General features: G+C 63.3%; 51 protein-coding genes and 1 other RNA gene (1 of these 52 cut by a window edge). 37 read left to right on the top strand and 15 right to left on the bottom strand.

Going from position 1 to position 56,830, the window contains the following annotated elements; all coding sequences use genetic code 11:
- Both M727_RS0117915 and hydA read left to right on the top strand, forming a co-directional pair.
- Nucleotides 1-290, top strand: the 3' portion of a protein-coding gene (locus tag M727_RS0117915) for an endonuclease domain-containing protein (RefSeq protein WP_280944170.1). 91 nt of this gene lie to the left of the window's left edge; the window shows 290 of its 381 coding nt (coding positions 92-381); its start codon lies off the left edge, out of view; it ends in the stop codon at nt 288-290.
- A gap of 83 nt (nt 291-373) precedes the next feature.
- Nucleotides 374-1,825 carry a dihydropyrimidinase gene (gene hydA, locus M727_RS0117910; RefSeq protein ID WP_027153831.1) on the top strand — a complete coding sequence of 484 codons (1,452 nt, stop codon included), beginning with the start codon at nt 374-376 and terminating at the stop codon, nt 1,823-1,825.
- Nucleotides 1,826-1,902: 77 nt separating this feature from the next.
- Here the strand turns inward: hydA and M727_RS0117905 are convergent, their stop codons facing one another.
- Nucleotides 1,903-2,307: a cupin domain-containing protein gene (locus tag M727_RS0117905; RefSeq protein WP_027153830.1), complete on the bottom strand. Its 405-nt coding sequence runs from the start codon at nt 2,305-2,307 to the stop codon at nt 1,903-1,905.
- Nucleotides 2,308-2,417: 110 nt separating this feature from the next.
- Here M727_RS0117905 and M727_RS0117900 point away from each other — a divergent pair, with 110 nt between their 5' ends.
- The 5 genes from M727_RS0117900 (at nt 2,418) to M727_RS0117875 (ending at nt 7,290) form a co-directional block, all read left to right on the top strand.
- Nucleotides 2,418-3,209: an ABC transporter ATP-binding protein gene (locus tag M727_RS0117900; RefSeq protein WP_023798695.1), complete on the top strand. Its 792-nt coding sequence runs from the start codon at nt 2,418-2,420 to the stop codon at nt 3,207-3,209.
- Nucleotides 3,210-3,606: 397 nt separating this feature from the next.
- The gene (locus tag M727_RS0117890) at nt 3,607-4,485 is read left to right on the top strand and encodes an ABC transporter permease (RefSeq protein ID WP_027153829.1); all 879 of its coding nucleotides are present in this window, start codon (nt 3,607-3,609) and stop codon (nt 4,483-4,485) included.
- A complete protein-coding gene (locus tag M727_RS0117885; protein ID WP_036262557.1) occupies nt 4,482-5,618 on the top strand; it encodes an ABC transporter permease in 1,137 nt (378 codons plus the stop codon). Before M727_RS0117890 ends, M727_RS0117885 begins: the two co-directional genes overlap by 4 nt.
- Before the next feature lie 82 nt (nt 5,619-5,700).
- The gene (locus M727_RS0117880) at nt 5,701-6,672 is read left to right on the top strand and encodes an ABC transporter substrate-binding protein (RefSeq protein ID WP_023798699.1); all 972 of its coding nucleotides are present in this window, start codon (nt 5,701-5,703) and stop codon (nt 6,670-6,672) included.
- A 168-nt stretch (nt 6,673-6,840) separates the two neighbouring features.
- Nucleotides 6,841-7,290, top strand: a complete 450-nt coding sequence (locus M727_RS0117875; RefSeq protein WP_027153827.1) for a CHRD domain-containing protein — start codon at nt 6,841-6,843, stop codon at nt 7,288-7,290.
- Nucleotides 7,291-7,553: 263 nt separating this feature from the next.
- Here M727_RS0117875 and M727_RS0117870 read toward each other — a convergent pair whose 3' ends face one another.
- From M727_RS0117870 to M727_RS0117860, 3 genes are all read right to left on the bottom strand, one after another.
- Nucleotides 7,554-9,203 carry a thiamine pyrophosphate-binding protein gene (locus tag M727_RS0117870; protein ID WP_027153826.1) on the bottom strand — a complete coding sequence of 550 codons (1,650 nt, stop codon included), beginning with the start codon at nt 9,201-9,203 and terminating at the stop codon, nt 7,554-7,556.
- Nucleotides 9,200-10,375, bottom strand: a complete 1,176-nt coding sequence (locus M727_RS0117865; RefSeq protein ID WP_027153825.1) for a CaiB/BaiF CoA-transferase family protein — start codon at nt 10,373-10,375, stop codon at nt 9,200-9,202. Before M727_RS0117865 ends, M727_RS0117870 begins: the two co-directional genes overlap by 4 nt.
- A 123-nt stretch (nt 10,376-10,498) precedes the next feature.
- Nucleotides 10,499-11,434 carry an alpha/beta hydrolase gene (locus tag M727_RS0117860; RefSeq protein WP_027153824.1) on the bottom strand — a complete coding sequence of 312 codons (936 nt, stop codon included), beginning with the start codon at nt 11,432-11,434 and terminating at the stop codon, nt 10,499-10,501.
- 199 nt (nt 11,435-11,633) lie between these two features.
- Here M727_RS0117860 and M727_RS0117855 point away from each other — a divergent pair, with 199 nt between their 5' ends.
- From M727_RS0117855 to M727_RS0117830, 6 genes are all read left to right on the top strand, one after another.
- Nucleotides 11,634-12,659: a ribonuclease gene (locus M727_RS0117855; protein WP_027153823.1), complete on the top strand. Its 1,026-nt coding sequence runs from the start codon at nt 11,634-11,636 to the stop codon at nt 12,657-12,659.
- A gap of 134 nt (nt 12,660-12,793) precedes the next feature.
- The gene (gene ettA, locus M727_RS0117850) at nt 12,794-14,443 is read left to right on the top strand and encodes an energy-dependent translational throttle protein EttA (RefSeq protein ID WP_027153822.1); all 1,650 of its coding nucleotides are present in this window, start codon (nt 12,794-12,796) and stop codon (nt 14,441-14,443) included.
- Nucleotides 14,444-14,501: 58 nt separating this feature from the next.
- Complete coding sequence (locus M727_RS0117845; RefSeq protein ID WP_027153821.1) at nt 14,502-14,738, top strand: hypothetical protein; 237 nt, start codon at nt 14,502-14,504, stop codon at nt 14,736-14,738.
- Nucleotides 14,739-15,000: 262 nt separating this feature from the next.
- A complete protein-coding gene (tam, locus tag M727_RS0117840; RefSeq protein WP_027153820.1) occupies nt 15,001-15,792 on the top strand; it encodes a trans-aconitate 2-methyltransferase in 792 nt (263 codons plus the stop codon).
- 202 nt (nt 15,793-15,994) lie between these two features.
- Entirely contained in the window at nt 15,995-17,116 is a 1,122-nt protein-coding gene (locus tag M727_RS0117835; protein WP_027153819.1) for a beta-ketoacyl-ACP synthase III, read from the top strand.
- A 137-nt stretch (nt 17,117-17,253) separates the two neighbouring features.
- Nucleotides 17,254-17,871: an MOSC domain-containing protein gene (locus M727_RS0117830; RefSeq protein ID WP_027153818.1), complete on the top strand. Its 618-nt coding sequence runs from the start codon at nt 17,254-17,256 to the stop codon at nt 17,869-17,871.
- 12 nt (nt 17,872-17,883) lie between these two features.
- Here M727_RS0117830 and M727_RS0117825 read toward each other — a convergent pair whose 3' ends face one another.
- The 3 genes from M727_RS0117825 to tsaA form a co-directional block, all read right to left on the bottom strand.
- Nucleotides 17,884-18,843, bottom strand: a complete 960-nt coding sequence (locus tag M727_RS0117825; protein ID WP_027153817.1) for an aminotransferase class IV — start codon at nt 18,841-18,843, stop codon at nt 17,884-17,886.
- Nucleotides 18,844-18,944: 101 nt separating this feature from the next.
- The gene (locus M727_RS0117820; RefSeq protein ID WP_027153816.1) at nt 18,945-19,256 is read right to left on the bottom strand and encodes a DUF2293 domain-containing protein; all 312 of its coding nucleotides are present in this window, start codon (nt 19,254-19,256) and stop codon (nt 18,945-18,947) included.
- A complete protein-coding gene (gene tsaA, locus M727_RS36660; RefSeq protein WP_036262552.1) occupies nt 19,253-19,795 on the bottom strand; it encodes a tRNA (N6-threonylcarbamoyladenosine(37)-N6)-methyltransferase TrmO in 543 nt (180 codons plus the stop codon). The genes M727_RS0117820 and tsaA overlap by 4 nt, the downstream gene beginning before the upstream one ends.
- 142 nt (nt 19,796-19,937) lie before the next feature.
- Here tsaA and M727_RS0117810 point away from each other — a divergent pair, with 142 nt between their 5' ends.
- Together M727_RS0117810 and metF are read left to right on the top strand one after the other, a co-directional pair.
- Entirely contained in the window at nt 19,938-20,960 is a 1,023-nt protein-coding gene (locus M727_RS0117810; protein WP_027153815.1) for a metalloregulator ArsR/SmtB family transcription factor, read from the top strand.
- Nucleotides 20,960-21,877 (top strand): methylenetetrahydrofolate reductase [NAD(P)H], encoded by a 918-nt coding sequence (gene metF / locus M727_RS0117805; RefSeq protein WP_027153814.1) that lies wholly within the window; start codon nt 20,960-20,962, stop codon nt 21,875-21,877. Before M727_RS0117810 ends, metF begins: the two co-directional genes overlap by 1 nt.
- A 512-nt stretch (nt 21,878-22,389) precedes the next feature.
- On the opposite strand, the gene M727_RS0117800 is transcribed toward metF, so the two are convergent.
- Entirely contained in the window at nt 22,390-23,307 is a 918-nt protein-coding gene (locus M727_RS0117800) for a DMT family transporter (RefSeq protein WP_027153813.1), read from the bottom strand.
- A 217-nt stretch (nt 23,308-23,524) separates the two neighbouring features.
- Between M727_RS0117800 and M727_RS0117795 the strand changes: the two genes are divergently transcribed.
- Nucleotides 23,525-24,745 carry an alanine racemase gene (locus M727_RS0117795; protein ID WP_027153812.1) on the top strand — a complete coding sequence of 407 codons (1,221 nt, stop codon included), beginning with the start codon at nt 23,525-23,527 and terminating at the stop codon, nt 24,743-24,745.
- A gap of 138 nt (nt 24,746-24,883) precedes the next feature.
- Here M727_RS0117795 and M727_RS0117790 read toward each other — a convergent pair whose 3' ends face one another.
- Nucleotides 24,884-25,615: an SDR family oxidoreductase gene (locus tag M727_RS0117790; protein WP_027153811.1), complete on the bottom strand. Its 732-nt coding sequence runs from the start codon at nt 25,613-25,615 to the stop codon at nt 24,884-24,886.
- 130 nt (nt 25,616-25,745) lie between these two features.
- On the opposite strand from M727_RS0117790, the gene M727_RS0117785 reads away from it, so the two are divergent.
- On the top strand, nt 25,746-26,639 hold the full coding sequence (locus M727_RS0117785; protein ID WP_027153810.1) for a LysR family transcriptional regulator: 894 nt from the start codon (nt 25,746-25,748) through the stop codon (nt 26,637-26,639).
- A gap of 129 nt (nt 26,640-26,768) precedes the next feature.
- On the opposite strand, the gene M727_RS0117780 is transcribed toward M727_RS0117785, so the two are convergent.
- Together M727_RS0117780 and M727_RS0117775 are read right to left on the bottom strand one after the other, a co-directional pair.
- Nucleotides 26,769-27,944 (bottom strand): lytic murein transglycosylase, encoded by a 1,176-nt coding sequence (locus M727_RS0117780; RefSeq protein ID WP_027153809.1) that lies wholly within the window; start codon nt 27,942-27,944, stop codon nt 26,769-26,771.
- Nucleotides 27,945-28,024: 80 nt separating this feature from the next.
- On the bottom strand, nt 28,025-28,816 hold the full coding sequence (locus tag M727_RS0117775) for a GH25 family lysozyme (RefSeq protein ID WP_027153808.1): 792 nt from the start codon (nt 28,814-28,816) through the stop codon (nt 28,025-28,027).
- A gap of 224 nt (nt 28,817-29,040) precedes the next feature.
- Here M727_RS0117775 and M727_RS0117770 point away from each other — a divergent pair, with 224 nt between their 5' ends.
- A complete protein-coding gene (locus M727_RS0117770; RefSeq protein WP_027153807.1) occupies nt 29,041-30,414 on the top strand; it encodes a serine hydrolase in 1,374 nt (457 codons plus the stop codon).
- A 547-nt stretch (nt 30,415-30,961) separates the two neighbouring features.
- On the opposite strand, the gene M727_RS0117765 is transcribed toward M727_RS0117770, so the two are convergent.
- The 3 genes from M727_RS0117765 to M727_RS0117755 all read right to left on the bottom strand — a co-directional run bounded on the left by M727_RS0117765 (nt 30,962) and on the right by M727_RS0117755 (nt 36,993).
- On the bottom strand, nt 30,962-31,669 hold the full coding sequence (locus M727_RS0117765) for a class I SAM-dependent methyltransferase (protein ID WP_027153806.1): 708 nt from the start codon (nt 31,667-31,669) through the stop codon (nt 30,962-30,964).
- A complete protein-coding gene (locus M727_RS0117760; RefSeq protein WP_245268692.1) occupies nt 31,666-32,913 on the bottom strand; it encodes a DUF3419 family protein in 1,248 nt (415 codons plus the stop codon). Before M727_RS0117760 ends, M727_RS0117765 begins: the two co-directional genes overlap by 4 nt.
- Nucleotides 32,914-33,123: 210 nt before the next feature.
- Entirely contained in the window at nt 33,124-36,993 is a 3,870-nt protein-coding gene (locus M727_RS0117755; RefSeq protein WP_027153804.1) for a hydantoinase B/oxoprolinase family protein, read from the bottom strand.
- Between the two features lie 200 nt (nt 36,994-37,193).
- On the opposite strand from M727_RS0117755, the gene M727_RS0117750 reads away from it, so the two are divergent.
- From M727_RS0117750 to M727_RS0117720, 7 genes are all read left to right on the top strand, one after another.
- A complete protein-coding gene (locus M727_RS0117750; protein ID WP_023798723.1) occupies nt 37,194-37,394 on the top strand; it encodes a hypothetical protein in 201 nt (66 codons plus the stop codon).
- A gap of 309 nt (nt 37,395-37,703) precedes the next feature.
- Nucleotides 37,704-38,423: a DnaJ family molecular chaperone gene (locus tag M727_RS0117740; protein WP_027153802.1), complete on the top strand. Its 720-nt coding sequence runs from the start codon at nt 37,704-37,706 to the stop codon at nt 38,421-38,423.
- On the top strand, nt 38,420-39,181 hold the full coding sequence (locus M727_RS0117735; protein ID WP_027153801.1) for an N-acetylmuramoyl-L-alanine amidase: 762 nt from the start codon (nt 38,420-38,422) through the stop codon (nt 39,179-39,181). Before M727_RS0117740 ends, M727_RS0117735 begins: the two co-directional genes overlap by 4 nt.
- Before the next feature lie 183 nt (nt 39,182-39,364).
- The gene (locus M727_RS0117730; RefSeq protein WP_027153800.1) at nt 39,365-40,210 is read left to right on the top strand and encodes a transglycosylase SLT domain-containing protein; all 846 of its coding nucleotides are present in this window, start codon (nt 39,365-39,367) and stop codon (nt 40,208-40,210) included.
- Between the two features lie 59 nt (nt 40,211-40,269).
- Nucleotides 40,270-40,667, top strand: an RNA gene (gene rnpB / locus M727_RS39185) — RNase P RNA component class A.
- A 160-nt stretch (nt 40,668-40,827) separates the two neighbouring features.
- The gene (locus M727_RS0117725; protein WP_027153799.1) at nt 40,828-41,112 is read left to right on the top strand and encodes a type II toxin-antitoxin system ParD family antitoxin; all 285 of its coding nucleotides are present in this window, start codon (nt 40,828-40,830) and stop codon (nt 41,110-41,112) included.
- The gene (locus M727_RS0117720; protein ID WP_027153798.1) at nt 41,109-41,402 is read left to right on the top strand and encodes a type II toxin-antitoxin system RelE/ParE family toxin; all 294 of its coding nucleotides are present in this window, start codon (nt 41,109-41,111) and stop codon (nt 41,400-41,402) included. Before M727_RS0117725 ends, M727_RS0117720 begins: the two co-directional genes overlap by 4 nt.
- 9 nt (nt 41,403-41,411) lie before the next feature.
- On the opposite strand, the gene M727_RS0117715 is transcribed toward M727_RS0117720, so the two are convergent.
- Nucleotides 41,412-42,527 carry a cystathionine gamma-lyase gene (locus M727_RS0117715; protein WP_027153797.1) on the bottom strand — a complete coding sequence of 372 codons (1,116 nt, stop codon included), beginning with the start codon at nt 42,525-42,527 and terminating at the stop codon, nt 41,412-41,414.
- Between the two features lie 406 nt (nt 42,528-42,933).
- Here M727_RS0117715 and mraZ point away from each other — a divergent pair, with 406 nt between their 5' ends.
- From mraZ to murB, 12 genes are read left to right on the top strand one after another with little or no spacing between them, the layout of a single operon-like run.
- Nucleotides 42,934-43,392 carry a division/cell wall cluster transcriptional repressor MraZ gene (gene mraZ / locus M727_RS0117710; protein WP_023798730.1) on the top strand — a complete coding sequence of 153 codons (459 nt, stop codon included), beginning with the start codon at nt 42,934-42,936 and terminating at the stop codon, nt 43,390-43,392.
- Nucleotides 43,389-44,420 carry a 16S rRNA (cytosine(1402)-N(4))-methyltransferase RsmH gene (gene rsmH / locus M727_RS0117705; protein WP_027153796.1) on the top strand — a complete coding sequence of 344 codons (1,032 nt, stop codon included), beginning with the start codon at nt 43,389-43,391 and terminating at the stop codon, nt 44,418-44,420. The genes mraZ and rsmH overlap by 4 nt, the downstream gene beginning before the upstream one ends.
- A 4-nt stretch (nt 44,421-44,424) precedes the next feature.
- Nucleotides 44,425-44,817, top strand: coding sequence for a hypothetical protein (locus tag M727_RS0117700; protein ID WP_027153795.1), 393 nt, complete (start codon nt 44,425-44,427; stop codon nt 44,815-44,817).
- Nucleotides 44,814-46,541, top strand: a complete 1,728-nt coding sequence (locus tag M727_RS0117695) for a penicillin-binding protein 2 (RefSeq protein WP_245268691.1) — start codon at nt 44,814-44,816, stop codon at nt 46,539-46,541. The genes M727_RS0117700 and M727_RS0117695 overlap by 4 nt, the downstream gene beginning before the upstream one ends.
- A 54-nt stretch (nt 46,542-46,595) precedes the next feature.
- Entirely contained in the window at nt 46,596-48,047 is a 1,452-nt protein-coding gene (locus M727_RS0117690) for a UDP-N-acetylmuramoyl-L-alanyl-D-glutamate--2,6-diaminopimelate ligase (RefSeq protein ID WP_027153793.1), read from the top strand.
- Complete coding sequence (locus M727_RS0117685) at nt 48,044-49,477, top strand: UDP-N-acetylmuramoylalanyl-D-glutamyl-2,6-diaminopimelate--D-alanyl-D-alanine ligase (RefSeq protein ID WP_027153792.1); 1,434 nt, start codon at nt 48,044-48,046, stop codon at nt 49,475-49,477. Before M727_RS0117690 ends, M727_RS0117685 begins: the two co-directional genes overlap by 4 nt.
- 24 nt (nt 49,478-49,501) lie before the next feature.
- On the top strand, nt 49,502-50,584 hold the full coding sequence (mraY, locus tag M727_RS0117680) for a phospho-N-acetylmuramoyl-pentapeptide-transferase (RefSeq protein ID WP_023798736.1): 1,083 nt from the start codon (nt 49,502-49,504) through the stop codon (nt 50,582-50,584).
- An 8-nt stretch (nt 50,585-50,592) separates the two neighbouring features.
- A complete protein-coding gene (gene murD / locus M727_RS0117675; protein ID WP_027153791.1) occupies nt 50,593-51,996 on the top strand; it encodes a UDP-N-acetylmuramoyl-L-alanine--D-glutamate ligase in 1,404 nt (467 codons plus the stop codon).
- A complete protein-coding gene (ftsW, locus tag M727_RS0117670) occupies nt 51,996-53,147 on the top strand; it encodes a putative lipid II flippase FtsW (RefSeq protein ID WP_027153790.1) in 1,152 nt (383 codons plus the stop codon). Before murD ends, ftsW begins: the two co-directional genes overlap by 1 nt.
- 1 nt (nt 53,148) lies before the next feature.
- On the top strand, nt 53,149-54,276 hold the full coding sequence (murG, locus tag M727_RS0117665) for an undecaprenyldiphospho-muramoylpentapeptide beta-N-acetylglucosaminyltransferase (protein ID WP_027153789.1): 1,128 nt from the start codon (nt 53,149-53,151) through the stop codon (nt 54,274-54,276).
- Nucleotides 54,273-55,679, top strand: a complete 1,407-nt coding sequence (gene murC / locus M727_RS0117660; RefSeq protein ID WP_027153788.1) for a UDP-N-acetylmuramate--L-alanine ligase — start codon at nt 54,273-54,275, stop codon at nt 55,677-55,679. The genes murG and murC overlap by 4 nt, the downstream gene beginning before the upstream one ends.
- Nucleotides 55,676-56,641, top strand: coding sequence for a UDP-N-acetylmuramate dehydrogenase (gene murB / locus M727_RS0117655; protein WP_027153787.1), 966 nt, complete (start codon nt 55,676-55,678; stop codon nt 56,639-56,641). The genes murC and murB overlap by 4 nt, the downstream gene beginning before the upstream one ends.
- Nucleotides 56,642-56,830 lie beyond the last annotated feature (189 nt).

Below are 56,830 nucleotides of genomic sequence, written 5' to 3'. Positions count from 1 at the left end.
GCAAGCTCTGGTCTGAATTGAAAGAGTTCCGTCGCCTCTACGGCCTGCATGCCAGGAAGCAGGCGCCGATCGGACCTTATATTGCGGACTTCGTGTTGCATGAGAAGAACCTCGTCATCGAGGTCGATGGAGAGCATCACTTCACGCCGGAGCAGATGGACAAGGATCGAATACGCGATGCATGGTTTGGCCGACAGGGCTATCGTGTGCTGCGGTTTTCGACAGGAGACCTGGCAAATTCTTTCGACGGTTGCGTCGAGGAGATATTGCGGGAAGTTGGAGTCATGTAGAGGCCGTTCAGGGCTCGATCCCGAACCGATCTGATCAAGCAGGCCGCTCACCAAGAAGCGCGAAGAGAACAAGGGAACAAAAAATGTCCAAAGTCATCAAGAACGGCACCATCGTCACCGCCGATCGAAGCTGGAAGGCCGACGTGCTGTTCAAGCACGGCAAGATCATCGCCATCGGCCCGGACCTGCATGGCGATCACGAGTTCGACGCCAGCGGCTGCTATGTGATGCCGGGCGGCATCGATCCGCACACCCATCTCGAAATGCCGTTCATGGGCACCTATTCGGCTGACGATTTCGAGAGCGGCACGCGCGCCGCACTTGCCGGCGGCACCACCATGGTTGTCGATTTCTGCCTGCCGGCGCCGCAGCAGTCGCTGCTTGAGGCCTTGCAGATGTGGGACAACAAGACCTCGAAAGCCTCCTGCGACTATTCCTTCCACATGGCGATCACCTGGTGGGGCAAGCAGGTGTTCGACGAGATGGCCACCGTCGTCGACAAGGGCATAACCTCGTTCAAGCACTTCATGGCCTACAAGGGCGCGCTGATGGTCGACGACGACGAGATGTATTCGTCGTTCCAGCGCTGCGCCGACCTTGGCGCGCTGCCGCTGGTCCATGCCGAGAATGGCGACGTGGTGGCGGCGCTGTCGCAGAAGTTGCTGGCCGCCGGCAACAACGGCCCCGAAGGGCACGCCTATTCTCGCCCGCCGGAAGTGGAAGGCGAGGCGACCAACCGCGCCATCATGATCGCCGACATGGCCGGCGTGCCGCTCTATGTCGTGCATGTCTCCTGCGAGCAGGCGCACGAAGCCATTCGCCGGGCGCGGCAGAAGGGCATGCGGGTGTTCGGCGAGCCGCTGATCCAGCATCTGACGCTCGACGAGAGCGAATATTTCAACAAGGACTGGGACCATGCGGCGCGCCGCGTCATGAGCCCGCCGTTCCGCAACAAATTGCACCAGGATTCGCTGTGGGCCGGCCTGCAGGCCGGATCGCTTCAAGTTGTGGCGACCGACCATTGCGCCTTCACCACCAGTCAGAAGCGCAACGGGGTCGGCGATTTCACCAAGATCCCGAACGGCACCGGCGGGCTCGAGGACCGCTTGCCGGTGCTGTGGACCAGCGGGGTCAATACCGGCCGGCTGACGATGAACGAGTTCGTCGCGGTGACCTCGACCAACATCGCCAAGATCCTCAACATGTATCCGAGGAAGGGCGCCATCGTCGAAGGCGCCGATGCCGACATCGTCGTCTGGGACCCGAAGCGCAAGAAGACGATCACTTCCAAGAAGCAGCAGTCGGTGATCGACTACAACGTCTTCGAAGGTTTTGAGGTGACCGGCCTGCCACGCTTCGTCTTTTCGCGCGGCGAATTGTCGATCCAGGAGAACGAGGTCAAGGCGAAGCCCGGCCCTGGCGAATTCGTCGGCCGCGAGCCGAATGCCGCGGTCAATCGGGCGCTGTCGACCTGGAAGGAAATTTCCGCGCCGCGCAAGGTGGAACGATCAGGCATTCCGGCGACCGGGGTGTGAGCTTGCGCGGGTTTGTCGAAGTCGGCGCCGCCCCTCAGGGGCAGCGCAAACCTGAAGCGATTGCACTGAAGCCGGCCTCAGGCGACCAGCCCATCCAGTTGCGGCAGCAGCACGACGCTTTCCTGTTCGTTGGGATCGGTGCGGGCGATGACCGCCGAGGCCGGGCTGTCGCTCAGATTGGCCGGCAGATGCGGCACGCCGGCGGGAATGTAGAAGAGGTCGCCGGCCTTGGCCACGGTCTGCTGCTCGAGCCGGTCGCCATACCAGGTATGGACCTCGCCGGAGAGCACATAGATCGCCGTCTCATGGCTTTCGTGCATATGCGCCTTGGCGCGGGCACCGGGCGGCATGGTGAGCAGGTGCATGCAGATGCCGGTAGAGCCGACCGTCTCGGCGGCGATGCCGGTGAAATAACTCAGTCCCTGCTTGCCTTCATAAGAGCCTTCGGGGCGGATAAGATGGCAGGTGGGTTTGGACGACATCGGGCAAACTCTCGATCGAGTGGGACAAGATAAGTGGAAAGCAGCATTTTGGCAAAAGCAACGGGAGTGCGGCCGGCGCGGCGGCGGCGCGAAAAGCCAGGCTGCGGCCTATGACCGGACAGTCGCCAGCCGTCGTTTCGGCAAGCAAGCTCGGCCTGACCTTCCAGACCAGTGACGGTCCGGTGCAGGCGCTGTCGAATGTCGACCTGACCATCGGCAAGGGCGAATTCGTCTCCTTCATCGGGCCGTCCGGTTGTGGCAAGACGACCTTGCTGCGGGTCATCGCCGATCTGGAAAAACCGACATCGGGAAGCATCGCCGTCAACGGCATGACGCCCGAGCAGGCGCGCCAGAGCCGCGCCTACGGCTATGTCTTCCAGGCGGCAGCACTTTATCCCTGGCGCACGATCGAGCGCAATGTGGCGCTGCCGCTGGAGATCATGGGCCTGTCGAAGGCAGAGCAGGCGGCGCGCATCAAGCGCACGCTCGATCTCGTCAACCTGGCCGGCTTCGAGCAGAAATACCCGTGGCAGCTTTCCGGCGGCATGCAGCAGCGTGCCTCGATCGCGCGGGCGCTGGCCTTCGATGCCGATCTTCTGTTGATGGACGAGCCGTTCGGCGCGCTGGACGAGATCGTGCGCGACCACCTCAACGAACAGCTGCTGGAGCTTTGGGATCGGACCAACAAGACCATCTGCTTCGTCACCCATTCCATTCCCGAGGCGGTCTACCTGTCGACGCGGATCATAGTCATGTCGCCGCGCCCGGGCCGCGTCAGCGATGTCATCGAATCGACGCTGCCGAAAAAGCGGCCGCTCGACATTCGCGAGACGCCGGAGTTTTTGGCGATCGCGGCGCGGGTGCGTGACGGGCTCAGGGCAGGGCACAGCTATGAGGATTGAGCGGGATGGGCTCTCTCCTCTCCCCGACGGTGCCAGCGGGCCCACCCATGGTTTCGTCATCCTAGGGCGGAGCCGCCGCGAAGCGGCGTTCATCGAGAGCACGGCCAACCACGCCTTCGTCATCCTAGGGCGAAGCAAGGAGCGAAGCGACGCGGCGCAGACCCTAGGATCCATGCCGTTACCTCCCCGCTCCGCAACGGTGCGGAACATCGCTCCCTGTCTTGAGGGAACATCGGCTGCGGTGGCTTGGTTGGCGGATATTCTGGACCGCTTGGGCCATTCGGCCGAAGTCACGGAATGGATCCTAGGGTCTACGCCCGCCGCTTCGCGGCGGCTTCGCCCTAGGATGACGAAAGCGCGTCACGCAGAGCGTGTGCCGTCTGGCGAGGGCCGCTAGATGGACTCCTTTCGCGACAAGATCGTTCCGGTGACCTCGATCCTCGCAGGCGTGGTGGTCGTCTGGTATGTTTTCGCCGTCATCCTCAACGCGCCGTTCCAGCGCGATCTCGACCGCCGTGCCGGCGAGACACGGGGGATCGTGGAGTTCATCGGCAAGACGATGTCGCAGCCCAAGCCGACGCTGCCGGCGCCGCATCAGGTGGCCGTGAATTTCTTCGAGAACACGTTTCTGCGCAAGGTCACCAGCAATCGCAGCCTTGTCTACAATGCCTGGGTGACGCTGTCCTCGACGCTGCTCGGCTTCGCTTTCGGGACGGCGCTCGGCATCCTGATTGCCGTCGGCATCGTCCATGTGGCGACGCTCGACCGCAGCCTGATGCCGTGGATCATCGCCTCGCAGACCATTCCGATCCTGGCGGTGGCGCCGATGATCATCGTCGTGCTGGCGGCGATCGGCGTTACCGGCCTGATCCCGAAGGCGCTGATCTCGACCTATCTGTCGTTCTTCCCGGTGGCGGTCGGCATGGTCAAGGGGCTGCGTTCGCCCGAACTCACCCATCTCGACCTGATGCACACCTACAATGCCAGCCCCTCGCAGACCTTCTGGAAATTGCGGGTGCCGGCATCGGTGCCGTTCCTGTTCACCTCGATGAAGGTGGCGGTCGCCGCCAGCCTGGTCGGCGCCATCGTCGGTGAGTTGCCGACCGGTGCCGTCGCCGGCATCGGCGCCAAGCTGCTCGCCGGCGCCTATTATAGTCAGACCATCGACATCTGGTCGGCGCTGGTGGCCGGCTCGGTGGTGGCGGCCTTGCTGGTGATGGTGGTCGGCATTGCCGGGCGCCTCGTCGACCGCGCCATGGGCGGGAGGCCGGCATGAGTTCCCTCCTGAGCCTTTCGTCGATCACCCCCCGCTCGTGGCAAGGGTATGCCGCGCTTGTCCTTCTTGCCGGCGCGCTGCTTCTTTGGCCGCTTGTCGATGCGGCGCTCGGCTATGGTGTCGGTACCGCGGCTTTGATTTTTTTGTTGCTGCTCCTGGCAATCGGGGCCGATAATTTCCCGCCGGCGGTCGGGGTGGTGTTGCTCTTCCTTGGCGCGCATGGCGCGGCGTGGCTATTGCTCGCCGGCATAACCGGCAACGAAGGCACGGCTCGCGCGTCGTTCTATCTGCTGCTCGCCGCGGCATGGCTTCTGGCCTGGCGTTGCGTGACGGTGCTGTCAGCGCTTCGCCCGGCCTCGCGCTGGGCGGCGACCGCTTTGCGGCTGATCATCCCGGCGATCTTCGGCGCCTGGATCCTGATCATCTGGGAGGCGGTGACGCGCGGCGCCGGCATTCCTTTCATCCTGCTGCCGCCGCCAAGCGCCATCGGCGTGCGCATCGCCAATTCGCTGCCGGTGCTGGCCGCCGACGTGCGGCAGACCATCTTCAAGGCGGTGATCTTCGGCTACGTCGTTGGCAGCGGCGCCGGCTTCCTTGCCGCCATCGCGGCCGACCGCGTGCCGTTCCTGCGCCGCGGCTTGCTGCCGATCGGCAATATGGTGTCGGCGCTGCCGATCATCGGCGTGGCGCCGATCATGGTCATGTGGTTCGGCTTCGACTGGCAGTCGAAGGCCGCCGTCGTCATCATCATGACCTTCTTCCCGATGCTGGTGAACACGGTCGCCGGGCTTGCCGCCTCCGGCCATATGGAACGCGACCTGATGCGCACCTATGCGTCGAGCTACTGGCAGACGCTGTTCAAGCTGCGGCTGCCGGCGGCAGCGCCCTTCATCTTCAATGCGCTGAAGATCAATTCGACGCTGGCGCTGATCGGCGCCATCGTCGCGGAGTTCTTCGGCACGCCGGTGGTCGGCATGGGATTCCGGATTTCGACCGAAGTCGGACGGATGAATATCGACATGGTCTGGGCCGAAATCGCAGTTGCAGCACTTGCGGGTTCGGTCTTTTATGGCGTGGTCGCTCTTTTCGAGAGAGCAGTCACGTTTTGGCATCCCTCCGTCCGTGGTGGATAGGGCGGTGGCGGGTTTGGAATCAGGGTTGGATTGAAGGTCCTGGTCCTAAAAGGGTGAACACTTAACTCCAGAGGGTAAAAGCATGAAAAGACTTGTTGTTTCGATGCTGGCCGGCGCGATGTCGCTTGCCGCGTTCCAGGCGATGGCCGCAGACAAGGTGACGCTGCAGCTGAAATGGGTCACACAGGCCCAGTTCGCCGGCTACTACGTCGCCAAAGACAAGGGTTTTTATGAGGCCGAGGGCCTCGACGTAGAGATCAAGCCGGGCGGCCCCGATATTGCGCCCGAGCAGGTGATCGCCGGTGGCGGCGCCGACGTCATCGTCGACTGGATGGGCGGTGCGCTGGCCGCACGCGAAAAGGGCGTGCCGCTGGTCAATATCGCCCAGCCGTTCAAGAAGGCCGGCATGCAGCTGGTCTGCCCGAAGGACGGCCCGGTCAAAACCGAAGCCGACTTCAAGGGCCATACGCTCGGCGTCTGGTTCTTCGGCAACGAGTATCCGTTCTACGCCTGGATGAACAAGCTCGGCCTGAAGACCGACGGTGGCCCGGATGGCGTCACCGTGCTGAAGCAGAGTTTCGACGTGCAGCCGCTGATCCAGAAGCAGGCGGATTGTATTTCGGTCATGACCTACAACGAATACTGGCAGCTCATCGATGCCGGCTACAAGCCGGAAGAGCTGATCGTGTTCAACTACTCGGCCATGGGCAACGACCTGCTTGAGGACGGTCTCTATGCCTTGGAGGACAAGCTCAAGGATCCGGCCTTCGAGGACAAGATGGTGCGTTTCGTGCGCGCCTCGATGAAGGGCTGGAAATATGCCGTCGACAATTCCGACGAGGCGGCCGGCATCGTCATGGACAATGGCGGCCAGGACGAGAACCACCAGAAGCGCATGATGGGCGAAGTCGCCAAGCTGATCGACAATGCCGACGGCAAGCTCGACCCGGCGACCTACGCGCGCACCGCCAAGGCGCTGCTCGACCAGAAGATCATCACCAAGGAGCCGACCGGCGCCTACACGACCGCAATCACCGACAAGGCCATCAAGTAAGGGCCATCAACCGGGGCCTCTGGGGCCCGCAATTCAAAAAGGGGACGGGCGACCGCCCCCTTTTTTGGCATGTAAAATAGCCGTTACCGGTGGAAACATCCGCTCGCCACAACCGTTGTTCCAGTGCATCCTGCTTCAGCGGATGTCATCGCCACAACGGAGAATTCCATGCGCATGCAATCCTTCTCGCCGATGCTTTCGGCGCTGGCCGTTTCGGCTTCCTTCCTGTGCGGTTCACCGGCCTTGGCCGACAAGATGAAGATGAAGGCGACGCTCGATGGCGCTCAGCAGAATCCAGCCGTCACCACGGAGGGCAAAGGCGAGGCCACTCTCGGCTTCAACACCGACACAAAACAGCTCACCTGGAACGTGATGTATTCAGGTCTCAGTGGACCGGCGACGGCCGGACATATTCACGGTCCGGCAGCAAAGGGTGAAAATGCCGACGTCGTCGTCCCGTTCAAGGGCGCTCCGAAAAGCCCGTTCAAGGGGGCGGCGATCCTGACCGACGCGCAGGCTGCCGACCTGATGGCCGGCAAATACTACATCAACATCCATACGGCGGCCCACAAGGACGGCGAGATCCGCGGGCAGATCGAGAAGGCGGCGACGATGTAGCGCAGCGGCGCCCCGGCGGAGTGCTGCATTAGCCTGTCGAAGTTTGCGGGAAAGCGCCCCCCTCTGTCCTGCCCTCTTTGGCAAAAACTTGGCATCTCCCCCTCAAGGGGGATCGGCAGCTTTGGCTTTGGCGCGCCTGTTGTTCAACTTCGAAATTGGCGAAAGCAGTTGTGACATCCGATCTCCCCCCTTGAGGGGGAGATGCCCGGCAGGGCAGAGGGGGGTGGGAGGGAACTCGGCCTGACTAGCTATGCCTCTGGCGCTCACGACCTGTTCCGTATCTGGGTCATCGTCCGGGTCGGCGTGATCGCCTCGGGGTCGAGCCTGATCTCGACGAGCGACGGCTTGCCGCTGGCACGGGCGCGTTCGAAGGCCGGCGCGAAATCGGCCGTCTTGTCGACGGTTTCGCCATGGCCGCCATAGGCGCGGGCTAAAGCGGCAAAGTCGGGATTCTTCAGGTCGGTGGCGACGACGCGGCCCGGATATTCGCGTTCCTGATGCATGCGGATGGTGCCGTAGATGCCATTGTTGACGACGACGACGATGATCGGCAGATCGTACTGCACGGCGGTGGCGAATTCCTGGCCGTTCATCAGGAAGCAGCCGTCGCCGGCAAAGGCGATCACGTCGCGCTCGGGAAACAGTTCCTTGGCAGCGACGGCTGCCGGCGTGCCGTAGCCCATCGAGCCGGAGGTGGGTGCCGCCTGCGTGGCAAAGCGCCGGGAACGGTGGAAGCGGTGCACCCAGGTGGCGTAGTTGCCGGCGCCGTTGGTGAGGATCGCGTCGTCGGGCAGCATTTTTTCGAGATAGTTCATGATCGGCCCCATCTGGACGGCGCCGGGACCGCTTTCGGGCGGTGTCGACCAGTCGAGATAGGCGGCGTGCAGCTTCGGTGTTTCATCAGCCCATGCCGGCGTGGCGGCCGGCTTGCGCCCGGCAAAGGCTTCGACGAAGGCGGACGGCGAGGCGTTGATCGCCAGCGTCGGCCGATAGACACGGCCGAGCTCGCCGGCGTCGGCATGGACATGGACCAGCGTCTGGTCGGGATAGGGGCTTTTGAGCAGCGTGTAGTCGGAGGACGGCATCTCGCCCATGCGGCCGCCGATCAGCAGCACGAGGTCGGCCTGCTTGATGGCGGTCGCCAGCTTCGGGTTGATGCCGATGCCGACATCGCCGGCATAGTTGGGGTGGAGATGATCGAACAGCATCTGGCGGCGGAAGGAGCAGCCGACCGGCAGTGACCAGGCTTCGGCGATCGTCCGCATCCGCGCGACGGCCGCCGCATCCCAGCGCGTGCCGCCGAGGATGACGAAGGGGCGTTTTGCCTTGCCGAGAAGCTTTTCCAGAGCATCGAGCTCGGCCTCGCCCGGCCGCGTTTCGACCGGCGTATGGGGCAGGGCTGCTGGCGCCTCGGCCAAGCTGGTCAGCATGTCTTCCGGCAGCGAGATGACGACCGGGCCGGGACGGCCGGATGTCGCCACCGCGAAGGCGCGGGTGACGAATTCGGGAATGCGCGCGGCGTCGTCGATCTCGACCACCCATTTGGCGATGTCGCCGAAGAACCTGACGTAGTCGACCTCTTGAAAAGCCTCGCGCTGCTTGGCGTGGCTGGCGACCTGGCCGATGAACAGGATGACGGGCACCGAATCCTGCATGGCGATGTGAATGCCGGCCGAGGCGTTGGTGGCGCCGGGGCCGCGGGTGACGAAGCAGATGCCTGGCTTGCCGGTCAGGCGGCCATGGCAGTCGGCCATCATCGCGGCGCCGCCTTCCTGGCGGCAGACGATGGTGCGGATCGGCGAGTCGTGCAGCGCGTCGAGCACCGCAAGGTAGGATTCGCCGGGCACGCAATAGATACGGTCCGTTCCGTTGGCTTCGAGCGCATCGACAATCAGTTGTCCGCCGGTCTTCATTTTCCTGACCTCTCCAGTTCGGCAAGGATTTCTTCGGTGTGTTCGCCGAGACGCGGCGAGGGCCGCTCATAGACCAGCGGCGTGCCCGACATGATCATCGGCGCGCGCACCGAGGGCAACAGATTGCCATGGCCGTCGTCGAGGTCGAGCCGCATGCCGCGCGCGATGGTCTGCGGGTCGGCGAACATCTCGCCGATCGTGTTGATCGGGCTGGCAGGCACGCCTGCCGCCTCCAGCCTGGCCAGCAGCGGATCGCGATCGAAGATTTTCAGCGCCTCGATTATATGCTCGCGCAGCGTCGCCCGGTTGGCGACCCGGGCGGGGTTGGTGGCGAAATCGGGGTTCGATGGCAGCTCGTCCAACCCGACGGCGGCGCAGAATTTGGCGAACTGGCCGTCATTGCCGATGGCCAGGATGATGTGGCCGTCCTTGACCGGCACCACTTCGTAGGGCGCGATGTTCATATGCGCGTTGCCCATCTGCACCGGCGATTTTCCCGAGACCAGATAGTTGAGGTTCTGGTTGCCGAGCGCCGAGATCTGGCTGTCGTAGAGCGCCATGTCGATATGCTGGCCTTCGCCGGTCTTCTCGGCATGGCGAAGTGCGGCCTGGATGGCGATCACCGAATAGAGGCCGGTGAAAATGTCCGAAATGGCGACACCGGCCTTTTGCGGCTCGCGGCCAGCCTCGCCGGTGATCGACATCATGCCGGCCATGCCCTGGATGATGAAGTCATAGCCGGCGCGTGGCGCATAGGGTCCGTCCTGGCCGAAGCCGGTGATCGAGCAATAGATCAGCCGCGGGTTGATATTGCGCAAGCTGTCATGGTCGAGCCCGTATTTCTTCAGCCCGCCGAGCTTGAAGTTCTCGATCAGCACGTCCGATGTCGCGGCCAGTCGGCGCACTGTCTCGGCGCCCTCGGGCGTCGAGAAATCGATGGCGATGGAGCGCTTGCCGCGATTGCAGGAATGGTAGTAGGCGGCCGAAAGGTTTTCGCCGTCATGGCTCATGACGAAGGGCGGACCCCATTTGCGGGTATCGTCGCCGCCATCAGGGCTCTCGACCTTGATCACGTCGGCGCCGAGATCGGCAAGCAATTGCCCCGCCCACGGCCCGGCCAGGATGCGGGCGAGTTCGATTACGCGGATGCCTTTCAGCGGAGGCTCGGTCATGGATCACCGTGATTGATCGGGAACGCAGCCTGTATCAATCCCGCGTGCCGAAGTCACGGCTCTTGCAATGGGCCAAACCCGATCATGCCCCGATCATGCCATTGTCGACCGTGCCAATCTCGATCAGGCTTGTTTCAGCACGCTGTCGGCCCATGCGGCGAAATCGTCCATGATGATATTTCGATTCACCTCGTTCAGGCTTTCGTGGCGGGTCTCGGCGTAAACCTTTGAAACGAGATTCGAAAAGCCCATCCTGTGCAGGCGCCCAGCGAGATGGCTGACCGCCTTGCCACCGCCGGTGGCGGGATCCTTTTCGCCGCCGACCAGGCAGACCGGCAGGGTCTTGCGGATGCCGGAAAAATTAGCGTCGTCGGCGCCGTCGAAGACAAAGCCGAACAGGTCGCGCCACATCGACACCGAGGCATCCCAGCCGCACAGCGGATCGGCGATGTATTTGTCGACTTCCGCCGCGTCGCGCGACAGCCAGTCGAACGGAGTGCGGTGATCAGGGACGGCCTTGCCCCAGGCCTGGAAGGTCAGTCTCGGCAGCATGCGCGACGGCATGTCGGAGCCGAGCCGGAATTTTTCCCAGGCCAGGATGACTTGCGCTGCACGGCCGGCGAGCCCGGCGGAAAAATTGGCGTTCCAGATGGCGGCGGCGTGCAGCCGGTTCGAATGGTGAAGCATGAAATTCAGCGCGACGAGGCCGCCCATGGAATGGCCGAAGACGATGACCGGCAGGCCGGGATGGTCGCCGGCGATCAGGTCGTGCACGGCGGCGACATCGGCGATGACCTTGGCGCCGCCATCCGCTTTGGCGAATCTGCCGAGCGGAGCGTCCGGCGCCTTGGTGGCGCCATGGCCGCGATGGTCATGGGCATAGACGTGGAAGCCGCACTCGCCCAGAAAGGTAGCGAAGCGGACATAGCGCGCGGCATGTTCGGCCAGTCCGTGATTGATCTGGACGACCGCACGCGGGCGGCTCTCGGCGCGTTTCACGTAAAGGTTGAGCTCGGCGCCGGTCGGCGATCGCAGCACGCGCTGCTGGCTGAATGACATTGTCGCTTCGTCTCCAACGCGTCTTTAGCGCCTGCGAACGTTTGTGTGCGCCGACGCCGGTTTTGCGTCAATCCGTTCGCGGTGTTTTGCAGCGCTGTTCTTGCGTCGCAACGCGGGTATCGCAATTCTGACATGGAGAATTTGCTACCCAGAGAGGGCGGCAGTCTGTTGCCCAGCATTATTCAACCGGAGAGTACCCATGCGTACGCTGACAGGTCTTGTTTTCGGATTGGCGCTTGTCGCCGCGTCGCTGACGGGTGCTGCGCGGGCCGAGGTCAAGATGAGCGGCTCTTTCGTCGCCGACGCCACCTGTCCAGCCACCCAGGCCATCAGGAGCGGCAGGAACCCCGGCAATATCGCGACCGATGCGGGACAGAGCTACGAGCTTCTGGCTGGCAACAAGGATGCTCCCACCCACTATCTGATCCGCATGCCCGGGGCCGATCCGGAGCGTCGCTGGGTGAAGGTCGATTGCGGCCATGTTTCGGGTGGCAGCGCGTCTACGGAACCGGCAGCACCTGTGCCGGCCGATCGGAAGAAGCTTGCTGCGCCGGCTTCGCGAAAGCCCGAATATGTCCTCGCGCTGAGCTGGCAGCCGGCGTTTTGCGAGACCAGGCCCGGCAAGACCGAATGCAAGGCACAGACCGCGGCTGGTTTCGAGGCGACGCATTTCACCTTGCATGGGCTGTGGCCGCAGCCGAACGGAAATTTCTATTGCCAGGTGGCAGCGGCCGACAAGGCGAACGACAATCCGGCGCGCTGGCAGGAGCTGCCGCCGGTCGAGCTCGAGCCGAACACGCGGTCGGAGCTCGATCAGGTGATGCCAGGCACCGCATCCGCTCTCGACAGGCATGAATGGATCAAGCATGGCACCTGTTACGGCAAGAGCCAGCAGGCGTATTTTTCCGATGCGCTGAACTTGACGCGCGCGGCGAATGCTTCACCGGTGCGTGATCTTTTCACGCAAAACATTGGCCGGGATCTGACCTCTGGCCAGATCCGCGCCGCCTTCGACAGTGCCTTTGGTCCCGGCGCCGGCGAGCGGGTTCGCGTCTCCTGCGTGAACGATCCTTCGAGCGGCAGGCGGCTGATCGGCGAACTGACGCTCGGCCTGACCGGCCCGATCGGTCCGAACTCTTCGCTCAGTGAGCTGTTGCTGGCCTCAGTGCCGACGAACAATGCCGGCTGTCCGAAAGGCATCGTCGATCCGATCGAGTTCCAGTGACACGCCGAGCCCGTCTTAGCCCGAAGGCCGGTTCGAAATGCCAAAACAGTTTGCCGTTCGGCGCGGCATCGCCTACATAGCGCGCAACTTCCATTCAATCCGACATTCCAGTCGACTTTTCAGGGAAAGCGCGCGTGGCACGCCAGTTCATTTATCACATGGCCGGCCTCAACAAGGCCTATGGCACCAAGAAGGTGCTCGAGAATATCCACCTATCCTTCTACCCGGACGCCAAAATCGGCATCCTCGGGCCGAACGGCGCCGGCAAGTCGACCATCCTCAAGATCATGGCCGGCATCGACAAGGAGTGGAGCGGCGAGGCGTGGCTGGCCGAAGGCGCCACCGTCGGTTACCTGGCGCAGGAGCCGGCGCTCGATGCGAGCAAGACCGTGTTCGAGAACGTCATGGAAGGCGTCGCCGCCAAGACCGCGATCATCGAACGCTACAACGAATTGATGATGAACTATTCCGACGAGACGGCCGACGAGTCGGCCAAGCTCCAGGACGAGATGGACCGGCTCAACCTGTGGGATCTCGAACAGCAGGTCGAGATGGCGATGGAAGCGCTGGGCTGCCCGCCCAAGGAAGCCGACGTCACCAAGTTGTCGGGCGGCGAGCGTCGCCGCGTGGCACTGTGCCAACTGCTGCTGCGTCAGCCCGACCTCCTGCTGCTCGACGAGCCGACCAACCATCTCGACGCCGAGACGACGGCGTGGCTGGAAAAGCATCTGCGCGCCTATCCCGGCGCGGTGATGATCATCACCCACGATCGCTACTTCCTCGACAATGTCACCGGCTGGATCCTCGAGCTCGACCGCGGCCGCGGAATTCCCTATGAGGGCAACTACACCAAATATCTCGAAGCCAAGGCCAAGCGGCTCAAGCAGGAGGGCCGCGAGGACGATGCGCGCCAGCGGGCGATCGGCCGCGAGCGCGAGTGGATCCAGTCCAGCCCGAAGGCACGGCAGACCAAGTCGAAAGCGCGCATCCAGGCTTTCCAGGATCTGCTGGATGCGGCCGACAAGCGGCGTCCGAGCGACACCCAGATCGTCATTCCGCATGGCGAGCGGCTCGGCAATGTGGTGATCGAGGTCGAGGACCTGTCGAAGGGCTTTGGCGACACGCTGCTGATCGACGACCTCGAATTCAAGTTGCCGCCCGGCGGCATCGTCGGCGTCATCGGCCCGAACGGCGCCGGCAAGACGACGCTGTTCCGCATGATCACCGGCCAGGAAAAGCCGGATGCCGGCACGATCCGCGTCGGCGAGACGGTCAAGCTCGGTTACGTCGACCAGAGCCGCGATGCGCTCGACCCGACCAAGACCGTCTGGGAAGAAATCTCGGGCGGCGCCGAAGTGGTCAAGCTCGGCAAGTTCGAGGCCAACACCCGAGCCTATTGCGCCTCGTTCAATTTCCGCGGCGGCGATCAGCAGCAGAAGGTCGGCAATCTGTCCGGTGGCCAGCGCAACCGCGTCCATCTGGCCAAGATGCTGAAGACCGGCGGCAATGTGCTGCTGCTCGACGAACCGACCAACGATCTCGATACCGAAACGCTGGCGGCGCTCGAAGACGCGCTGGAAAACTTCGCCGGCTGCGCCGTCATCATCTCGCACGACCGCATGTTCCTCGACCGGCTGGCGACGCACATCCTTGCGTTCGAAGGCGACAGCCATGTCGAGTGGTTCGAGGGCAATTTCGAGGATTACGAGCAGGACAAGATCCGCCGGCTCGGCCCCGACGCCGTCAACCCGCACCGCATGACGTACAAGCGGCTGACAAGGTAGCAACGGATTGGTTGCAAGCCTCCCAGGCTGCTCGTAGAATCACCGGAGGGAGACAAACATGCTTAATGTGGAGCTTCCTACCGCGCTGGAAAAACGCCTTGAGATCGTGGCAAGGAAAACTGGCCGGACAAAACACGACGTGGTCGTTGCCGCCATTGTCGAGCAAATTCAGGATTTGGAGGACGGACTGATCGCCCTCGAACGCCTTAACGACGATAAAGGTGACTGGCTTTCTCTGGCCGAAGTCAAGGAACGACTGGGATTGGACGATGCAAGCGACCGCAGTGACGGTTGAACGTGTGAATAATTCGTGTCGAGAAGCGTGCGCTGAAGGATATCTCCAGATTGCAAAGGTCCGATCAGCGTCGGATTGTGGACTTCCTGGAAAACAGGCTCGCGCGGCGCGATAATCCACGTGAACTTGGCGAAGCGCTAACAGGACCGCTTGCAGGTCTCTGGAAATGCCGTGTGGGTTCATTCCGAATTCTGACAAGGATCGACGATAGCGCGCTCGCAATTTGGGTGGTTCAAGTCGGCGACCGTCGCGAGGTCTATCGGTGAATACAGTCGCAAATGCAAAACCCGACTGGTCTGCCGCCCAATATCTCAAATTCGAGGACGAGCGCACGCGGCCGGCGCGCGATCTCGTTGCGCAGGTGCCGGTGGCGGCGCCGCGCCGGGTCGTCGACATCGGCTGCGGGCCGGGCAATTCGACGCAATTGCTGGTCGAACGCTGGCCGAGCGCGCAGGTCAGCGGTTTGGACACCTCGCCCGACATGATCGAGAAGGCGAAGGCACGTCTGCCGGAAGTGGCCTTCGAACTGGCGGATGCGGCGGCGTGGCAGCCCGAAGAGCCGGTCGACGTGATCTTCGCCAATGCGGTGTTCCAGTGGCTGCCCGAGCATCCGGCGATCTTCCAGCGGCTGATGGGATTTTTGGCGCCCGGCGGCGCGCTTGCCGTGCAGATGCCCGACAATATGGGCGAGCCCTCGCACCGGCTGATGCGCGAGACGGCGGCCGAAATGCCGTTTGCCGAAAAGCTCGAGGGTGCTGCGCGCGGGCCGCTGCCGCCAGTGTCGTTCTACTACGATCTTTTGTCGCCGTTCTCCGACCGGCTCGACATCTGGCACACCGCCTACAATCATCCGCTGGCCGATGCCGGGGCAATCGTCGAGTGGCTGAAGTCGACGGGGCTGAAGCCGTTCCTCGATCCGCTCGACGAGAACGAGCGACGGTTTTTTCTCACGCGCTACACCGCTGGGATAACCGAAGCCTATCCGAAGACGGCGAACGGCAAGGTGCTGCTGCGTTTCCCGCGCCTTTTCATCGTCGCGCGGCGCGCTGCCTAGAAACGATTGGCCACACCGAGACGCACTGCCTGGCTGCGCTTGATTCGCCACAACGCGTATTTCAGCCACGCAAGGTTGTGGTCTTGTGCCTCAGGCCCTTGATTTAAGCCGGCTTAAACTAGCTTGATGCGAATAATGTTGCGCCGAACTCTCGCGGCGCCCACATCAAGCCGTAGCGCCTGCGCATGGGGACGAACTGAAAATGCATCGCGTCATCATCAGCGGCATCGGCGTTGAAATCCCCGAGCCTTCGATCACCAATGAGGAATTGGTCGACAGCTTCAATGCCTGGGTCGAGATGGAGAATGTCCGCCGCCAGGCTTCGGGCGAGGCGCTGCTGCAGAAATCGGACAGCGCCTTCATCGTCCATGCTTCGGGCGTGCAGACGCGCCATGTGATCGAGCGGGAAGGCATTCTCGACCCGACCCGCATGGCGCCGCGCATTCCGGCGCGGCCGGACGACGCGCTGTCGCTGGAAGCCGAGTTCGGTATCGCATCGGCCAGGAAAGCGCTCGACCATGCCGGCCTGGAGCCACCTGATATCGACCTGGTGATCTGCTCGGCCTCGCATCACCAGCGGCCCTATCCGGCGATCGCCATCGAGATGCAGCAGGCGATGGGCACGAGGGGCGCCGGCTTCGACATGGGCCTTGGCTGCTCGTCGGCGGCGGCGGCGTTGCATATCGCGGTCAATCTGGTGCGGGCGGGCGCACACAGGCGCGTGCTGGTGACGACGCCCGAAATCATCACCGGCCATCTCAACTTCCGCGACCGGCAGACGCATTTCATCTTCGGCGATGCTTCGGTCTCGATGGTCGTCGAGGGGCTTGCCCAGGGCGACAAGCGGCCGGGACGTTTCGAGGTGCTCGACACCCGGACCTGGACGCAGATGTCCAACAACATCCGCACCAATCTCGGCTATTACACGCGCACCGCCCAGGACGATCCGTATATGATCAACCTGGAAGGCAACCTGATCAAGCAGGTCGGCAACAAGGTGTTCAAGGAAGTCACCGTCGCCGGGCACAAATTCATCGTCGAGTTCCTGGCCGAGCATGGGCTGACGCCGCAAGCGATCCGGCGCTTCTGGCTGCATCAGGCCAATGCACGTATGAACGCCATGATCCTGAAGCTGTCGTTCGGCCACGAGGTCGACCATGACCGCGCGCCGATGGTGCTGGAGCGCCTCGGCAACACCGCCGGCGCCGGTGCGGTCGTCGCCTTGTCGGAAAACCACGCCGACATGAACGCCGGCGACTATGGCCTGCTCTGCGCCTTCGGCGCCGGCTATTCGATCGGCGGGGCGCTGTTGCGCATGCTCTGATTGGCGCGAACGGCACCGGCATTGGAAGGCGCCGGTGTAATCGCATCAGCCTGCTTGACTGGAGCATCAGTGCTTTAGGCTGGACCTGATGAACTCACTGCGGCTAATTGCTTGGCATCACGCACGGAGCGAAGCCTATGCTGGACCTCTTCCCCGAGACGGTAAACCCGGTCGAAATCATCCCGGCGCGGAAACTTGTCGCGCGGGTGGCCGCGCTTTACGTCGCGCCATCGGATCATTTCGAGACACGCGCGGTGGATGAATTGCGGCTTGGCTTCGACGGCATCGACGGCGATTTCCACGTCGGCGCGACGCGGCGCTCCGGCGGGCGCGAGCCCTGGTATCCACGCGGCACCGAGATGCGCAACGAGCGGCAGCTGTCGATCGTGGCCGCGGACGAGCTGGCGATCGTGGCAGGGCGGATGGCCATCGCCGAGATCAAGCCGGAGTGGATCGGCGCCAATCTGTTGATCGAAGGTCTGCCGCATCTCTCGATGCTGCCGTCCGGCACGCTGCTGTTCTTTAAAGGAGGCGTCACCGGCAAGGTCGACGCGCAGAACGGACCTTGCCGCATCGCCGGGCGATCGGTCGCCGAAAATGCCGGAATGGCCGACCGTGAAGCCGGCGCGCTGTTGTTCCCGAAGGCGGCAAAGCGGTTGCGCGGCCTTGTCGCCTGGGTGGAAAAACCAGGCCGCATCACGGCCGGCGAGGAGATTTCGGTGCGTGTGCCCGAGCAGTGGATTTACCGGGCCTGAGGCCAGGGATGGTCAGGGATAGTGCACCGGGCTGCACCAGGCCGGATCTCCGTGCTTTTGCCAATAGATCGCCATGAGGCGCCTGGTGATCGCACCGACCTTGCGGTCCGCGACCGGAACACCGTCGATCATCGTTACCGGCATGATGCCGCCGGCGGTCGAGCTGATGAAGACCTCATCGGACTGACGCAGCGCAGCGACGCTGACATCGGCCGCGGCAACGGCAAGCCCTGCCTCCGCGCAGAGATCGAAGACGGTGCGGCGGGTGATACCTGGCAGCACGCCGACAGCCGGCGTCGACAGTTTGCCGTCATCCACGCAAAAGACGTTGAAGCCGGGGCCTTCCGCGACATTGCCGTTGAAATCGAGGAGCAGTGCGGTCTCGGCGCCGCGGTCATAGGCGTCGTAGAGGCCTCGCACCAGGTCGAGCCAGTGGTAGTTCTTGATTGTCGGGTCGATCGAGGCTGGTGGGATGCGCACCTTGTCGCTGATCGCCACATGCAGGCCGCGCTGCAATTGCTCGGCATTGGCGACCGAGCCGAAGGGAACGGCGAACGCCATGAAGCGGTTGATCGCGTCGCGCGGGTCGCGGCTGAAGGTCGGCGAGGCGCCGCGCGTGCACAGCATCTCGACATAAGCGGCGCGATGACCCGACAGCGCCACGCAATTGTGGAGGATTTCGGCCACGCCATCGCGGTCGAACGGGACCGTCATGCGCAGCTTTTCCAGCCCGCCGAAGAAGCGATCGAGATGCAGATCGAGGCGGAAGAAACGACCGTCCCAGACATGCACTGTGTCGTAGGTGGCGTCGGAATGCAGGAAGCCCCAATCCAGCACCGAGATCTTGGCTTGCGACATCGGCAGATACTGCCCGTCCAGGAAGGCAACACCATCGGGGTAGGAGTGCGGGTCTATATGATGGACGGAGAGCGAGGGCAGTGGTTTGGCGTGCGGATCGATCAAGTTGCTCATCACGTCCTCCGTCAGGTCGTCTTCGTCGAACGCGATAGAGCGCTGCGGCGGTTGGCACAAGACACAGGCCGGGGTTGCGGATGAGCCATCGGGGTATCTGGTTATTCCTCGTCCTCATCCTGGAGCAGACGGGTGGCGCGCCAACGGGTCAGCACCCTGTTGGTCTGTTCCATGACGAAGAAACGCGCCGAGTCGCGATCGTAGCCTTCGGCCAGCAGTTTCTCGTAGTCGGTGTGCACATGACGGATATGGGCTATTGTCGCCAGCCATACGGCAATGCTCGGCGGCAAGCTCTTCATATGCACCGCGCCGGCGTCGGCGCGGATCTTCTCCATGTCGGCATAGGGCGCCAGCGGCAAAAGCGCTGTCAGCGCCTTGGCGATGGCGCGGCGGCGACCGGTCGGCGCGCTCATCGCATGACCTGTCCGGGCTCATCCCGCACTGGCCCGACCTCGTCCCGTCCGGCGATGGTCGCGTCGGCAAAGGCATCGGTCGAAGCGAAATAAGGCTTGATGTCGATGACCGGCGTGCCGTCGAGCAGGTCGATGGCATCGAGATCGATACGGCCCGTTTCGATATCGAGGGCGACGAGCTTGGCGATATGCAACCCGACCGGGTTCGGCCGGGCCGGGGAGCGCAGCGAAAAAACGCCCTTCGGTTCAGCCGCATGGCGGGGTTTCTGAACAATCAGGGTCCGCGGCGCGTGGTGCAGCCAGGACAGGATGATGACGTGGCTGGCGCGTTCAAGCCCGAGCAGGCCCTCGCGATAGGGCAGGTCGATCGTGAGAACCGCCGGCTTGCCCGTTTCCCGCGCGGCTTTCATGTTCTTGGGGCAAGTTTCCCGCGTGGTCCAGGGCGAGGCGATGCGACCGATGAAGACGACATGGCCGTCCGGCGGCATATCGGCGGGATCAGTTTCCAGAAGCTTTTCGCCGCTGCGCGTTTCGAACATGGGTTTCGCCCCGATCCTGCTTCCGGTTGTGCGCGATCCGCCACGCATGCGTCATTTTCTTGTCCGGGAGCGACATAGCGCTTGCAAGCCTATCAAAATCGACATAAACATATGTTTATATCTTTTCAAAGAGAATGCTCGCATGCATGTCGCGCTCGACACCATGGTAGATACATTGAAGGCGGCGGCCGAATCCAGCCGGTTGCGCATCCTGGCGTTGCTGTCGCGCGGCGATCTCACCGTTTCCGATCTCACCGAAATCCTCGGCCAGTCGCAGCCGCGCGTCTCGCGCCACCTGAAGCTTTTACTGGAGGCGGGGCTGATCGGCCGCTATCAGGAGGGCTCCTGGGCCTTCTTCCGGCTGTCGGATTCGGATGCGGCGCGCGACTTCGTGCTCAGGCTGGTCTCCGGTATCCGGGGTGCCGATCCGCAGGTCGAGCGTGACCTCGAGCGCTTGGCAGCGGTCAAGCGCAAGCGGCAGGATCGCGCCGCCGAATATTTCTCCGCAAATGCCGCAAGCTGGGATCACATCCGCTCGCTGCATGTGCCGGACCGCGCCGTGGAGGCAGCGCTGCTCAAGCTCGTCGGCAAGCGGCCGTTCCAGTCGATGCTCGACCTTGGCACCGGCACTGGGCGGCTGCTCGAGATCTTTTCGCCGCTCTACCGGCGCGGCATCGGCATCGACATGTCGCGCGAGATGCTGACGGTGGCGCGCGCCAATCTCGACAAAGCCGGCATTTCGAATGCGCAGGTGCGCCAGGGCGACATTTTTGCGCCGCCGGTCGAGCGCGACGCCTTCGATCTCGTCACCATCCACCAGGTGCTGCACTATCTCGACGATCCCGCCCGCGCCATCCGCGAGGCAGCAAGGCTGCTGCGTCCGGCAGGCCGGCTGGTGATCGTGGATTTCGCTCCGCATTCGCTGGAATTCCTGCGCGACGCCCACGCGCATGTGCGGCTCGGCTTTGCCGACCGGCAGATCACCGAGTGGTTTTCCGAGGCCGGGCTCGACCTCGAAGAGAGCCAGGAATTCGAGCCGCGCGCCGGCAATGAACCCAGGCTCACCGTAAAACTGTGGCTCGGCCGTGACCAGCGCATGCTCATCGCCGATCCTTCCAACCATGCACAACCGGCCAATGCCTTTCCGATAGGGGAAACCGCCTGATGAACCAGTTCCGCTTTTCCCGCCGCCCCGACATTGGCGACAAGATCAGGGTTTCGTTCGAGTTCTTCCCGCCGAAGAGCAACGAGATGGAAGCAAGGCTGTGGGACACAGTTACCCGGCTACAGCCGCTCAAGCCGAAATTCGTCTCCGTCACCTATGGCGCCGGCGGCTCGACCCGCGAGCGCACGGCGCGCACGGTCAAGCGCATCCTCAACGAAACGACGCTGACGCCGGCGGCGCACATGACGTGCGTCGATGCGGCTCGTCACGAGGTCGATGAAATCATCCAGGAATTCGCCGACATGGGTGTCACCCGCTTCGTCGCCCTGCGCGGCGATCCGGCCGAGGGCGTCGGCGCCGCCTATCGTCCGCATCCGGACGGCTATGCCAATGGCGCCGAACTGGTGGGGGCGCTGAAAGGTGTCGGCGATTTCGACATCTCGGTCTCGGCCTATCCGGAAAAGCATCCGGAGAGCCCGGATTTCGCCACCGATATCGATATGCTGAAGCGCAAGGTCGACAATGGCGCGACGCGGGCGATCACCCAGTTCTTCTTCGACAATGACCTCTACGAGCGCTATGTCGAACGGGCGCGGCGGGCCGGCATCTACATACCGATCGTGCCGGGCATATTGCCGGTCCACAATTTTACCCAGGTCGCCAATTTCTCGGCGCGCTGCGGCGCGCTGGTGCCGGCGTGGATGGCCGAGCGCTTCGACGGGCTGCAGACGGACCCGCAAACGCATGCGCTGGTGGCGTCCGCGGTGGCGGCCGAGCAGGTGCTGGACCTTGTCGAGCGCGGCGTCGGCGATTTTCATTTCTACACCATGAACCGCGCCGATCTGGTCTTCGCCGTCTGCCACATGATCGGCATCCGCTCGCATGAGGCTGAAGCCGCGGGGTCCGCCGCGGCGTAAGTCTCTGTCAAATCTGGGATGCAAAAAGGCCGGGTAAAAACCCGGCCTTTTCAATGACTTGGACTATTTTGTGCTGATCTTCCGTTGCTTGGCGGGTCTATGGAAGAAAGCCCATAATCAGCGCCCCGATGAAGGCAAATGCAGCACAAATCATCAATGCGTTGATTGGCCTCGTGAGTCCCATGTCATAGCCTCCTCTTAAAGAGCTATGGCCAGAGTCTAGGGGCATTTCTGCCACAGGCAAGCGGAAACTATGCTGCAATGCGACGACATTGTGGAATTTACGACAGGCCATTTGCCGTTAGGCATTGAAACTCTTCGGCAAAATCCCGCTTCGGCCCTGTGTACAAAATGTGACGGAGCTGGGGCAAGGATGGAGATGGCAGCGCTACCGTCGCCGAAAGTCGGGATCGATTTCGGGTCGATGCGAAGATTCGACGAATTGGAGCGTCGTTCGATTGGATACGAAGCTCTCAAGCGTGTCGCGCCTGGGCGCGCTTTGGCGACATGCATCAGCGTCGGCCGAACAGGCGGCCGTCGATCGTGACGAGGCCGATCGCGATCAGTGCCATGCCGCCGAGTTCGAACAATTCGAGCCGTTCGCCCAGGAACAGAAAGCCGAGCAGGATCGCGCTGGCCGGCACGATGAGCGTGACCAGCGAGGCGTTGGTGGCGCCAGCCGAGGCGACGAGGTTGAAATAGAGGATGTAGGCGAAGGCGGTGGACAGCAGGGCCAGCGCCAACACCGCCGCCCAGACCGGCGGCGAGGCCGAAAACAGGTTGGCAGTGCCGTGGCCAAGCAGCACGATCGGGATCATGATGATGGTCGAGGCGGTCAATTGTCCAGTGGCGATGACCGGTGACGGCAAACCCTTGAAGCGGCGGGCGATCATCAGGGCCACCGCATAGGACAGCGAGGCGCCGACCAGCGCGAATTTCGCCCAGACCGGACCGCCCAGCCCGGCAAGCAGGCCCGGTCCGATCATCACCGCCGTGCCGACGATGCCGAGCGCGATCCCGGCAAGCTTGTTCCAGGAGAGCTTTTCGTCTGATGTGAGCGCGTTGGCGAGGATCAACGTCCAGAACGGCGTCGTCGAATTGAGCACCGAGGCGACACCGGCGCCAAGCTCGGTCTGGCCGGCGAAGATCAGCGAGAACGGTATGACGTTGTTGACGAGCGCCAGCAGAAAGAACAGGCCGGCATGCCGCAAGGCGATGCGAAAGGACGGACCGCGCAGGCCGAGATAGAGATGCAGCGCCAGCGCCGCGATGGCGACGCGAAACAGCACCAGCACCAGCGGCGGAATCTCTGCAACCGCAATGCGGGCAAAGAAGAACGAGCCACCCCAGATCGCACCGAGCAGCAGAAGCTGCGCCCAGTCTTTCAAGACCATGGGGCCGCGCATTGCCGTCGTGGTTGTGATCGCCATGGAGAATCCTCCCGGATGGTTCTGAATGCCAAGTCAATCAGGCGTCTGTTCAGGCCATATCCTGTTCGATGGCAAGGGCCACCCGAAACCAGATCAGTGGACTAGCATTGCATCATCTGCCGTAGCGCCGCAGCGTCAGGGGTGCGAGACACAGAATTGTTTTCATTCCCGCATAGGTTGGATTAATTGTGCGCAGTCTAAGCCAAGGGATTCGTCCATGCAGCAATTCGAAAATGCGCGCGAAGCGGCGCTGGCGCTTCGCCCGGACGATCCGATCTATTGCTTCCGCCCGCAGGTGCTGAAGGCGGACGCCAGGCAGTTCATGGGCATGTTTCCCGGCAAGACCGCCTATGCGGTCAAGACCAACGGCGAGCAGATCGTGCTGAAGGCGCTGGTCGAGGCCGGCGTCGGCGCTTTCGACGTGGCCTCGCCCGGCGAATTCGCCGCCGTGCGCGCGGTCTCGCCGGACGCCGAGATGCTCTACATGCATCCTGTCAAGGCACAGTCGGACATCAAGCTGGCGCTGGAGAAATATGGCATCCGGGTCATCTCGCTCGACCACGAGGACGAGATCACCAAGCTGACCCGCGTGGTGCGGGCGCTCGATATCGATCCGGGCGCGATCACCGTGTTCGTGCGCATCCAGACGAAAGGATCGGCCGCCTACGAACTGTCGAAGAAGTTTGGCGCAGGACCGGCCAATGCGGTCGAACTGGCCGAACGGCTGAACCGGACCGGCTACAAGGTCGGGCTATGCTTTCATGTCGGCAGTCAGATCGAGGATCCCGACACCTATGAGCGGGCGCTGGCCTCGGCCGACTGGGTGCGCAACCGCGTCAGCTTCGACATTGCCGGCCTCGACGTCGGCGGCGGTTTTCCCGCCGAATACGGCCATGATCCCAACCGCAAGCAGATCGAGATGCCGTCGCTCGGCCAGATCATGTCGCGGCTGTCGGGCGACCTCAAGGAATACCAGTTCGACCAAATGCCGCTGGTGGCGGAGCCGGGCCGGGTGATCGTGGCGCGCTGCCTGTCGCTGATCGTGCGCGTGCTGCTGCGCAAGGGCAAGCGGCTCTACATCAATGACGGCATCTGGGCGTCGCTGTCGGATTCATGGACCGGCAAGATCACGCTGCCGGCGCGCTTCATTCCAGACCCGGCGATCCGCTCGCGCAATGGCGAGGAGAAGACCATCGTGCCGTTCAAGGTGTGCGGCGCGACCTGCGATTCCGTCGACATCCTGTCGCGGCCGTTCTGGCTGCCGGAAACGGTCGATACCGGCGACTGGATCGAGATCGGTCATATCGGCGCCTATTCGCTGTCGCTGAGGACACGGTTCAACGGCTTCTATCCCGACACGTTTGTCGAGGTGACGACGCCGTTCGATGAGGGCGATGCGCCACAAGGGTTCGCCAGCCTGGAGACGATGGCGGATTAGTGAATGGTGAATAGTGAATAGTGAATAGTGAATAGTGCGTAGTCAGTAGTCAGTAGTCAGTAGTCAGTAATCAGCGGTGACTGCCTAATTCCACTGCCACTACAACCTCACCATTCACCATTCACTATTCACTATTCACTAAGCAACGCCGCCGCCGGCCTGGATGTTCTCGCCGGTCAGCCAACGGGCCTCGTCGGAAGCGAGGAAAACCGCGACATCGGCGACGTCGCGCGGCGCTCCGATCCTGCCGAAGGGCGACATCCCGGCGGCGATCGCGCGATCCCGCTCGGGCAGCAGGTCAGTGTCGGTAAAGCCTGGCGAAAGCGCATTCACGGTGACGGAGCGCGGTCCGAGTTCGCGCGAGAGGACGCGGACGAACTGCTCGACGGCTCCTTTGCTGCCGAGATAAAGGGCGGTCTGGGTGAAGAACATCTTGGTTCCACCGGTGGAAACCGCGATGATACGGCCACCGTCGCGCACGCGCCGCGCCGCTTCCTGAAGCGTGAAGAAGGTGCCTTTGGCATTGGCGCCGAAGACGTGGTCGAAGTCGGCTTCGGTGGCCTCGACCAACGGCTTTATGACGGCGACGCCGACATTGGCGACGACGATGTCAATCGCGCCTATCTGCCTCTCGGTTTCATCGAACAGCCGGCGAATGTCGGAAACAATGGAGATATCGGCCCGAATGGCGACGGCCTTGCCGCCATTCTCGCGGATGGCGGCAACGGCTTCCTGGGCGGCTTTCTCGTTGCCGACATAATTGACGACCACGGCCGCGCCGTTTGCCGCGAGCCCCTCGGCGATGGCGCGGCCGATGCCGCGCGAACTGCCGGTCACGAGCGCGATTTTGCCTTCAAGCGAATGATACATAGCTGTCCCTTTCTCGTCTGGCTACGGCCGTTCCAAATCGAGCGGCGGCGTTCCATGTGGAAGTTAGGGGCATGCTATTGATCAGATAATAGCCTATGATCGAACAGGCTTGTTAAGTCTGGGGTACATAATGCGAGGGACCGAGTTTTCCGAGCTGAGGGCGTTCGCGACGATCGTCGAGGAAGGCAGCTTTGTCCGCGCCGCGGCCAGGCTCAGGATTTCGCCGCCGGCGCTTAGCCAGACGATACGCGGGCTGGAGGAGCGTGTCGGTGTCCGGCTGCTCAACCGCACGACCCGCAGCGTGTCGCCGACCGCTGCAGGCGAAACGCTGTTTGCCCGCCTCGCTCCGGCATTCAGCGAACTCGAAGGGGCTGTCGCCGACGCGCATGCATCACGCGATCGACCGGCAGGCTCGCTGCGTATCAATGTTCCACGCATCGCCGCCATGCGTTTCATCGTGCCCATCCTCGGCGATTTCCGCCGCGCCTATCCCGATATTGCCCTCACCATCATCGTCGACGACATGCTGACCGATATTGTCGAGGGACGATTCGATGCCGGAATCAGGCTTGGTGAGCGGCTGCATAAGGACATGGTGGCGGTGAAACTCAGCGGGGAGCTGGAGATGGCCGCAGTGGCGGCGCCCAGCTATCTCGAGGATCACCCCATGCCCCGTCATCCCGCCGACCTGCACCATCATCAATGCATCAATTTCCAGTGGCCCGGTGGCGGCAACGTCTATCGATGGGAGTTCGCGCGAGGCCGACACGCTTTGGAAATAGCCGTGAACGGCGGTCTGACGGTCAACGACACGGAACTGATGATCAGGGCGGCCCTGGATGGAATCGGCGTGGCTTACATGCTGGATTACCAGGTTCGGCCGTGGATCGAAACCGGCAAGCTCATCCGTTTTCTCGAAGCCTGGTCGCCGAGATTTCCGGGCTTTTACCTATATCATACAAGCTCCCGGCAGGTTCCGCCGGCCTTGCGAGTCTTCATCGACTTCCTGCTTGCCAGGCGATGATGGATTAGTGAATAGTGAATAGTGAATAGTGAATAGTGAATAAGTGAATAAGTCAGTAGTCAGTAGTCAGTAGTGAGCACCTAGTTCCATTCACCATTCACTACTCACTACTCACTACTCACTAACCTGCTACAGTTTCGCCAAAAGCTCCGGTGTCGGCCAGCCGTCGACCGGCAGGCCTAGCCGCATCTGCTCCTTGCGGATCGCTTCGCGGGTGTTGGTGCCCAGGATGCCGTCGACTGTTCCCACGTCATAGCCTCTGGCCTCGAGCTTCGTCTGCAATGCCCTCATCTGGTCGCCGTTGAGGCCGGGTTCGGGATTGCGCGAGTCGAATTGCGGCGCACCCGCCAGCCGCGCGGCGAGATTTGCCGCGGTCAGCGCATAGGTGAAGGACTGGTTCCATTCGAGGTAGACGTCGAAATTGTCGTAGACCAGGAAGGCCGGCCCGTTGCGGCCCATAGGCAGTGCGAGGCCTGCCTTCAGGCCGTTATCGACAAGCGGCGTGCTGTTCGGGTTGGTGACACCCCACTGAGCCCATTGCGCCAGCGGCAGCTTGTTGGTGCGGCCGGTCTGGTCCCATGGCAAGTCGTCCGGCACGCGGACTTCCTCGATCCAGGGCTGGTCTCGTTTCCAGCCACGCGACATGATCTTGTTGGCCGTGGTCATGATCACATCAGGCGCGCTGCCGCGCAGGTCGATCACTTCGTTGCCGTCGCCGTCGACGCCTCGGCCGAGATAGTCGGAAGGCAGCATCTGCGTCTGGCCGATTTCGCCCGCCCAGGCACCGGTGACGTCGGCCGGGACCACGCCGCGATCGATCAGCGTCAACAATGGCACGATCTGGGGCCGGAAGAGCTGCGGGCGACGACAGTCGTGAGAGAGCGTGACCAATGCGTTCAGCGTCTGGAAATCGCCCTGCACGGCGCCGAAATCGGTTTCCAGTGCCCAGAAGGCGGCAATGACCGGGGCCTGAACGCCGAATTCGCGATCGGCGCGGGCAAACACGTCGGCATATTCCTTTAAGATGACCGCGCCCTGCTTCAGCCGATAGGCCGATATCATGCGGTTCGAAAACTCGATGAAGGTCTGGGTAAAGACGCCTTGGGCGCGATCTCGCGCCAGCACCTTTCCATCGAGAGCGGCGGTTTCCAGCGCCTCAAGTCCGGCAGTGCCGACGCCGGCGTTCTTCGCCTCGGCCACAACGCCCTGCTTCCATGCCTGGAAATCGCCGCCGCATTGCTGTGCCACCGCCGGCGCCGTGGCGGCCAGAAACAGCGCGGCGAGAATTTCCAAGCTCAATCGCATCGCCATCCTCCCGAGAAGATTACCGGCGGTTGCAGGCGTCCTTCATTGGCTGTGTCGAAAAGCAGGCTGCAGGCCCGCTGTCAACGGGTGTTCTGCCGCAGCCATTTGTTCCAGGTGGCTTCCGAGCCGTTGAACACGTTGATATCGGCCTTCCCTGAGATGCCCGGCACAATACCGGTTCCGGTGTACTGCCAGAAGGTGAACGGGTGGCTGCCGTATCTTTTGCGCGGATGGCCGGCCACCGAACGCAGCCAGTAGGGATAGCCGCGGAAGGCCGACAGGCCGTTGTCGTCGAAGAAATCGATCGAGGTGTAGATGATCGGCTTCTTGCCATAGTGCTTTTCGACGATTTCGAGGAAAGTGCTCATCTCGCTGCGCACCGTGGCCGCATTGGGGCGCAGCTTGCAGGTCGGCGATTGCGGGTTCCATTCCATGTCGAGAACCGGCGGGATTGCCGACCGGTCTCTGGGGACGTTCTGGATGAACCAGCGCGCCTGCGTCGCGGCCGGCGTGCAAAAATAGTAGAAATGATAGGCGGCGCGCGGGATTCCGGCGGCTTTCGTGCGGCTCCAATGCTCGTTGAAATATGCGTCGAAGCGATCGCCGCCTTCCGTCGCCTTGATGAAAACGAAGGAAATGCCGCTGGCCCTGGCCGCCGGCCAATCAACCGAGGTCTGGTATTTGGAGACGTCGGTGCCGTGCACGGCATAGCTCCAAGGCGCGCCGCTGTCCCACTCATGCGGGTCGGAGTCGTCAAAACGGGGTGCGCGCACCGCAACGCTCGGGGCGCCCGGCAGCGAGGGCGCAAGATCGTCGACGGTCGAGCAGGCGCCCAGCAGCGTCAGCATAATGAAAGCCGCGAAACGGCGCATCGCTACTCCTGAACCGGTTTCAGCCGGCCGCTGATGGGTTGTTGCTGCAGGTGGTCCCTCGACCGTGCCCCCAAGCGATCGCCCCACAGGACCGCTCTCCTATCCCTGGTGATCGCCGATCATGGTTGATATTCCGTTGACAGCGCTCGACCAGAACCGCGATTTTGCCGAAGCAATGGCGGCAAATCAATGGCATGGATGAGCGTCCGGGGAGAGTCGGAAGAATGCAGACTGTTCTGAGGCTGGTGAAATGGCTGCTCGGGCTGGCTGTGCTGGCGGTCGCAGCACTCGCTGCCTGGCTGTATCTGGCGCCGCCGGAACTGATCCGCGTCGGCTCGGGCTATACGGCCAAGATCGTTTGCTCGAATGTTTTTATCGCCGGACGCGATGCCGATCAGGTACTCGCCGTCGACGTGCAGGCGCCGGGCCATCCACTGCTGCGGCTGATGCGGGTGTCCGTCGACAAGGAACAGGGCACGGTTTCGGCCGGGCTGTTCGGCATGTTCGGCAAGAGCGTCGCGGTCGTTCGGGACGGGCTTGGCTGTGCTTCGGTTCCGGATGGCGACATCGCCAGGGCCAAAGCAGTCGCCGGGCCGGCGCTGACACCGCCACTCGATGCGCTCTGGCCGGAGGGCGACAGAGTTGATGCCTCGCAAAACCCCGAAATCGCGAAAATCCTCGACGATCCTGCAATGACCGGCGCCGGTATGCGGGCTGTGGTGGTGGTCAGGAACGGCCGCGTCATCGCCGAGCGTTATGGCGCAGGTTTTACCGAAAAGACGCCGTTGCTTGGCTGGTCGATGACCAAGACGGTCAATGCCGCGATCGTCGGCACGGTGGTGAAGGACGGCAAGATGGTGATGACGAACCAGGGCCTGTTCGGACCCTGGAAAGCGGACGGCCGCGCCGCCATCAGCCTCGCCGACATGATGGCGATGTCGAGCGGGCTCGAGTTCAACGAGGATTATGGCGACGTCACCGACGTGACGCGGATGCTCTATCTGGAGCCTGATATGGCGGGCTTTGCCGGATCCAAGCCGCTGACCGGCGAGGTGGGCAAGGTATTTTCCTATTCAAGCGGCACGGCAGCGATGCTGTCGCGGCTTTGGCAGGATGCGATCGGCGACAAGAACAAGGCGCTGGCGTGGCCAAGGATTGCACTGTTCGACCCACTCGGCATGCAGAGCGCGGTACTGGAGACCGACGAGCACGGCACCTTCGCCGGCTCGTCCTATCTCTACGCCACCGCCCGCGACTGGGCGCGCTTCGGCCAGTTCCTGCTGCAGGATGGTGTCTGGAACGGCCAGGAGATCCTGCCTGCGGGCTTCGTCGCCTGGATGCGGGAAGCCGCGCCCGCCTCGAAAGTCTACGGCAGGGGCCAGCTGTGGATCGAGGGTCCTGGCGACGAAGAGAGCCCGGGCGCCGGCATCGCTGCGGGCCTGCCAAGGGATAGCTATTGGATGGAAGGCCATGACGGGCAGACGGTCGCCATCATCCCCTCGGCGCAGCTGGTAGTGGTGCGGCTCGGCCTGACGCCGGCCAAGCTCGGCTACCGGCCGCAGATCATGGTGGCAGCGCTGGTGAAGGCGCTGCATTAGAGGAATGCGGCGATCGCTCGCCGCAGGGTCTATGCAGCTGTCGCCAAAGGCCTTGCACGATCAATACGCGCCCGCTCGTCGGGCGAATTCAGATCGCTGCGGCGTTGGAAAGGCTAGCTGGCTCCGTTTCGGATACATCGCCGTTCTGAGCCGCTGCATTCTTCGGCTGAGGTAACGGCATGGATCCCAGGGTCTGCGCCGCGTCGCTTCGCTCCTTGCTCCGCCCTAGGATGACGAAGTCGTGGTGGCTTATGCTAATCGCCAGCGTTGGAGATTTGGCAGCCGACCGGCCGGCAGCGAATGTCCACAGCCTCTTTCAACAGCGAATCTCAGTGGCAATCGCAAACCTCTAGGATTAGCCGAAGCATCCCTCCACTTCGTCATCCTAGGGTCTGCGCCGCGTCGCTTCGCTCCTTGCTTCGCCCTAGGATGACGAAGGTGTAGTAGCGTGTGGCTTATCGCTAGCGTTAGATTGGCGGCTCCGGGCCGGTCGGCAGCGACCGTCCACGGGGCTCAGTCAAAGAGCCAAATCCTCTGTGCTGAGGAACTAGATGGCGATCTTGGTGACGGCGAGCCAGGTGTAACCGCGATAAAGCGTTCTAAACCGAAGGGTTGCGCCGCGCCTTGCAGATTCTGATTGCAGGACGTCCCGCAGGGCCTGACGCGGCTCGACGTGGAATTTCTTCAGCCAGCCGCGCAGCAGCGTGCGGAACCAGCGGGGCAGGGCCTCCTGCTGGCCGAAATCGACGACGTGCAGCGAACCGCCGGGTGACAGGGCTGCAAGTGCTGCGAAAATCGTCTTCTCCCAGCCGGGGATCATCGACAGCGAATAGGAGACAAAAATGCGGTCGAAACGTTCGACGGAAAATAGCGCCTTCGCGTCGAAATCGGTGGCGTCGCCGCGCGCCAGCTTGACGCGGCCGGACAGCCCTTCGCGGGCAATGGCAGCAGTGGCCGTTTCCAGCATTTCGGCTGAAACATCGAGACCGAAGAAGCGGGCGTTGGGATAAAGGCGGGCGGCGAGGACGATGTTGCGGCCGGTGCCGCAGCCAAGTTCGAGCACGGTGCCGCCGGCCGGCACTTCCAGCCCTGATATCAGCCGGTCGCGGCCGAGCAGGTAATATTTGCGGGTCAGGTCGTAGACGTGGCGCTGCCAGCGGTAGACGCCGTCCATCAGCTCGGCGTGCCTGGCCGGCGGTTCTGCGTGCCCGGCCGGCGGTTCGCCGTGCCTGGCCGGCAGTTCGGTCGCGCTCATGCGGCTTGCTTCACATAGAGGTGGAAGCCGCCATAGATGGCCGAACGGTCGCGGGCCGAGAATTCGCGCGAGGCCCCGTCTTGATAGCTCCACTGGTCGAGCAGCGAATTCGAGACCCGGCCGGGCAACAGGCTGGGTTCGGCCGCAGTGCGGAAGATGACGCGAGCGTCGGTCGACGCGGTACGGGTGATCTCGGCCCACAGCGCATTGAGCTGGTCGTCGGTCATCCAGTCCTGCGCGTCGAGCAGGACGAAGCGGTCGACCGAACCGGCATCCTTGCCGGCAAGGAATTCGATCAGATTGGCATGGTGGATGGCGACGCGGTCGACATTGTTGCGGATTGCCTCGTAGTTGCGCTTTTCGAGATAGGCAGGCAGCGCCGCCTCGCCGGGATTGGGGTAGCGGCGGGCAAAAGCCTGCCAGGCGAAATAGTTGTTCTCCAGCGGAAAGTCGCAGGCGAGCTTTTCCAGCCGGGCCTTCAGCACGCTGGCCATGGTGCCGTCGCCCGAGGTGATTAGCGAATCGTACTGCGCCGGCGGAATGCCGAGGCCGAACAGCGAGGCTTTTCGCGATGTTGCCCATTTCAGCAACGGTTTTTCGAAGACCGGCGCCAGCTCGTCGTCGAAGAAGCGGCGCTGGTCGGCCAGGCTTTTGGCTTCCATGATGCCGGCCGGATCGACGCCGAAGAATTTGGCGGTGCGGTGGCCCATGGCGATGAACAGGCCGAGCAGGCCGGTCTGGTAGAAATTGCGGTCGAAGACGGCGATGCGGCGACGCCGGCGCCAGTTACGATGTTCCCAGTAATGGCGGCTGACCGGGTCTAGATGCGGCGCGATGAAACGGTCGTAGGCTTGCGAATTGTGACGGGTCTCGGCAGCGCCGAAGAAACGGAACAGGTCGCCCTGCGACGGCAGATGGCGCACTGCTTCGAGCTTCATGCGGTTCAGCGCGATATGGGCGGCGTTGAGATCGACGGCGTCGACCCTTTCGGGTGACCGGGTGAGATAGGCAAGGATGTTGCAGCCGCCCGAGGCGATGGTGACGACGCGGTGGCCCTGGCCAAGCTGCATCGCCTCCATGTCGACGTCGGGGTCTTCCCAGATCTGCGGATAGACGAGGCCGGAAAACAGCAAGGCGAAGAGCCGCTCGGAGAGGCCTGCCTTCGACAGCGGGCGGTTCTGGTAGACGGCCTTGCCAACTTGCTTGCCGCGGCGAAAAACCAGTTCTCCGGAAACATCCGTCATGACAAGGCGATTCCCCGTTTGCTCTGGCGCAAGCGGGTAGCGCAGGTGGATGACAGGCCGGTGACAGTCGGAGGCATCGATTATTCTACTCCGGCGGTCATCTGACGCGGTTTTCTGCGCTTCCGATGCTCACGGACCCAAATGTCCGCTCCGCTTCGGTTCTCGAAAACCACCCCACCTGACTCGCCAGAGCGAATTCTGGATGCCTCCTTAGAGGCGGCCAAATCCGCCCGGCGTCGGCGTCGTCACGATGACGGCTTCACCGGCCTCGAGCACCGTCTGGTCGCAAGCCTTCAGGACTTCGATGCGGCCATCCTTGCGGCGAACCTTGGTCGAGCCGACCTCGCCATCGCCGCCGCCGTCCAGGCCTTGCGGCGGGCGGTTGCGATGTGAGGACAGGATGGCGCATTCCATCTTTTCGAGGAAACGGATGGTGCGCTCGGTGCCGTCGCCGGCACTCCATTTGCCTTTGCCGCCGGAGCCTTCGCGGATGTGGAAATCCTCGAGCAGGACGGGGAAGCGCAACTCCAGCACTTCCGGGTCGGTCAGGCGCGAATTGGTCATGTGGGTGTGGACGCCGGAGGTGCCGGCAAAGCCGCGACCGTTGTTCATCCGGCCTGCCGGCGAGCCGGAGCAGATCGTCTCGTAATACTGGTACTGCTTGTTGCCGAAGGTGAGGTTGTTCATCGTGCCTTGCGCATTGGCCATCGCGCCCATGGCGCCGAACAGCGCATTGGTGACATGCTGCGAGGTCTCGACATTGCCGGCGACGACCGCGGCCGGGTAGGTCGGCTTCAGCATGCAACCCTCGGGAATGATGATGTTGATCGGTCTCAGACACCCGGCATTCATCGGGATCATGTCCTCGACCATGACGCGGAACGCATAGAGCACGGCTGCGCGGGCGACCGGCTCGGGGGCGTTGAAATTGTTCTTCATGACCGGCGACGTGCCGGTGAAGTCGACGGTCGCCTCGCGCTTTTGCCGGTCGACCGATATCTTCACCTTGATGATTTGGCCGGTGTCGGTCGGATACTCGTATACGGAGCTGTCGGGCAGCCGCTCCAGCACGCGGCGCACGCTTTCGGCGGCATTGTCCTGGACATGGCCCATATAGGCCTCGACCACGCCAAGGCCGAAATGCGCGACCATCTCGCGCAACTCGGCAACGCCCTTTTCATTGGCGGCAATCTGCGCCTTGAGGTCGGCGATGTTCTGGTGCGGGTTGCGTGCCGGGTAGGGGTGGTCGGTGAGCAGCGTCTCCAGCTCCTTTTCGCGGAACCGGCCGCGATCGACGATGCGGAAATTGTCGAACAGCACGCCTTCCTCGTCGACGGTGGTGGCGAGCGGCGTCATCGAGCCGGGTGCGGTGCCGCCGATATCGGCATGATGGCCGCGCGAGGCGACGTAGAAGAGGATCTCCTCCCCCCTTGAGGGGGAGGCGCCGCCGGAGGCGGCGGAGGGGGTCTCCTCAGAAGGCACCGCCGGAACGTCGAACCCAGTCGAGCCGACCCCACCCGGCGGCTTCGCCGCCACCCTCCCCTCGAGGGGGAGGGAAAAGACCGGCGTCACCACCGTAATGTCAGGCAGATGCGTGCCGCCATTATAAGGTGCATTCAGTGCGAAGACGTCGCCGGGGTGGATGTCGCCGGAGTTCAGCCGGATGATGGTTTCCACCGAACGGTCCATGGAGCCGAGATGCACCGGCATGTGCGGCGCATTGGCGACCAGCGCGCCATTGCGGTCGAAGACGGCACAGGAGAAATCCAGCCGTTCCTTGATGTTGACCGAATAGGCGGTGTTTTGCAGCGTCACGCCCATCTGTTCGGCGATCGACATGAACAGGTTGTTGAACACCTCCAGCATGACCGGATCGGCCTCGGTGCCGAGTGCCGCCAGCCGGCGCTTTTTCTCGATGCGACGCAGGAGCACGTGGTTCTTGGCGGTGATTTCGGCCTGCCAGCCCGGCTCGACGACGATGGTCTGGTTCGGTTCGATGACCAGGGCAGGGCCGCCAAGCTTGTGCCCCGGTTTGAGCGCCTCGCGGCGGCAAATGCCGGCGTCTCGCCAAGTGCCGTCGATGAAGATTTGCCGATTTTCCGAAGGGCTTGCGGCGATGTCCTCAAGGATTGAATCACTTTCCTCGCGGCCGGCGTCGCCGCTGTCGATGCCTTCGACGCCGACCGATTCCACGATCATCGGCTTGTCGTCATAGACGAAGCCGAACTGCGCCTTGTGCGCTGATTCGAAATCCGCCTTGGCGCGTGCGATCGAACCGTGCTCGAAATTCACCGGCAGCGCGGTGTCAGTGCCGTCGTAGCGGATCTGCAGCACCGGTTTCGAGGCGACGGCGTCCTCGGCAATGTCTTGCGCGGCAAGCTCGTCGATGACGGCTTTGCGCAGCGTCGCGATGAGCTCGTCGATTGCCGGCCTGGACACTTCCGCCAGCGGTTTCAGCAGCGCCTGCTGGCGCGACGAAAAAATCGAGGACAATCCAATGCCATAGGCCGACAGCAGCCCGGAGAAGGGATGGATCAGCACCGCCTCCATGCCGAGTGCGTCGGCAACGAGGCAGGCGTGCTGGCCGCCGGCGCCGCCAAAACAGTTCAGGAGATACTCGGTGACGTCGTAGCCGCGCTGAACGGAAATCTTCTTGATGGCGTTGGCCATGTTTTCGACGGCGATGGTGACGAACCCTTCGGCGACCGCCTCCGGCGTGCGGCCGTCGCCGATTTCGGCGGCGAGTGCGGCGAATTTCTCGCGCACGGTTTGCACGTCGAGCGGCTCGTCCTGGCTGGGTCCAAAAATGGTCGGGAAGTAGTCGGGCTGCAGCTTGCCCAGCATGACATTGGCGTCGGTGACGGCCAGCGGTCCGCCGCGCCGGTAGGCGGCCGGGCCGGGATTGGCGCCGGCCGAATCCGGCCCGGCGCGAAAACGGCCGGCCTCGTAGTGCAGGATCGAGCCGCCGCCGGCGGCGACGGTGTGAATGCGCATCATCGGCGCGCGGATGCGCACGCCGGCAACCTCGGTGTCGAAGGCGCGCTCATAGTCGCCGTCATAATGGGCGACGTCGGTTGAGGTGCCGCCCATGTCGAAGCCGATGACCTTGTCGAAACCGGCGAGCTTTGCTGTCTCGACCATGCCGACGACGCCGCCGGCCGGACCGGACAGCAATGCGTCCTTGCCCTGGAACATATCGGCGGCGGTAAGGCCGCCGGACGACATCATGAACATCAGTCGGGGGGATTCCCTCCCCCTTGAGGGGAGGGTGGCGGCGAAGCCGCCGGGTGGGGTCGGCTCGACTGGGTTCGACTCCTTGGCGGTGCCTTCTGAGATGACCCCCTCTGGCTGCTGCGCAGCCATCTCCCCCTCGAGGGGGGAGAGGACGCCCAGCTCTTTCGCCACCCTCTGCACATACCTTGCCAGAATCGGCGACAGATAGGCGTCGACCACGGTGGTGTCGCCGCGCCCGACCAGCTTGATGAGCGGCGAGACCTCATGACTGACCGAGACCTGCGAAAACCCCAGTTTCCTGCAGACTTTTGCAACCGCCTTTTCGTGGTCGGGATATTTCCAGGCATGCATGAATACGATCGCCACCGCGTCGATGCCGTCGGCCCTGGCTTGTTCGATGGCCGGGCGCATGGCGGCGATGTCGAGCAGCCTTTCGACGCGGCCGTCGGCGCGCACGCGCTCATCGACCTCGATGACGCGCTCGTTGAGCTGTTCGGGAAGGATGATCTGCTTGGCGAAGATATCGGGCCGCGCCTGATAGGCGATCCTCAGCGCGTCGCGAAATCCCCTGGTGATGAGCAGCAGCACACGGTCGCCCTTGCGCTCCAGAAGCGCGTTGGTGGCAACGGTGGTGCCCATCTTGATGTCGCCGATCAGGCCGGATGGGATCGGCGCGCCGGATTTTAGCCCGAGCAGATCGCGAATGCCCTGGATGGCGGCGTCGGCATAGGTTTCGGGATTTTCGGATAGCAGCTTGCGCGGGTGCAGCCCGCCTTGCGGGTCCCGGCCGATGACATCGGTGAAGGTGCCGCCGCGGTCGATCCAGAAATCCCATTTGGCGGTCACGGCAGCTCTCCCGGGCATTTTATTGATTCAAATGTGCTAATTCGCCATGGTCTGGTGTTAATTCGCCATGGCTTCGCCTGCAACGCAAAAGCAGATGATGTTACATACGGAAATGCAACGTTATGAAACCCATGGGGCATTTGGTGCATTCTGTCCTCGATCGTCACCGGTAGCGGGGGCGTGATTAGAGGAGAGATGTCATGAAGAAACTCATTCTTGCGTCGGTTTCGGCGCTTGCCCTGCTTGGCGTTGCGGCTTGCAGCGACAGCGGCACGGGCGGGGACGCTACCACCACGCAGAGCACCAATCCGCCGGCGAACGAACAGCCGATGCAGCCGGCTCCTGACGCGACCAAGCCGGCCGAGCCGGCTCCGGCACAGCCATCTGCGCCGGCGCAGTAATTCTTATGTGATGAACAGAAGGCCGGCATCCTGCCGGCCTTCTGACTTCAGGACAGTCTTCTTGCGGCCGCCGCCGCAAGCTCGGTTTCGCCTGTCACTTTTTGGCCCAGCAGAAGGGGCCGAAAATGGCAAGGTGACGAAGGCTTGCAGTTTCGCGCGCCATGGCCGCTGCCGCCTGATTTCCATTATCGACGGTTGCGCCAGCTGCTCAGGCGGCCGCGAAATCGGCTGGGCCGGCCCTGCGGCATTGTCTTCAGCTTGATAGCGGTGGGCTTGATAGCGGTGGCCAGTTAGCCCTAATAGGTGCCCATGTCGATTTGGGACCGCCTCGGCGACTTCATCACTCGCGTTTCGTCCTCAACCTCGTCCGGCGTCGCCGACGTGGTCGAGGCTGTGCGCACGGTTTTCTCCGGCGACCCCGACCTGCGCCGGCGCGTCGCCTTCTCGGTGGCCATGATCGCTCTGTCGGCCAAGATGGCCAAGGCCGACGGCATCGTCACCCAGGACGAGGTGCGCGCCTTCCAGCAGATATTCGAAGTGCCGAAGGAGCAGACGCGCAATGTGGCGCGGCTCTACGATCTGGCCAAGCGCGACATCGCCGGCTTCGAGACCTATGCCGCGCGCATGGCGCAGCTTTGCGGCTCCAGCCATTCGAACTGCGCGATGCTGGAGGACATTCTCGACGGGCTGTTCCATATCGCCAAGGCCGACGGGCTGGTCCACGAGCGCGAAGGTCAGTTCCTGCATCGCATCGCCGAGATCTTCCGGATCGAGGAGGCGCATTACCAGAGCATTCTGGCCCGGCACGTCGATCTGGGTGCGGCCGATCCGTATGTCGTGCTCGGCATCGAGCGGGGAAAAACCTTCGAGGAGGTCAGGAAGCGTTACCGCAAGCTGGTTTCGGACAACCATCCCGACCGGCTGATCGCACGCGGCCTGCCGCAGGAATTCATCAAGATCGCAACCAGCAGGATAGCGGCGATCAACGCGGCCTATGAGATGATCGAACGGGGCCTGCGGCACGCATGAGCGGCTTCCTGCCCGACGAGCCGAGCGCCGAGGTCAGGGTATCGCCGAATTTCGGTCCACGACGCGAGACGGTCGACATGATCGTGCTGCACTACACCGGCATGGAGACCGGCGCCGGCGCCGAAGCATGGCTGTGCGATCCAGCCAGCGAGGTTTCGTCGCACTACCTCGTCCATGAGGACGGCCGCATCGTCCAGATGGTCAGGGAAAGCGACCGTGCCTGGCATGCCGGCAAGAGTTCCTGGTTCGGACGTAGCGACATCAACTCCTGTTCGGTCGGCATCGAGATCGTCAATCCGGGACATTCGATGGGCTACCGGAATTTTCCGAAACGGCAGATCGATGCCCTGATCGGCCTGTGCAAGGGGATTGTTCAGCGCCATTCCATCCCGGCTCAACGGGCGCTCGCCCATTCCGACGTGGCGCCGGGACGCAAGATCGACCCGGGCGAGAGATTCCCCTGGAAGGCCCTGTTCGAGGCCGGTGTCGGCCATCTCGTCGAAGCGGCACCGCTCAGGCGCGGCGCGGTGCTGAAGGCCGGCGACGCATCTGCCGAGGTCGAGGCGCTGCAGTCGATGCTGGCGCTCTACGGTTATGGCGTGGAGATATCAGGCGCTTTCGATCGGCAAACCGAAATCGTGGTCGAGGCTTTCCAGAGGCATTTCCGGCAACGCAAAGTGGATGGCGTGGCCGACGGATCGACAATTCGCACGCTGGAACGGCTGCTTGGCTCGGTGAGGGCAGTTCCGTCCAAGTAGTCTTTTCCTGGCTGTAAGTTACAGCCTGTCATTTAAAGTGACTTGCCCCGCCTTTTTTGCCGCCAATTCGACCGTCAAAGGCGATCCGTGCAAGTTGTCGGACCTACAGCCTCCCAAATGTTCCGACGTTGATTGGCGTAGCTGCGTGAAGTTCTTCGCGCGGTTCAAACAGAACAGGATCCCATGCAGAAATTGACCGTTTTAACGGCAGCTGTTGCTGCCGGCGTAATGACTTTTGCCATCGGTGCGGCCAATGGCGCGCCTTTGAGCCAGCGGGCCGACCAGGGTTTCATGACCGCGTCCGATAAGACTGCCACGCCGAAAGCCGGGCAAGATGCCGGAGAAAAAAGGACAGCCTCCGCAAAGGCGAAAAAAGTTGCTGCGGTGAAAGCGAAAAAGCCAGCATCCGCAAAGGCGGAAAAGGTCTCTGCAAAGAAGGCAGTCGTTGCAAAGAAGGCAATCGTTGCAAAGAAGGCAGTCGTTGCAAAGAAGCCAGTCCTTGCAAAGAAGCCAGTCCTTGCAAAGAAGGCAGTCTCCAAGCGGCATGTGAAGCGCAACAGGACCCGCATCGACCAGGCGACGACGGCGTCGATCGGCCGGCAAAGCCGGGCGGCGGCGCCGAAGCCGGCGGCCGCTGGCGATAGCGGCCAGTATTCGACGATCATCGAGCGTCATGCGGCCAGCAATGGTGTGCCGGTCTCGCTCGCCAAGGCCGTCATCATGATCGAGAGCAGGTTTCAGCCGAACCAGGTCGGCCGCGCCGGTGAGATCGGCCTGATGCAGATCAAGCCGTCGACGGCGCGGATGATGGGTTACAGCGGCTCGATCAAGGGTCTCCACGATCCCGAGACCAACATCAAATACGGCATGAAATACCTCGCCATGGCGCGCAACCTCGGCGACGGCACGACCTGCGGCACGATCCTGAAGTACAATGCCGGCCATGGCGCCAAGCGGATGAACCCGATTTCCGCGGCCTATTGCGGCAAGGTCAAAGTGCAGCTGGCCGCGCTTGGAGCGCCGGCGTAATAGACCGGGACCTGCTTTTTTGTTTGCGTTTTCGAATGTGAATCCCTTTATACGCCTTGCCAGCTGGCCGGGCGGCCGCACCCGCGAAGCCGAAAGGCTGCGGATGAGGAAAGTCCGGGCTCCATGGAGACACGGTGCCGGTTAATGGCCGGCGGGGGCGACCCTAGGGAAAGTGCCACAGAAAGCAAACCGCCACGATCCGTCGTGGTAAGGGTGAAAGGGTGGGGTAAGAGCCCACCGCGCGACTGGCAACAGGAGCGGCACGGTAAACCCCACCGGGAGCAAGACCGAATAGGGGCGGTGCGAGGGGAAACCCTCGAGGGCTGTTTCCGGCTCACCGCCCGGGTAGGTTGCGTGAGGCGCATGGCAACATGCGCCCAAGATGAATGGCCGCCACGTTCTCGCGCCGCAAGGGGCGAGGGCCATACAGAACCCGGCTTACAGGCCAGCTGGCAATTTTCGTCCAGATTCTAGAGGGAAACTCCCTGATATCAGCAGGTTGCGTCTTCGGGCGCGCTTGCTGGTTCAGGCGCTTCCTGTGCATGAAGCAGGCGTTTCTTGAAAATGGTGCGATTAAATCGTACCTTCCCGGGTGCGGGCGATATCAGGAGCGCACCATGGGTCAGGTCGACAAACGCAGCATCACGCTTTCGCCGGAATTGGCGGCGGCGGTCGACGATGTGGTCGCCGCCGGCGAATATGCTTCGGCGAGTGAGGTGATCCGCGACGCACTCAGGCAATGGAAGGACCGCCGTGACTTGCACGGCTACACGGTCGAGGAGTTGCGCAAGCTGGTGCAGGAGGGGATCGACAGCGGTCCGGCGCTGGACGGGCCGCCAATCATGGAACGACTGCGCGCCAAATATCTGAAAATGGCCGAGGCCAAAGGCCTTGAGGAGTGAAATACCGCCTGCTTCCCCAGGCAGTAATCGACCTCGAACGTATCGGCGACTACATTGCCGAACACAATCCTGATGCGGCGATCCGCCTCGTGAATATCCTGGAGAGGCGTTGGGATTTGTTGACCCTGCATCCTTTCTCGGGCGCGCCGCGCGAAGACATTGCGCCCGGCATCCGCCATCTGGTCGTCGGCGAATACCTCACCTTGTACCGTGTCGGCGAGGATGCAGTCGAGATCCTGCGTGTGCTGCATGGCCGGCGCAATATCGAAGCCGACGATCTGGCTTCGTGATCGGTTCGGTCAACCGTCGACGCCGTCCAGTGACGCCTCGATCGCCTGCCAAAGCGCTTCCACCGGCTCGCAGCCGACCGACAGGCGAACAAAGCCGGGCGGCACCGCATCACCCCAGCGGGCGCGCCGCTCGGCCGAAGAGTGGACGCCGCCGAAGGAGGTCGCCGGCTGGATCAGGGCGCAGGCGCCGATGAACGCTTCGGCCCTGGCTTCACTGCCCAGGTCGAGGCCGACAAGGAAGCCGAAACGCTCCATCTGGGTGGTCGCCAGATTGTGCGAAGGGTCATCCTCCAGTCCAGGAAAGCGGACGGATTTCACGGCCCGATGATTTGTCAGGCGTCGGGCGATCAGTTCGGCCGATTTGCACATGCGGTCGAAGCGGACTTCCAGCGTCTCGAGGCCTCGATGGACCAGCCAGGCTTCGAATGGTCCGGGGATCGAGCCCGACAGTTTGCGCCACTCGCGGATGGCGGTGATGATGCCGGCGTCACGGCTGGCGACATGGCCGAACAGCGCGTCGGAATGGCCATTGGGCGCTTTTGTGTCAGCAGCAACGACGATATCGGCGCCGAGGTCGAGCGGGCGCTGACCGTAAGGCGTCATCGTGGTGTTGTCGGCGACGACCAGCGCGCCGGCCTCGTGCGCAAGGCGCGCCACGCCGGCCAGGTCGCAAATGTCCAGCCCAGGATTGGATGGGGTCTCGACGAACACCAGCCGGTAGCCGGAAAAACCGCCGTCCACAAAGGACTTGGTCGGTCGTGTGTCGAACGGGAGGTCGAAAGGTTTGAGGAAGCGCTCGGCAAGCAGGCGCGGCGTGTAGTAACCATCGGACGGCAGCAGGATGCGATCGCCTGCCTTGAGCAGCGCGAAGAAGACCGCCGCGATCGCGGCCATGCCCGACGGGAACGCTACGGACGGCGCGTCCTCGAGGTGGCCGAGCATGTCTTCCACCGCTTCCCACGTCGGATTGTCGTAGCGCCCGTACTGGCTGACGCCGGCCGGATTGCCGGGCAGATGGAACGTGGTCGTCATTGTCAGCGGCAGCGAGACCGGATCGCCCTTGGCGAGCTTGACGCCACGCAAATGGGCAAGGGTGGCGGCGCGCGACTTCGCTGTTTCGGACATGGTTTTTCGAACCCTGACTTTGAGGAGAAGGATGCGCAGACGCTATGCCGGGTGACACCGGCAGGCAAGCGCCGAACCGCGCCGGAAAACCGCTCTAAACGCTTCGTTAGGCTTAATGGAGCATAAACACGGGAGTGCCGTCAAAGCTGCCCTCATCGGTTGTGGCGCGCGTTTTGTGAAGCCTGTTCCCGTTGACGCCCATAGTACCCCATGATATCCCATTCAGATATTCAAGCCTTCGTTCCGCGTCAGGGTGAAGCGTACGCCAATCGGGCAGCCGCGGCGGCTGCGCGTTCGCCTGTTTTTGCCTTTTGGAACGAAGTGAGTTTTGGGCAGGGACCGCGCTGTGGCGGCGCGGGCGGGAAGATGCAGAGGGGTGCGGCGGCGCAAGCGGCCGTAACGCGTAATGGACCGGTTTCTGTCAAGCGCGGTGAACAGGATCGATGCGAAGGGGCGGGTGTCCGTTCCAGCGCATTTCCGTGCGGTTGTGCAGAAGCGCGGTTATTCGGAACTCTATGCGCTGCGCTGCCTGGACCGTCCGGCGATGGATGTCGGCGGGCTCGACCTGCTCGACCGCTACGAGCAGCGCATCGCGCAGGAAGACCCCTTCCTGCAGACCTCGGACGACATGTCGTTCTTCTGCCATGGCGATGGAACCTTTCTCAAGCTCGATCAGGACGGCCGCATCTCGATGACCGATTTCATCCGCGAGCATACCGGCATTTCCGCGGAAGTGGCTTTTGTCGGCCGCGGCAATTTCTTTCAGATCTGGGAACCTGGACGGCTCACCGCCTATGGGGCGGAAGCACGCGCCCGGCTTTTGCAGCTTCGGCAGGGGACGAAGCCTGGGGAGCGGCCGGAATGATGGCGGGCTACGGCGATGACCCTCACGCCGTTGGCGGACCGGCCCGTCACATTCCGGTCCTCCTTGCCGAAGTGCTGGAGGCGCTTTCGCCCAAGACGGGCGAGGTGGTCGTCGATGGCACATTCGGCGCCGGCGGCTACTCCAAAGCCATTCTGGCGAGAGGCGCCTCGGTTGTCGCGATCGACCGCGATCCGGATGCGATTGCTGCCGGTCGTGTTCTCGAGCAACAATCGGGCGGCAGGCTCCGGCTTGTTCAGGCGCCGTTCTCGACATTGGACGAGCATGTCGAAAGCGCTGACGGCGTCGTGCTCGACATCGGCATCTCCTCCATGCAGATCGATCAGGCGGAGCGCGGTTTTTCGTTCCGTGCCGACGGACCGCTCGATATGCGCATGGCGCAGGCTGGCCTCAGCGCCGCCGATGTCGTCAACTCTTTCAAGGTGGGCGATCTTGCCCGCATCTTCGGGTTTCTTGGCGAAGAGCGCCATGCCGGCCGCATCGCCCGCATGATTGAAAACCGTCGCGAAAAACATCCGTTCGAGCGCACGCTCGACCTTGCAGACGCCATTGAAACGCATATCGGCCGCGCGCCGAAGGACAAGATCCATCCAGCGACCCGCGTCTTTCAGGCGCTGCGCATATTCGTCAATGACGAACTAGGCGAACTGGCCAAAGCGCTGTTTGCGGCTGAACGCGTGCTGAAACCGGGCGGACGGCTGGCCGTGGTGACGTTCCATTCCCTGGAAGACCGCATCGTCAAGCGCTTCATCGCCGATCGCGCCGATGCGGCGACTGGATCGCGGCACCTGCCCGAGGCGCAGGCGCGCAGCGCCACATTCAAAAAGGTGGGCAGCGGCGTGACGCCCGGTGAGGCCGAGATATCGGCCAATCCGCGGGCACGCTCGGCAAGGCTGCGCGCTGCGATCCGCACCGACGCGCCGCCGCGCGCCGGCGATTTTTCGATTTTCGGTCTTCCAAAACTTCCTGACCCAAAACTTCCCGGTGCCGAGCGGCCGGGAGAGAGGTGAGCACGTGTTTCGTACCAGCGACATAGTCCTTATCGCCGTCATGGTTTCGGCCGCGGCCTTGACCTTCAAGACCAAACGCGAGGCCGAGGAACAATTGGCGGCGGTGCACAAGGTCCAGGCACAGATCCGCTACGAGGAGGACACGATCGATCTCCTGAAGGCGGACTGGAGCCTGCTTACCCAGCCGTCGCGCCTGCAAAAGCTGGCCGAGATCTATAAATCGCAGCTCGAGCTCGAGCCGGTCAGCGCCCGACAGATCATCGGGCTGGACGATCTGCCGGCAAAACCCCTCACCATCGAGGACCTTTCGTCCGAGCGGCTGGGCGGCATGGCCGAGAATTCCGGCAAGGAACCGATGGGCAACGACCCCGTGGTCACCGGAGGCATCGTCCAATGATCGCCAGACTTCCAGTGATCACCAGTCTGCTGACGCGCCGCGCCAAGTCCGGCGACGACGGATCGATTGTGGTCGAAGGCGCCCGCAAGGCGACAGGCGGCAAGGGCAGGACCCGCGTCGTGATGACGATGGCGGTGTTTTTCGGCATCTATCTGACCATCACCGGGCGGCTGGTCTATCTCGGTTTCCAGAACCCCGACCTGTCCGGCGGTCCGCAGAGCCGGGTGACGGCATCGCGGCCCGACATCGTCGACCGCAACGGCGAAGTTCTGGCGACCGACATCAAGACGGCGTCGCTGTTTGCCGAGCCGCGCCGCATTGTCGACGCCGACGAGGCGATCGAAAAACTGGCGACGGTGCTTCCCGAAATCGACTACGAGCAGACCTATCACAAGCTGAAGAGCGGCGCCGGCTTCGTCTGGCTGCAGCGGCAACTGACGCCCAAGCAACAATCTGACATTCTGCAGCTAGGCATTCCCGGCATCGGCTTCCGCACCGAAAAGCGCCGCTTCTACCCGGCCGGCGAAACCTCGTCCTACATTGTCGGCCTCACCAACATCGACAATCAGGGCATCTCCGGCATGGAGAAATACATCGACGAACAGGGGCTGAGCGATCTTCAGGCGTCCGGCCTGGCGGTGGCCAAGGATCTGAAGCCGGTGCAGCTCTCAATCGACCTGCGCGTCCAGCATATCGTGCGTGACGAGGTCGCCACCGGCATGGAAAGATACCGCGCAATCGCGGCGGGCGCCGTCGTTCTCAATGTCAAGACCGGCGAAGTGGTCGCGATGGCCTCGGTTCCGGACTTCGATCCGAACAACCCCTATAATGCGCACGACAAGGACCGCTTGAACCGCATGTCGGCCGGGCTCTACGAGATGGGCTCGACCTTGAAGAGCTTCACCACCGCCATGGCGCTCGATTCGGGCAAAGTGACGCTGGAAAGCCGTTTCGACGCTACGCGCCCGATCAGGATCGGCCGCCAGACCATCCATGATTTTCATGGCAAGGCCCGGGTGCTGTCGGTACCCGAAGTGTTCATCTATTCGTCCAACATCGGTTCGGCCAAGGAAGCCGAAGCGGTCGGCATCGAGGGGCACCGCGAATTCCTGCATCGCCTGGGCATCCTCGAGAGAATGCAGACGGAACTGCCTGAGGTCGCCCGCCCGACCGAGCCAAAGGTCTGGAAACAGGTCCATTCGATCACCATCGCCTTTGGTCACGGTGTGTCGACGACGCCGCTGCAGACGGCGGTCGGCTGTGCCGCGCTGATGAACGGCGGCTATCTGATCCAGCCGACATTCCTGAGACGGGCGCAGGAACATGCGATGTCGGTGGCCAAGAAAGTCGTCAGCGACAAGACCTCCGAGAACATGCGCTATCTCTACGCGCTCAATGCCGAGAAAGGCTCAGGCAGGAACGCCAGGGTCCCAGGTTATCGCGTCGGCGGCAAGACGGGAACGGCCGAGAAGGTTGTCAACGGCCGCTACTCAAAGGACAAGAACTTCAACGCCTTCGTCGCGGCTTTCCCGATGGACGATCCGCAATACATCGTGCTTACCATCGCCGACGAACCGAAGCCGGAAAAACCCGGCATGGGTGCGACGGCCGCCTCGAATGCTGGCGCCATGGCTGCAAACATTATCCGACGTTCGGCTTCCATGCTTGGCGTGAAGCCAGATTTCAGCCATGAAAATGGCGCAACGCTGGTTTCCTATCAGTGATTCTGAGGGCGCGCCGGCAACTGCGCGCTATTTTGTTGCTATGAACGGGGTTCGATGAAGCTGAAAGACCTAGCCGGTATCCTGCCTGTCGAGGGGACAGCTTCCTTCGATACGGAGGTTACCGGGATTTCTTCGGATTCCCGCCAGGTAGGACCAGGCGTGGTCTTCTTCGCGCTCGCTGGCATCAAGACCGATGGCGCGGCCTATGCCGCCGATGCCGCCAAGCGCGGCGCCGCAGCGATCGTGGCCGGCAAGGGCAGCGTCGCCGGACTGCCGGTGCCGGTTTTCGCCGTCGACGATCCGCGCCTGGCGCTGGCACTGAGTGCGGCCCGCTACTTCGGCAGGCAGCCGCAAACCATGGTCGCGGTGACCGGCACCAGCGGCAAGACATCGGTTGCGGCTTTCACCAGGCAAATCTGGGAGCAGTCAGGCTTTGCCGCTGCTTCGATCGGTACAACCGGCGTGGTGGCGCCGCGCCGCAACGAGTACGGCTCGCTGACCACCCCCGACCCGGTCGACCTGCACAGGCTGCTGCGCGAACTGGCGGATGCCGGCGTCACCCACGCATCGATGGAGGCCTCCAGCCATGGTCTCGATCAGCGCCGGCTTGACGGCGTGAAGCTCGCAGCCGGCGGGTTCACCAATCTCGGCCGCGATCACATGGACTATCATCCGACAGTCGAGCACTATCATAGCGCCAAGCTGCGCCTTTTCGACGCGCTGCTGCCGAAGGGCGCGCCGGCCGTCATCTTTGCCGACGATCCCTGGTCGGAGCCGACGATCCAGGCGGCAAGGGCCGCGGGACTGGATGTGCTGACGGTCGGCCGCCACGGCGAGTTCCTGACACTGAAGCGGGTCGAGCACGAGCGCCACCGCCAGCGTGCCGAGGTGGAAGTCGATGGCGTTCTCCACGAGATCGACCTGCCGCTGGCCGGCGATTTCCAGATCGCCAATGCCCTGGTTTCGGCGGGCCTCGCCATTTCTACTGGAACACCTGCCGCCAAAGCCCTGATGGCGTTGGAGAAATTGAAGGGCGCCCCGGGCCGGCTGGACCTTGTTGGCACCACTGCCAACGGTGCGCCGGTCTATGTCGATTACGCGCACAAGCCGGACGCGCTGGAAAACGTGTTGGCGTCGGTGCGGCCGTTCACCACCGGCCGCGTCATCGTCGTGTTCGGCTGTGGCGGCGATCGCGACCGCGGCAAGCGTCCGATCATGGGCGAGATCGCCACGCGGCTCGCCGATGTCGTGATCGTCACCGACGACAATCCGCGCTCGGAAGTGCCCGAAACGATCCGTGCCGCGATTCTTGCCGCTGCACCCGGCGCCATCGAGATCGGCGACCGGCGCAAGGCGATCCACGAGGCAGTCGCCATGCTCCATGCCGGCGATACGCTGATCGTGGCCGGCAAGGGGCATGAGGAAGGCCAGACCGTCGGCGCCGAAACGCTGCATTTTTCCGACCATGAGGAAGTCCGCGCCGCGCTCCAGGAGCACGCCGCATGAGCTTCCTGTGGACGTCAGAGGATCTCGTCGCCGCCATGGGCGGACGACCGCTCGGTCCGATGCCGGAGGGTATCGGTGGCATCTCGATCGACAGCCGCAGCCTTGAGCCGGGCGATGCTTTCTTCGCGATCAAGGGCGAGGCGATGGACGGCCATGATTTCGCGACCGCCGCCATCAAGGCCGGCGCCGGCGTGCTGGTCGTCGCTGAGGGCAAGTTGCCGTCGCTCGGGCGGCTGACGGCGCCGATGATCGTCGTGCAGGACGTCTTGGCCGCGCTGGAAAAGCTGGGGCTGGCCGCGCGCGCGCGCTCGAATGCCAAGATCATCGCGGTGACCGGTTCGGCGGGCAAGACCACCACCAAGGAAGCGCTGCGCCATGTGCTGTCCGTGGTCGGCAAGGTGCACGCATCGGCGCAGTCTTTCAACAACCACTGGGGCGTGCCGCTGACGCTGGCGCGGCTGCCTGTGGATTGCGACTATGCCGTGTTCGAGATCGGCATGAACCATCCCGACGAGGTCCGGCCACTGGCCAGGATGGTCCGGCCGCATGTCGCCATCGTCACGCTGATCGCCGCGGCACATCTCGGCTTCTTCCGCAACCTGGACGAGATCGCCAAGGCCAAGGCCGAGATTTTCGAAGGACTGGAACCGGACGGTGCCGTCCTTCTCAACCGCGACGACCCGCGCTGGAAGCTTCTGGACAAGATGGCGAGAGCCGCCGGCGTCGAGCACATCTACGGCTTTGGCGAGAATGCCCGTGCGACCTTCAAGCTGCTGACATGCGCGCTGCATGCCGATCATTCCGTCATCGCTGCCAAGATCGGCGGTCAGGAGATCACCGCCAGGGTCGGCGCGCCGGGCCGACACATGGTGCAGAATGTGCTGGCTGTGCTGGGCGCCGCGCACCTGGTCGGCGCCGACATCGCCAGGGTGGCGCTGGCGCTGGCCGATCTTTCGGCCGAACGCGGACGCGGCAAGCGCCATGTGCTGCGCCACCCGAAAGGTCCGATCACGCTGATCGACGAGAGCTACAACGCCAATCCGGCGTCGATGAGCGCAGCGATGGCGCTGCTCAACGCGACGCCGGTGTCGGGCGAAGGCAGGCGCATCGCGGTGCTCGGCGACATGCTCGAACTCGGCGACCATTCGGCGAAGCTGCACGCCGCCCTTGCCGATCTCATCGTCGGCACCGACACGCGCACGGTGTTTCTCGCCGGCCCGCAAATGCGGGCGCTGGCCGATATCCTGCCTGATGAGATCGAGACAGAATATCGCGCCGGCGCAGAGGATCTGAAACTGGTGCTTCTGTCGGTGCTGAAGCCGGGCGACGTGGTGATGGTCAAATCGTCGAAAGGCATCGGGTTTTCCAAACTGGTCGACGCACTGCTCAGCAAATTTCCGGCGGCAGCCGCAACCGCCAAACAGACCTAGAGCCAGGTCCAGGGACCGAATCGCATGTTCACACTGCTCGTCGAATTCGCGGACAAGATCTCGGTCTTCAACGTCTTCCGCTACATAACCTTCCGCACCGGCGGCGCGCTGATCACCGCGGCGCTGATCGTCTTCATCTTCGGTCCGGCCATCATCAATTCGCTGAGGCTGCGGCAGGGCAAGGGCCAGCCGATCCGTGCCGACGGGCCGCAGACGCATTTCAAGAAAGCCGGCACGCCGACCATGGGCGGGCTGATGATCCTGTGCGGCATCATCGGCTCGTCGCTGCTGTGGGCGAACCTGTCCAGCATCTATGTCTGGGTGGTGCTGCTGGTGACCCTGGGTTTCGGCTCGATCGGGTTCTACGACGATTATCTCAAGGTGACGAAGCAATCGCATCTCGGCTTTTCCGGCAAGGCGCGGCTGGGGCTTGAATTCGTCATCGCCGGCATCGCCGCCTGGGTGATCATGCACAATGGCCAGGCGCCGTTCTCATCGTCGCTGACCTTCCCCTTCGCCAAGGAGTTCCTCATCAATCTCGGCTGGTTCTTCATCCCGTTCTCGTGCTTCGTCATCGTCGGCGCCGGCAACGCGGTGAACCTGACCGATGGCCTCGACGGCCTTGCGATCGTGCCGATCATGATCGCGGCGGCGTCCTTCGGCGTCATCGCCTACCTGTCCGGCAATGCGGTGTTCGCCGAGTATCTGCAGATCCATTTCGTGCCCGGCACCGGTGAACTGGCGGTGGTCCTCGGCGCAGTGATCGGCGCCGGCCTCGGCTTCCTGTGGTTCAACGCACCGCCGGCGGCGATCTTCATGGGCGATACCGGCTCGCTGGCGCTTGGCGGCCTGATCGGCACGGTTGCGGTTGCCACCAAGCACGAGATCGTGCTGGTCATCGTCGGCGGCCTGTTCGTCGTCGAGATCCTGTCGGTCATCATCCAGGTCGGCTACTTCAAGATGACCGGCAAGCGGGTGTTCCTGATGGCGCCGATCCACCATCATTTCGAAAAGCTCGGCTGGACCGAAAGCCAGGTGGTGATCCGCTTCTGGATCATCGCCGTCATCCTGGCGCTGGTCGGCCTGTCGACCCTCAAGCTGCGATAGGAGGCCGCTTGATCCCCGCCGCATCCTTCGCAGGCAAGCGCGTTTCACTCTTCGGGCTCGGCGGCTCGGGGATCGCCACTGCGCGCGCGTTGATCGAGGGCGGGGCGGAGGTGCTCGCCTGGGACGACAATCCCGGCAGTGTCGCCAATGCCGCGGCCGTCGGTATCGCGACCGGCGACCTGCGTGGCGCCGACTGGGCGAAGTTCTCGGCCTTCGTGCTGTCTCCCGGCGTGCCGCTGACGCATCCGAAGCCGCACTGGACAGTGGAACTGGCGCGCGCTTCAGGCGTCGAGATCATTGGCGACATCGAGCTGTTCTGCCGGCAGCGGACCTTGCTGGCGCCGGCTGCACCCTTCGTCGCCATAACCGGCACCAACGGCAAATCGACGACCACGGCGCTGACGGCGCATATCCTGAAATCGGCCGGACGCGACACGCAGATGGGCGGCAATATCGGCCGCGCGGTGATGACGCTCGATCCGCCGGAACCGGGGCGGCACTATGTCGTGGAATGCTCGTCCTACCAGATAGACCTGGCGCCCTCGATCAATGCGACTGCCGGCGTCCTGCTCAACCTGACGCCCGATCATCTCGACCGTCATGGCACGATGCAGCACTACGCCGCGATCAAGGAGCGGCTGGCGGCCGGCAGCGAAACGGCCATCGTCGGCGTCGACGATTCCTGGTGCGCCCAGCTCGCCGACCGGCTGGAACGGGCAGGCCGGCACGTCATCCGCATTTCGAAGCGCCTGCCGCTGACCGACGGCTATTTCGCCGACGGCACCGATCTGATGGAGGCGGTGCACGGCCGTTACAGCCGGGTCGCCTTTCTCGAAGGCATCGGCTCGCTGCGCGGCCAGCACAATGCGCAGAATGCGCTGGCCGCTCTCGCCGCCTGCCTCAAGGTCGGGCTCGAGCTGGGCGAGATCCAGTCGGGGCTGGAGAGCTTTCCCGGGCTGGCGCACCGTATGGAGCAGGTCGGCCGGAAGGGCCATGTGCTGTTCATCAACGATTCCAAGGCGACCAATGCCGATGCGGCAGCGCCCGCATTGTCCAGCTTTCCGCGCATCTACTGGATCGCCGGCGGGTTGCCGAAAGAGGGTGGCATCGAGCCGTTGCGCGGCCTCTTTCCGCGCATCGCCAAGGCCTATCTGATCGGCGAGGCCGCACCAGCCTTCTCGGCGACGCTCGGCGAGGCGGTGCCCTACGAGATCTCCGGCACTCTGGCGGCAGCAGTCGAGCATGCGGCAAGCGACGCGGCCAGGGACGATGGCAATGGCGAGGTGGTGGTGCTGCTTTCGCCGGCCTGCGCCAGTTTCGACCAGTTCAAGAATTTCGAAGTGCGCGGCGAAGCCTTCAGGCAAGCTGCCAGCACTATTGATGGCGTGAAGCTCATCGGAGGGGCACGATAATGCAAAGCCGTCTCGACAAAAGCCCGGTTGCCACCTGGTGGTGGACGATCGATCGATGGTTCCTGGCCGCGTTCCTGTCGCTGATGGGGCTCGGCATCGTGCTGTCCTTCGCGGCAAGCCCGGCGGTGGCCCAGCGCATCGGCCTGGACAGTTTCCACTTCGCCACAAGGCAGATCATCTTCACCATTCCCGCACTTGGCGTGATGCTGGCCGTCTCCTTCCTGGAATCGCGGCAGATCAGGCGCATGGCCCTGGCGATGCTGTGCATCACGCTGGTGCTGATGGTGGCGGTGCTCTACATCGGCATCGAGGTGAAGGGCGCGCGTCGCTGGGTGTCGCTCGCCGGGGTGTCGCTGCAGCCGTCGGAATTCCTGAAGCCTGCCTTCGTCGTCATCTGCGCCTGGCTGTTTGCCGAACACAAGCGCCAGCCCGACATTCCAGGCAATCTGTTCGCCATGCTGCTGCTGGCCCTCGTCATCTCGCTGCTGGTGGCGCAGCCCGATTTCGGCCAGACCATGCTGGTGCTCGGCACCTGGGGGGTGATGTTCTTCATGGCCGGACTGCCATGGCTGTGGATCATCGCGCTGGGCGCTGTCGGCATCGGCGGCGTGTTTGCCGCCTATACCGTGTTCCCGCATGTCGCCGGCCGCATCGATCGCTTCATGACCGGCGAGGGCGACACGTTCCAGGTCGACATGGGCCGCGATGCGCTGATCAATGGCGGCTGGTTCGGCGTCGGGCCGGGCGAGGGCACCGTCAAGCGGGTGATACCCGACAGCCATGCCGATTTCGTCTACTCGGTGGCCGGCGAGGAGTTCGGACTGATCATGTGCTTCTTCATCATGACCATCTTCGCCTTCATCGTGCTGCGCGGCCTCGGCACCGCGCTCAAGGAGCAGGACGATTTCACACGCTATGCGGTCGGCGGCCTGGTCACGGTCTTCGGTCTGCAGTCGGTCATCAACATGGCCGTCAATCTGCAGCTGATGCCGGCCAAGGGCATGACCTTGCCGTTCATCTCCTATGGCGGCTCTTCGCAGATCGCCATCGCCATCTCGATGGGCATGGTGCTGGCGCTGACGCGCAAGCGGCCGGAGAAGCGCAAGCAATTGGGCTTCGCGCCGTCGCAGCGCGCCATGCCGGCGGAGTGAAATGTCGAGGGGCGCGATCCTTCTGGCGGCCGGCGGCACGGGCGGGCATCTCTTCCCAGCCGAGGCGCTGGCGCACGAGCTGATCAGGCGCGGCTGGACGGTGCATCTCGCCGCCGATGATCGTGCCGAGCGTTTTGCCGGCCAGTTCCCGGCGGCGGGCATCCATCCGATCCAGTCGGCGACCATTGGCTCGAAAAACCCGTTCGCCGTGCTCGCCGCCTTCTGGAAGATCTGGGGCGGCGTGCGGCAGGCATCGGCCGTGATCGGTCGGGTCAAGCCAGCCGTCGTGGTCGGTTTCGGCGGCTATCCGACGCTGCCGCCGCTCTACGCGGCGACGCGGCGCAAGGTGCCGACGCTGATCCACGAGCAGAACGCGGTGATGGGCCGCGCGAACCGGGCGCTCGCCGGCCGTGTCGATGCCATCGCCGGCGGGTTCTTGCCGGAAGATTCAAGCGCTGCAGGCGCCAAGACGGTGACGACCGGCAATCCGGTCAGACCGCAAGTGCTGGAGGCGGCAAAGACGCCCTATGCGGCGTCGACCGGGGAGCAGCGGTTCCGCTTTCTGGTGTTCGGCGGCAGCCAGGGCGCACAGTTCTTTTCCGATGCGGTGCCGGCGGCGGTTCGACAGCTTTCCGATGCACAACGCGGGCGGCTTGATATCACCCAGCAGGCGCGTGCCGACGATGTCGAGCGGGTGAAGGCGGCCTATGCCGCCCTTGGCGTCGAGGCTGAGGTGTCGCCCTTCTTCACCGACATGGCGGCGCGCATGGCTGCGGCGCACCTGGTGATGTCGCGGTCCGGCGCATCGACCGTATCGGAAATCGCGGTGATCGGCCGGCCGGCGCTGCTGGTGCCCTATCCGCATGCGCTCGACCACGACCAGGCGGCCAATGCCGCGGCATTGGCGGCGGCAGGCGGCGCCGAAGTGCATCCGCAATCGACGCTTTCGTCCGAGCGCATCGCCGCGCTGGTCGGAGCGCTGATGGACGATCCGGAGCGGCTGACGACAATGGCAGCGGCGGCGAAATCGGCCGGAAAACCGGACGCGGCACGGTTGCTCGCCGATCTGACAGAGGCTATTGCGTCGAAGAAAAGCGTATCGGAATTCAGGAAGGAGACGCACGTATGAAGATGCCGCAGACGATCGGCCTCGTGCATTTCATCGGCATCGGCGGTATCGGCATGAGCGGCATCGCCGAGGTGCTGCATAATCTCGGCTACCAGGTGCAAGGGTCCGACCAGGCCGACAGCGCCAATGTGCAGCGGCTGCGCGACAAGGGCATCGAGTGCTTTGTCGGTCATCATGCCGACAATATCGGCGATGCCGAAGTGGTCGTGGTCTCGACGGCGATCAAGAAATCCAATCCGGAGCTGAAGGCGGCACGCGAGAAACTGCTTCCCATCGTCCGTCGCGCCGAGATGCTGGCCGAACTGATGCGCTTTCGGCAGGCGGTGGCCATCGGCGGCACGCATGGCAAGACGACGACGACCTCGATGGTGGCGACGCTGCTCGAGGCCGGCGGGCTCGATCCGACCGTGATCAATGGCGGCATCATCAACGCCTACGGCACCAACGCCCGCATGGGCGATGGCGAATGGATGGTGGTGGAGGCCGATGAGAGCGACGGCACGTTCCTGAAGCTGCCGGCCGAGATTGCCGTCGTCACCAACATCGATCCCGAGCATCTCGACCATTACGGCTCCTTCGACAAGGTGCGCGAGGCCTTTCGCCAGTTCGTCGAAAACGTGCCGTTCTACGGCTTCGGCGTCATGTGCACCGACCATCCGGAGGTGCAGGCGCTGGTCAGCCGCATCGAGGACCGGCGCGTCATCACCTATGGCGAGAACGCGCAGGCCGACGTGCGTTTCATCAATCACCGCATGGATGGCCCGACCTCGGAGTTCGACGTGGTGATCCGCGACCGCAAGAGCGGCGGCCAGTCGACGATATCGGGCCTGCGCCTGCCGATGCCCGGCCGTCACAACGTCGCCAATGCGACCGCGGCGATCGCCGTCGCGCATGAGCTCGGCCTTTCGGCCGAGGCGATCAGGAAGGGCCTGTCGTCCTTCGCCGGCGTCAAGCGGCGCTTCACGCGTACCGGTTCGTGGAACGGCATCGATGTGTTCGACGACTACGGCCACCATCCGGTCGAGATCACGGCGGTTCTGAAGGCGGCGCGCGATGCCACCAAGGGCCGCGTCATCGCCATTGCCCAGCCGCACCGCTTCACCCGGCTTCACGACCTGTTCGACGAGTTTTCCGTCTGCTTCAACGATGCCGACACGGTGATGGTGGCACCGGTCTATGCGGCAGGCGAAGAGCCGATCGACGGGGTGACTTCCGAGGCATTGGTGTCGCGCATCCGCTCCGGCGGCCATCGCGACGCGCGCTACATCGAAGGCCCCGCGGCGATTGCGCCGGTTATCCGCGACCTGGCCAAACCAGGCGATTTCATCGTCTTCCTCGGTGCCGGCAACATCACCCAATGGGCCTACGCGCTGCCCAGGGAACTCGGCGGTACTGCCTCATGATGCGTGGCCAGGCATTGATCGACAAGCTTGGCGGCCGGCTTGCCGGCCTGCGCGGCCGCATCACGCCCAATGCCGAGATGGACAAGATCACCTGGTTCCGCGCCGGCGGGCTGGCCGACGCACTGTTCCAGCCGGCCGACGAAGACGATCTCGCTGCGTTCCTGAGAGCAGTGCCCGAAGAGATACCGCTGACCACCGTCGGTATCGGCTCGAACCTGCTTGTCCGTGACGGCGGTATTGCGGGCTTCGTCATCCGGCTTTCGGCCAAGGGCTTTGGCGAAGCCGAAGTGATTGCGCCGACCACAATCAAGGCGGGCGCGGCCACGCCCGACAAACGCCTTGCCGCTGTCGCCTACCAGGCTGGCATAGGCGGCTTGGAGTTCTACCACGGCATTCCGGGCGCCATCGGCGGCGCGCTGAGGATGAATGCCGGCGCCAATGGCGTCGAGACGCGCGAGCGCGTTGTCGCGGTGCGGGCGCTCGACCGCAAGGGCAATGTGCATACGCTGAGCAACGCCGATATGGGCTACGCCTATCGCCATTCGGCAGCACCTGCCGGGCTGATCTTCACATCGGCGGTGTTCGAAGGCGTTGTGGCAGACAAGGCCGCGATCAAGGCGGCAATGGACGCCGTCCAGCATCATCGCGAGACCGTGCAGCCGATCCGCGAAAAGACCGGCGGCTCGACCTTCAAGAATCCGGAGGGCACCTCGGCCTGGAAGGAGATCGACAGGGCGGGCTGTCGGGGGCTGATGATCGGCGGCGCGCAGATGTCGCCGATGCATTGCAACTTCATGATCAACACGGGAACCGCGACCGGCTACGACCTTGAATATCTTGGCGAGACGGTGCGCGCGCGCGTGCTCGAAAGGTCGGGCATCCGGCTGCATTGGGAAATCAAGCGCATCGGCAAATTCCGGCCGGGGCACGAGGTCCAGGAATTCCTCGGACAGTTGCTGTAAGGACTCAACAACACAGTTTTCGCGGCCGTTTTTGCGGAAAGTGAATCTCGCGGAATCGTAAGGACTTGCCAGCGATTCAACTCTCTGATTCTCTGCCCTGAAGCGTTTCCTGATTTGAGTCGTTTCGACGCGTCACCAGCGTTTTTCCGTCAGGGGCAGCCTGCCGGGAAACTCGGGGACTCAATGGTG

The sequence above is a fragment of the Mesorhizobium sp. WSM2561 genome (assembly GCF_000513915.1).
Taxonomy (GTDB): domain Bacteria; phylum Pseudomonadota; class Alphaproteobacteria; order Rhizobiales; family Rhizobiaceae; genus Mesorhizobium; species Mesorhizobium muleiense.
The sequence above is the reverse complement of the archived record's forward strand: the minus strand, read 5'-3'. Positions and strand labels throughout refer to the sequence as shown.

Excerpts from the sequence above, each read along its gene's own strand:
- M727_RS0117860 (WP_027153824.1), bottom strand. The coding sequence starts at position 11,434 with ATGTCATTCAGCCAGCAGCGCGTGCTGCGATCGCCGACCGGCGCCGAG.
- mraY (WP_023798736.1), top strand. The coding sequence starts at position 49,502 with ATGTTCACACTGCTCGTCGAATTCGCGGACAAGATCTCGGTCTTCAAC.
- M727_RS0117880 (WP_023798699.1), top strand. The coding sequence starts at position 5,701 with ATGAAAAGACTTGTTGTTTCGATGCTGGCCGGCGCGATGTCGCTTGCC.
- M727_RS0117830 (WP_027153818.1), top strand. The coding sequence starts at position 17,254 with ATGCTGGACCTCTTCCCCGAGACGGTAAACCCGGTCGAAATCATCCCG.
- murC (WP_027153788.1), top strand. The coding sequence starts at position 54,273 with ATGAAGATGCCGCAGACGATCGGCCTCGTGCATTTCATCGGCATCGGC.
- metF (WP_027153814.1), top strand. The coding sequence starts at position 20,960 with ATGAACCAGTTCCGCTTTTCCCGCCGCCCCGACATTGGCGACAAGATC.
- rsmH (WP_027153796.1), top strand. The coding sequence starts at position 43,389 with ATGATGGCGGGCTACGGCGATGACCCTCACGCCGTTGGCGGACCGGCC.
- M727_RS0117780 (WP_027153809.1), bottom strand. The coding sequence starts at position 27,944 with ATGCGATTGAGCTTGGAAATTCTCGCCGCGCTGTTTCTGGCCGCCACG.
- M727_RS0117845 (WP_027153821.1), top strand. The coding sequence starts at position 14,502 with ATGCTTAATGTGGAGCTTCCTACCGCGCTGGAAAAACGCCTTGAGATC.
- M727_RS0117750 (WP_023798723.1), top strand. The coding sequence starts at position 37,194 with ATGAAGAAACTCATTCTTGCGTCGGTTTCGGCGCTTGCCCTGCTTGGC.
- murG (WP_027153789.1), top strand. The coding sequence starts at position 53,149 with ATGTCGAGGGGCGCGATCCTTCTGGCGGCCGGCGGCACGGGCGGGCAT.
- M727_RS0117760 (WP_245268692.1), bottom strand. The coding sequence starts at position 32,913 with ATGACGGATGTTTCCGGAGAACTGGTTTTTCGCCGCGGCAAGCAAGTT.
- hydA (WP_027153831.1), top strand. The coding sequence starts at position 374 with ATGTCCAAAGTCATCAAGAACGGCACCATCGTCACCGCCGATCGAAGC.
- M727_RS0117695 (WP_245268691.1), top strand. The coding sequence starts at position 44,814 with ATGATCGCCAGACTTCCAGTGATCACCAGTCTGCTGACGCGCCGCGCC.
- M727_RS0117775 (WP_027153808.1), bottom strand. The coding sequence starts at position 28,816 with ATGCGCCGTTTCGCGGCTTTCATTATGCTGACGCTGCTGGGCGCCTGC.
- murB (WP_027153787.1), top strand. The coding sequence starts at position 55,676 with ATGATGCGTGGCCAGGCATTGATCGACAAGCTTGGCGGCCGGCTTGCC.
- M727_RS0117870 (WP_027153826.1), bottom strand. The coding sequence starts at position 9,203 with ATGAAGACCGGCGGACAACTGATTGTCGATGCGCTCGAAGCCAACGGA.
- M727_RS0117800 (WP_027153813.1), bottom strand. The coding sequence starts at position 23,307 with ATGGCGATCACAACCACGACGGCAATGCGCGGCCCCATGGTCTTGAAA.
- M727_RS0117740 (WP_027153802.1), top strand. The coding sequence starts at position 37,704 with ATGTCGATTTGGGACCGCCTCGGCGACTTCATCACTCGCGTTTCGTCC.
- M727_RS0117905 (WP_027153830.1), bottom strand. The coding sequence starts at position 2,307 with ATGTCGTCCAAACCCACCTGCCATCTTATCCGCCCCGAAGGCTCTTAT.
- M727_RS0117865 (WP_027153825.1), bottom strand. The coding sequence starts at position 10,375 with ATGACCGAGCCTCCGCTGAAAGGCATCCGCGTAATCGAACTCGCCCGC.
- M727_RS0117875 (WP_027153827.1), top strand. The coding sequence starts at position 6,841 with ATGCGCATGCAATCCTTCTCGCCGATGCTTTCGGCGCTGGCCGTTTCG.
- M727_RS0117715 (WP_027153797.1), bottom strand. The coding sequence starts at position 42,527 with ATGTCCGAAACAGCGAAGTCGCGCGCCGCCACCCTTGCCCATTTGCGT.
- M727_RS0117765 (WP_027153806.1), bottom strand. The coding sequence starts at position 31,669 with ATGAGCGCGACCGAACTGCCGGCCAGGCACGGCGAACCGCCGGCCGGG.
- M727_RS0117785 (WP_027153810.1), top strand. The coding sequence starts at position 25,746 with ATGCGAGGGACCGAGTTTTCCGAGCTGAGGGCGTTCGCGACGATCGTC.
- M727_RS0117855 (WP_027153823.1), top strand. The coding sequence starts at position 11,634 with ATGCGTACGCTGACAGGTCTTGTTTTCGGATTGGCGCTTGTCGCCGCG.
- M727_RS0117890 (WP_027153829.1), top strand. The coding sequence starts at position 3,607 with ATGGACTCCTTTCGCGACAAGATCGTTCCGGTGACCTCGATCCTCGCA.
- M727_RS0117795 (WP_027153812.1), top strand. The coding sequence starts at position 23,525 with ATGCAGCAATTCGAAAATGCGCGCGAAGCGGCGCTGGCGCTTCGCCCG.
- M727_RS0117820 (WP_027153816.1), bottom strand. The coding sequence starts at position 19,256 with ATGAGCGCGCCGACCGGTCGCCGCCGCGCCATCGCCAAGGCGCTGACA.
- M727_RS0117835 (WP_027153819.1), top strand. The coding sequence starts at position 15,995 with ATGCATCGCGTCATCATCAGCGGCATCGGCGTTGAAATCCCCGAGCCT.
- M727_RS0117685 (WP_027153792.1), top strand. The coding sequence starts at position 48,044 with ATGAGCTTCCTGTGGACGTCAGAGGATCTCGTCGCCGCCATGGGCGGA.
- M727_RS0117735 (WP_027153801.1), top strand. The coding sequence starts at position 38,420 with ATGAGCGGCTTCCTGCCCGACGAGCCGAGCGCCGAGGTCAGGGTATCG.
- M727_RS0117900 (WP_023798695.1), top strand. The coding sequence starts at position 2,418 with ATGACCGGACAGTCGCCAGCCGTCGTTTCGGCAAGCAAGCTCGGCCTG.
- M727_RS0117825 (WP_027153817.1), bottom strand. The coding sequence starts at position 18,843 with ATGAGCAACTTGATCGATCCGCACGCCAAACCACTGCCCTCGCTCTCC.
- M727_RS0117770 (WP_027153807.1), top strand. The coding sequence starts at position 29,041 with ATGCAGACTGTTCTGAGGCTGGTGAAATGGCTGCTCGGGCTGGCTGTG.
- M727_RS0117690 (WP_027153793.1), top strand. The coding sequence starts at position 46,596 with ATGAAGCTGAAAGACCTAGCCGGTATCCTGCCTGTCGAGGGGACAGCT.
- M727_RS0117790 (WP_027153811.1), bottom strand. The coding sequence starts at position 25,615 with ATGTATCATTCGCTTGAAGGCAAAATCGCGCTCGTGACCGGCAGTTCG.
- M727_RS0117885 (WP_036262557.1), top strand. The coding sequence starts at position 4,482 with ATGAGTTCCCTCCTGAGCCTTTCGTCGATCACCCCCCGCTCGTGGCAA.
- mraZ (WP_023798730.1), top strand. The coding sequence starts at position 42,934 with ATGGACCGGTTTCTGTCAAGCGCGGTGAACAGGATCGATGCGAAGGGG.
- ftsW (WP_027153790.1), top strand. The coding sequence starts at position 51,996 with ATGCAAAGCCGTCTCGACAAAAGCCCGGTTGCCACCTGGTGGTGGACG.
- M727_RS0117730 (WP_027153800.1), top strand. The coding sequence starts at position 39,365 with ATGCAGAAATTGACCGTTTTAACGGCAGCTGTTGCTGCCGGCGTAATG.
- M727_RS0117810 (WP_027153815.1), top strand. The coding sequence starts at position 19,938 with ATGCATGTCGCGCTCGACACCATGGTAGATACATTGAAGGCGGCGGCC.
- tsaA (WP_036262552.1), bottom strand. The coding sequence starts at position 19,795 with ATGTTCGAAACGCGCAGCGGCGAAAAGCTTCTGGAAACTGATCCCGCC.
- M727_RS0117725 (WP_027153799.1), top strand. The coding sequence starts at position 40,828 with ATGGGTCAGGTCGACAAACGCAGCATCACGCTTTCGCCGGAATTGGCG.